The 57,671-nt window shown below is 55.8% G+C and carries 48 protein-coding genes, 1 tRNA gene and 1 pseudogene (1 of these 50 running past the window's edge); 17 read left to right on the forward strand and 33 right to left on the reverse strand.

Going from position 1 to position 57,671, the window contains the following annotated elements:
- The 8 genes from AC6T8Q_RS07405 to rpsB all read right to left on the reverse strand — a co-directional run.
- A partial coding sequence (locus AC6T8Q_RS07405) for a hypothetical protein (protein ID WP_500678467.1) occupies positions 1-436 on the reverse strand: 436 nt, incomplete at its 3' end.
- Between the two features lie 521 nt (positions 437-957).
- Positions 958-2,211, reverse strand: a complete 1,254-nt coding sequence (locus AC6T8Q_RS07410) for an aminotransferase class I/II-fold pyridoxal phosphate-dependent enzyme (RefSeq protein ID WP_500678468.1) — start codon at positions 2,209-2,211, stop codon at positions 958-960.
- Positions 2,212-2,298: 87 nt separating this feature from the next.
- A complete protein-coding gene (locus AC6T8Q_RS07415) occupies positions 2,299-4,263 on the reverse strand; it encodes a peptidylprolyl isomerase (RefSeq protein ID WP_500678469.1) in 1,965 nt (654 codons plus the stop codon).
- A gap of 201 nt (positions 4,264-4,464) precedes the next feature.
- Positions 4,465-5,025, reverse strand: coding sequence for a ribosome recycling factor (gene frr / locus AC6T8Q_RS07420; RefSeq protein ID WP_500678470.1), 561 nt, complete (start codon positions 5,023-5,025; stop codon positions 4,465-4,467).
- 56 nt (positions 5,026-5,081) lie between these two features.
- Positions 5,082-5,456, reverse strand: a complete 375-nt coding sequence (locus AC6T8Q_RS07425) for a GxxExxY protein (protein ID WP_500678471.1) — start codon at positions 5,454-5,456, stop codon at positions 5,082-5,084.
- Between the two features lie 39 nt (positions 5,457-5,495).
- Positions 5,496-6,257, reverse strand: coding sequence for a UMP kinase (gene pyrH / locus AC6T8Q_RS07430; RefSeq protein ID WP_500678472.1), 762 nt, complete (start codon positions 6,255-6,257; stop codon positions 5,496-5,498).
- 158 nt (positions 6,258-6,415) lie between these two features.
- Entirely contained in the window at positions 6,416-7,267 is an 852-nt protein-coding gene (tsf, locus tag AC6T8Q_RS07435) for a translation elongation factor Ts (protein ID WP_496919785.1), read from the reverse strand.
- Positions 7,268-7,383: 116 nt separating this feature from the next.
- Entirely contained in the window at positions 7,384-8,139 is a 756-nt protein-coding gene (gene rpsB / locus AC6T8Q_RS07440; RefSeq protein WP_500678473.1) for a 30S ribosomal protein S2, read from the reverse strand.
- Between the two features lie 340 nt (positions 8,140-8,479).
- Between rpsB and AC6T8Q_RS07445 the strand changes: the two genes are divergently transcribed.
- Positions 8,480-9,703, forward strand: a complete 1,224-nt coding sequence (locus AC6T8Q_RS07445) for a hypothetical protein (protein ID WP_500678474.1) — start codon at positions 8,480-8,482, stop codon at positions 9,701-9,703.
- A gap of 2 nt (positions 9,704-9,705) precedes the next feature.
- Here AC6T8Q_RS07445 and AC6T8Q_RS07450 read toward each other — a convergent pair whose 3' ends face one another.
- From AC6T8Q_RS07450 to AC6T8Q_RS07460, 3 genes are all read right to left on the reverse strand, one after another.
- On the reverse strand, positions 9,706-10,704 hold the full coding sequence (locus tag AC6T8Q_RS07450) for a 3'(2'),5'-bisphosphate nucleotidase (protein ID WP_500678475.1): 999 nt from the start codon (positions 10,702-10,704) through the stop codon (positions 9,706-9,708).
- A gap of 61 nt (positions 10,705-10,765) precedes the next feature.
- Positions 10,766-10,836 (reverse strand) — tRNA-Gln (locus AC6T8Q_RS07455).
- A 145-nt stretch (positions 10,837-10,981) separates the two neighbouring features.
- Complete coding sequence (locus AC6T8Q_RS07460; RefSeq protein ID WP_500678476.1) at positions 10,982-11,650, reverse strand: redox-sensing transcriptional repressor Rex; 669 nt, start codon at positions 11,648-11,650, stop codon at positions 10,982-10,984.
- Between the two features lie 468 nt (positions 11,651-12,118).
- Between AC6T8Q_RS07460 and AC6T8Q_RS07465 the strand changes: the two genes are divergently transcribed.
- Both AC6T8Q_RS07465 and nfi read left to right on the forward strand, forming a co-directional pair.
- Positions 12,119-13,597 (forward strand): hypothetical protein, encoded by a 1,479-nt coding sequence (locus tag AC6T8Q_RS07465; protein ID WP_500678477.1) that lies wholly within the window; start codon positions 12,119-12,121, stop codon positions 13,595-13,597.
- Positions 13,598-13,745: 148 nt separating this feature from the next.
- Positions 13,746-14,432, forward strand: a complete 687-nt coding sequence (gene nfi, locus AC6T8Q_RS07470; RefSeq protein WP_500678478.1) for a deoxyribonuclease V — start codon at positions 13,746-13,748, stop codon at positions 14,430-14,432.
- Here the strand turns inward: nfi and AC6T8Q_RS07475 are convergent.
- A complete protein-coding gene (locus AC6T8Q_RS07475) occupies positions 14,387-14,986 on the reverse strand; it encodes a CPBP family intramembrane glutamic endopeptidase (RefSeq protein ID WP_500678479.1) in 600 nt (199 codons plus the stop codon). The genes nfi and AC6T8Q_RS07475 overlap by 46 nt on opposite strands.
- A 303-nt stretch (positions 14,987-15,289) precedes the next feature.
- On the opposite strand from AC6T8Q_RS07475, the gene ppdK reads away from it, so the two are divergent.
- The gene (ppdK, locus tag AC6T8Q_RS07480) at positions 15,290-17,953 is read left to right on the forward strand and encodes a pyruvate, phosphate dikinase (protein WP_500678480.1); all 2,664 of its coding nucleotides are present in this window, start codon (positions 15,290-15,292) and stop codon (positions 17,951-17,953) included.
- Between the two features lie 91 nt (positions 17,954-18,044).
- Here ppdK and AC6T8Q_RS07485 read toward each other — a convergent pair whose 3' ends face one another.
- Positions 18,045-18,359, reverse strand: a complete 315-nt coding sequence (locus AC6T8Q_RS07485) for a hypothetical protein (RefSeq protein ID WP_500678481.1) — start codon at positions 18,357-18,359, stop codon at positions 18,045-18,047.
- Between the two features lie 308 nt (positions 18,360-18,667).
- Entirely contained in the window at positions 18,668-20,131 is a 1,464-nt protein-coding gene (locus AC6T8Q_RS07490) for a sigma 54-interacting transcriptional regulator (protein ID WP_500678482.1), read from the reverse strand.
- Positions 20,132-20,338: 207 nt separating this feature from the next.
- Here AC6T8Q_RS07490 and AC6T8Q_RS07495 point away from each other — a divergent pair, with 207 nt between their 5' ends.
- From AC6T8Q_RS07495 to AC6T8Q_RS07505, 3 genes are read left to right on the forward strand one after another with little or no spacing between them, the layout of a single operon-like run.
- Entirely contained in the window at positions 20,339-20,653 is a 315-nt protein-coding gene (locus AC6T8Q_RS07495; protein ID WP_500678483.1) for a BON domain-containing protein, read from the forward strand.
- An 11-nt stretch (positions 20,654-20,664) separates the two neighbouring features.
- Complete coding sequence (locus tag AC6T8Q_RS07500; RefSeq protein WP_500678484.1) at positions 20,665-21,144, forward strand: CBS domain-containing protein; 480 nt, start codon at positions 20,665-20,667, stop codon at positions 21,142-21,144.
- Positions 21,145-21,156: 12 nt separating this feature from the next.
- Complete coding sequence (locus tag AC6T8Q_RS07505; protein WP_500678485.1) at positions 21,157-21,591, forward strand: universal stress protein; 435 nt, start codon at positions 21,157-21,159, stop codon at positions 21,589-21,591.
- A gap of 53 nt (positions 21,592-21,644) precedes the next feature.
- Here AC6T8Q_RS07505 and AC6T8Q_RS07510 read toward each other — a convergent pair whose 3' ends face one another.
- Positions 21,645-23,597: a RecQ family ATP-dependent DNA helicase gene (locus AC6T8Q_RS07510; protein ID WP_500678486.1), complete on the reverse strand. Its 1,953-nt coding sequence runs from the start codon at positions 23,595-23,597 to the stop codon at positions 21,645-21,647.
- Positions 23,598-23,895: 298 nt separating this feature from the next.
- On the reverse strand, positions 23,896-24,759 hold the full coding sequence (lpxA, locus tag AC6T8Q_RS07515; protein ID WP_500678560.1) for an acyl-ACP--UDP-N-acetylglucosamine O-acyltransferase: 864 nt from the start codon (positions 24,757-24,759) through the stop codon (positions 23,896-23,898).
- A gap of 303 nt (positions 24,760-25,062) precedes the next feature.
- Between lpxA and AC6T8Q_RS07520 the strand changes: the two genes are divergently transcribed.
- Positions 25,063-25,401 (forward strand): tetratricopeptide repeat protein, encoded by a 339-nt coding sequence (locus AC6T8Q_RS07520; protein ID WP_496919801.1) that lies wholly within the window; start codon positions 25,063-25,065, stop codon positions 25,399-25,401.
- A 70-nt stretch (positions 25,402-25,471) separates the two neighbouring features.
- Here AC6T8Q_RS07520 and AC6T8Q_RS07525 read toward each other — a convergent pair whose 3' ends face one another.
- Both AC6T8Q_RS07525 and rsmG read right to left on the reverse strand, forming a co-directional pair.
- Positions 25,472-25,786: a DUF3467 domain-containing protein gene (locus tag AC6T8Q_RS07525; protein ID WP_500678487.1), complete on the reverse strand. Its 315-nt coding sequence runs from the start codon at positions 25,784-25,786 to the stop codon at positions 25,472-25,474.
- A gap of 156 nt (positions 25,787-25,942) precedes the next feature.
- Positions 25,943-26,602, reverse strand: coding sequence for a 16S rRNA (guanine(527)-N(7))-methyltransferase RsmG (gene rsmG, locus AC6T8Q_RS07530; protein ID WP_496919803.1), 660 nt, complete (start codon positions 26,600-26,602; stop codon positions 25,943-25,945).
- Between the two features lie 79 nt (positions 26,603-26,681).
- On the opposite strand from rsmG, the gene truB reads away from it, so the two are divergent.
- Both truB and AC6T8Q_RS07540 read left to right on the forward strand, forming a co-directional pair.
- Positions 26,682-27,545: a tRNA pseudouridine(55) synthase TruB gene (truB, locus tag AC6T8Q_RS07535; RefSeq protein ID WP_500678488.1), complete on the forward strand. Its 864-nt coding sequence runs from the start codon at positions 26,682-26,684 to the stop codon at positions 27,543-27,545.
- Between the two features lie 388 nt (positions 27,546-27,933).
- Positions 27,934-30,867, forward strand: a complete 2,934-nt coding sequence (locus AC6T8Q_RS07540; protein WP_500678489.1) for an FtsK/SpoIIIE family DNA translocase — start codon at positions 27,934-27,936, stop codon at positions 30,865-30,867.
- Between the two features lie 70 nt (positions 30,868-30,937).
- Here the strand turns inward: AC6T8Q_RS07540 and AC6T8Q_RS07545 are convergent, their stop codons facing one another.
- Positions 30,938-32,551 carry an SPFH domain-containing protein gene (locus AC6T8Q_RS07545; protein ID WP_500678490.1) on the reverse strand — a complete coding sequence of 538 codons (1,614 nt, stop codon included), beginning with the start codon at positions 32,549-32,551 and terminating at the stop codon, positions 30,938-30,940.
- 536 nt (positions 32,552-33,087) lie between these two features.
- Here AC6T8Q_RS07545 and AC6T8Q_RS07550 point away from each other — a divergent pair.
- Both AC6T8Q_RS07550 and cimA read left to right on the forward strand, forming a co-directional pair.
- Complete coding sequence (locus AC6T8Q_RS07550) at positions 33,088-33,474, forward strand: four helix bundle protein (RefSeq protein WP_500678491.1); 387 nt, start codon at positions 33,088-33,090, stop codon at positions 33,472-33,474.
- 43 nt (positions 33,475-33,517) lie between these two features.
- Positions 33,518-35,101: a citramalate synthase gene (gene cimA, locus AC6T8Q_RS07555; RefSeq protein ID WP_500678492.1), complete on the forward strand. Its 1,584-nt coding sequence runs from the start codon at positions 33,518-33,520 to the stop codon at positions 35,099-35,101.
- A 51-nt stretch (positions 35,102-35,152) separates the two neighbouring features.
- Here cimA and AC6T8Q_RS07560 read toward each other — a convergent pair whose 3' ends face one another.
- The 5 genes from AC6T8Q_RS07560 to AC6T8Q_RS07580 form a co-directional block, all read right to left on the reverse strand.
- Complete coding sequence (locus tag AC6T8Q_RS07560; RefSeq protein ID WP_500678493.1) at positions 35,153-36,892, reverse strand: HEAT repeat domain-containing protein; 1,740 nt, start codon at positions 36,890-36,892, stop codon at positions 35,153-35,155.
- A 158-nt stretch (positions 36,893-37,050) separates the two neighbouring features.
- Positions 37,051-37,290 carry a membrane protein insertion efficiency factor YidD gene (yidD, locus tag AC6T8Q_RS07565; protein WP_500678494.1) on the reverse strand — a complete coding sequence of 80 codons (240 nt, stop codon included), beginning with the start codon at positions 37,288-37,290 and terminating at the stop codon, positions 37,051-37,053.
- Positions 37,287-37,655, reverse strand: a complete 369-nt coding sequence (gene rnpA / locus AC6T8Q_RS07570; protein WP_500678495.1) for a ribonuclease P protein component — start codon at positions 37,653-37,655, stop codon at positions 37,287-37,289. The genes yidD and rnpA overlap by 4 nt, the downstream gene beginning before the upstream one ends.
- A gap of 16 nt (positions 37,656-37,671) precedes the next feature.
- The gene (locus AC6T8Q_RS07575) at positions 37,672-37,998 is read right to left on the reverse strand and encodes a hypothetical protein (RefSeq protein ID WP_496919812.1); all 327 of its coding nucleotides are present in this window, start codon (positions 37,996-37,998) and stop codon (positions 37,672-37,674) included.
- Entirely contained in the window at positions 37,992-38,966 is a 975-nt protein-coding gene (locus AC6T8Q_RS07580) for a DnaJ C-terminal domain-containing protein (protein WP_500678496.1), read from the reverse strand. Before AC6T8Q_RS07580 ends, AC6T8Q_RS07575 begins: the two co-directional genes overlap by 7 nt.
- A 161-nt stretch (positions 38,967-39,127) precedes the next feature.
- Between AC6T8Q_RS07580 and AC6T8Q_RS07585 the strand changes: the two genes are divergently transcribed.
- Complete coding sequence (locus tag AC6T8Q_RS07585) at positions 39,128-40,651, forward strand: CehA/McbA family metallohydrolase (RefSeq protein ID WP_500678497.1); 1,524 nt, start codon at positions 39,128-39,130, stop codon at positions 40,649-40,651.
- Between the two features lie 39 nt (positions 40,652-40,690).
- On the opposite strand, the gene AC6T8Q_RS07590 is transcribed toward AC6T8Q_RS07585, so the two are convergent.
- From AC6T8Q_RS07590 to leuS, 7 genes and pseudogenes are all read right to left on the reverse strand, one after another.
- On the reverse strand, positions 40,691-41,431 hold the full coding sequence (locus AC6T8Q_RS07590; protein ID WP_500678561.1) for an ankyrin repeat domain-containing protein: 741 nt from the start codon (positions 41,429-41,431) through the stop codon (positions 40,691-40,693).
- A gap of 69 nt (positions 41,432-41,500) precedes the next feature.
- Positions 41,501-41,737: pseudogene (locus AC6T8Q_RS07595) on the reverse strand (ankyrin repeat domain-containing protein); the annotation flags it as partial.
- A 148-nt stretch (positions 41,738-41,885) separates the two neighbouring features.
- Positions 41,886-44,072 (reverse strand): polyphosphate kinase 1, encoded by a 2,187-nt coding sequence (gene ppk1 / locus AC6T8Q_RS07600; RefSeq protein ID WP_496919815.1) that lies wholly within the window; start codon positions 44,070-44,072, stop codon positions 41,886-41,888.
- Between the two features lie 121 nt (positions 44,073-44,193).
- Positions 44,194-46,116 carry an ATP-dependent zinc metalloprotease FtsH gene (gene ftsH / locus AC6T8Q_RS07605; RefSeq protein WP_500678498.1) on the reverse strand — a complete coding sequence of 641 codons (1,923 nt, stop codon included), beginning with the start codon at positions 46,114-46,116 and terminating at the stop codon, positions 44,194-44,196.
- 85 nt (positions 46,117-46,201) lie between these two features.
- The gene (locus AC6T8Q_RS07610; protein ID WP_500678499.1) at positions 46,202-46,894 is read right to left on the reverse strand and encodes a toxin-antitoxin system YwqK family antitoxin; all 693 of its coding nucleotides are present in this window, start codon (positions 46,892-46,894) and stop codon (positions 46,202-46,204) included.
- 183 nt (positions 46,895-47,077) lie between these two features.
- Positions 47,078-48,367 (reverse strand): glucose-1-phosphate adenylyltransferase, encoded by a 1,290-nt coding sequence (locus AC6T8Q_RS07615; RefSeq protein WP_500678500.1) that lies wholly within the window; start codon positions 48,365-48,367, stop codon positions 47,078-47,080.
- Positions 48,368-48,432: 65 nt separating this feature from the next.
- Entirely contained in the window at positions 48,433-51,075 is a 2,643-nt protein-coding gene (leuS, locus tag AC6T8Q_RS07620) for a leucine--tRNA ligase (protein WP_500678501.1), read from the reverse strand.
- 238 nt (positions 51,076-51,313) lie between these two features.
- Here leuS and AC6T8Q_RS07625 point away from each other — a divergent pair, with 238 nt between their 5' ends.
- The 4 genes from AC6T8Q_RS07625 to AC6T8Q_RS07640 all read left to right on the forward strand — a co-directional run bounded on the left by AC6T8Q_RS07625 (position 51,314) and on the right by AC6T8Q_RS07640 (position 56,203).
- A complete protein-coding gene (locus AC6T8Q_RS07625; RefSeq protein ID WP_500678502.1) occupies positions 51,314-52,609 on the forward strand; it encodes a homoserine dehydrogenase in 1,296 nt (431 codons plus the stop codon).
- Positions 52,610-52,652: 43 nt separating this feature from the next.
- On the forward strand, positions 52,653-53,048 hold the full coding sequence (locus AC6T8Q_RS07630) for a GxxExxY protein (RefSeq protein WP_496919821.1): 396 nt from the start codon (positions 52,653-52,655) through the stop codon (positions 53,046-53,048).
- A 41-nt stretch (positions 53,049-53,089) separates the two neighbouring features.
- On the forward strand, positions 53,090-54,292 hold the full coding sequence (locus AC6T8Q_RS07635; RefSeq protein ID WP_500678503.1) for a cofactor-independent phosphoglycerate mutase: 1,203 nt from the start codon (positions 53,090-53,092) through the stop codon (positions 54,290-54,292).
- Between the two features lie 132 nt (positions 54,293-54,424).
- Positions 54,425-56,203 (forward strand): aspartate kinase, encoded by a 1,779-nt coding sequence (locus tag AC6T8Q_RS07640; RefSeq protein ID WP_500678504.1) that lies wholly within the window; start codon positions 54,425-54,427, stop codon positions 56,201-56,203.
- Between the two features lie 59 nt (positions 56,204-56,262).
- Here the strand turns inward: AC6T8Q_RS07640 and AC6T8Q_RS07645 are convergent, their stop codons facing one another.
- A complete protein-coding gene (locus AC6T8Q_RS07645) occupies positions 56,263-56,676 on the reverse strand; it encodes a bifunctional nuclease family protein (protein WP_500678505.1) in 414 nt (137 codons plus the stop codon).
- Between the two features lie 99 nt (positions 56,677-56,775).
- Positions 56,776-57,671, reverse strand: the end of a protein-coding gene (locus AC6T8Q_RS07650; protein ID WP_500678506.1) for a valine--tRNA ligase. Its footprint extends 2,353 nt past the window's final position; the window shows 896 of its 3,249 coding nt (coding positions 2,354-3,249); the start codon falls outside the window, past its right edge; its stop codon occupies positions 56,776-56,778.

The following is a 57,671-nucleotide window of genomic DNA, read 5'->3' on the forward strand; positions in this document are numbered from 1 at the left end:
GCACCAGAACCGCACCATGGTCATAATAAAATCCAACGCCTAAGTTGTCTTCGTTTCCAATGACTACCCAGTGGTGAAGTCCGTCGGATGGACCAATAATACGAGGATTCGTGCCTTCTTCCGCTTTTACTTTAAGCCAAAATGAAATGGTGTATTGGTCTAAAGAAATTGGAGAGTCGGTAATGACATAGTTGTCGATATCACCGAAATCCAAAGCTCCGCCGACTTTGCCAGTAACCCAGCGGTCCTCCGACATTCCCCAGTTTGCAAGAGTTCCACTATTGCCACTTACAACATCAGCGGCGATTACCCCACTAATTTCGTCAAGCGGCCAATGGTATAGGAGGCCAGATGTAATGTCAGCTCTAGCTTGATAGGCGAGACAGCAAATTGCTGAGAGAACGTACGCTGCTTGCCAAATAGACTTTCGCGACATTAGCTATTCCTCCAATCAATGGGGACTCGTTCTATGCCGTCGGGCGGGACACAGTATCGCAAATTGTACTTAGAGGACCTAGGAATGCAAATTCTGCATGCTCTCAGCACCCTTCCTCTATCAGCGGGACGAAAAACTTCGCGAAGATACAGAACTTCCAAAACGGCGTGAGCTCGTTCTGTGACGTTTAGCGTGGCCACTCGAGTTCATCGGTTTTATCGACCGCCGCTACATCGGCAAGCTCCCGCCGAGGTTTGGCACGCCGCCGCGAGATATGGCATGTTCTGCAACTAGCATCGTAGAGTAACGCCGAAGCAGGAGTCCGGAAGTTGCCAAGTGCGTAAGGTAAGCGTGTCCTGTGCCGGTTTGCTCCAAAAGACTTCTGGGAACTCAGCAAAGCAAAAACACGTCCAAATATGCGGAGCTGCCAATAAGCATGGGCAACAAAGTTCCAAATCCTGTTACCAGTCGCCTATCTAGGCAATAAAGAAAAGTAGGAGTCGGATAGCTAGGATTTGAACCTAGACTGTCACCGGCGATGGCGGAGAACTCGTGAACGCGGTGTCCGCATCCTTGAGACAGGCTTTAATCTGCCGCACGGCTTGACGCAGTCGCTCTTCGTTCTCGACGAGCGACATCCGCAAATAGCCTTCACCCGCGGGACCAAAACCGCTGCCGGGGCTGACTGCGACGTTCCCCTTTTCCAACAGCATCATGGCGAAATCCATGGTGTTCATCCGCGACCGCCAGGGCTCGGGAATCTTTTGCCAGACGAACATGCCCGCCTTGGGTGGCTTTACTTCCCACCCCAACCGAGCCAGCGATTCACACAGCGCATTGCGACGGCTTTGGTAAATCAGCGATTGCTCTTCGACGGCCGCATCGGTGTGACGGAGCGCCAAAATCGCGGCGATCTGCACCGCTTGGAACATGCCGTAATCGTAGTAGCCTTTGATCGTGGCCAGCGCGGCGATCATCTCGGCATTGCCCGCGCAGAAGCCGACCCGCCAGCCGGCCATGTTATAGCCCTTGCTCATCGTGGTGAACTCAACGCCGACTTCCGCGGCGCCGGGCGAAGCCAAAAAGCTAGGGGGCTTATAACCGTCGAACGCAACGTCGGCATACGCGAAATCGCTGATCACCGCGAAGTTGTACTTTTTGGCAAGCTTCACCACTTCGTCGAAGAACGATTGCTCAATGACCACACTCGAAGGATTGTGCGGATAGTTGAGGATCAGCAACTTCGGTCGGGGGTAAAGCGTCTCGCAGGTGTAAGCAATGTCGGCAAGAAACTTTTCACTGTCGGCCACTTCGAGCGCGATCACGTTCCCCGAAGCCAACGCCACGGAATAAACGTGAATGGGGAAAAACGGTGCCGGCACGATGGCCGTGTCGCCGGGCCCCATCATCGCCAGACACATGTGGCTGAAGCCTTCTTTCGATCCCAAGCAAACGATGATTTCCTTGTCGGGATCGAGCCGCACGCCATACTTCTTGTTGTACTTGGCGGCCACCTCGCGGCGGAGATTGACGATGCCGTTCGATTTGCTGTAACCGTGGTTATCCGGATCGCGGGCGGCCTCGGCGAGCTTTTCGATCACCAAATCCTGCGGTGGATCCGAAGGATTGCCCATGCCCAAATCAATCACGTCGTCGCCGTTGCGACGCTTGTTGTAGAGCATGGTGTTGATCCGCCCAAACAAATAGGGCGGCAACCGCTTCACGCGGTCGGCAACTTGCACGCGGAAAGGCTCGGAACCGGCATCTGTCGACATAGTTTGATCCTGGCAAAAACAGCGAAGTTTCCTACCAGACCAAATATATCGCATTCCGGTTCGCCACGGAACTCTTTTGGCATCCGACTATCGAGTCATACTGCCAGCCGTGGGACGCACTGCCGGGTCCTGCAACATTGCGTCCTGCTTGTTCTTGGCGGTGCGCTCGGAAGGAGCCTGCGACGTGCCAGCCAAGTAATTGTCGATCCGCGAATTTTCGCGCATCTCTTCATACTTTTCGCTCATGGCCAAGCGCAGTTTCTTCTCATAGATATCGCGGCTCAGAATATCGCGAACTTCGTCTTCCTTGATATTCATAGGCTGGGTGCGACCTTCACAACGCAAAATCAGGAACTTGTCGCCGACTTGGACAATCCCTGAAAGTTGTCCTTCTTGCAGCTTGAAAGCGGTCTCTTCCAATTGAGTCTGGCCGCCAAAGCGTTGGATGGGTGGCACTTCGCCGCGCAAGGCCTTGCTGGTCGGTTCGATGGAATATTCCTCGGCAAGATCGCCAAAGTATTCAATCGAAGGATTACGGCGAGCCTTATCCCAAACTTCCTGAGCCCGGCGCATCGTGGGCAACACAATCGCCCGGCAACGAACACGTTCGCCGTAGTTAGCTTCAAAGCCTTTGCGAACGTCTTTCTCGGTGACTTGGACCGTCGAAGCGGTCAACTTTTTCAGTGCCGCCGAAGGCCACACGGCATCTTGCAAGTACTGATCTTTCTCGAGGCCCTGCTCTTCGGCAACAGTCTTAAACCACTTCGCCAGATCTGCTTTGCCGTTGGCATCCACGACACCTGAAAGCTCGGCCGCATGGCAAACTTCCTCGTTCAGATCAGCGTCGGTCACTGTCACGTTGTTTTTCTTGAGTTCTTGCTCAAGCAGCAGGCGTGAAATTTCCGCTTCCAACACGTCTTCACCGTGGCGCAAAAGGCATTCGTCGCCCAACTCCTTCATCGTAACGCGATCGCCATTCACCGTGGCGACAACTCCCGGCATCGTCTGGCGAAGCTCGGGATTGTTGTAGACGTTCACCAACGTCGACGACGCTTGCAATTGAGCAAACAGCGAGTGAGAAGCTTCACGTAATTTCTCGTCTGCAATCTTTTCAACCAATGCGTTTTCAACGGTTGCTCGATCGACGGTTCGCGGTGGGTTGTGTGATTCACACTTGAGGATCACAAACTGCCCGGCCACGGGGATGACGTTGGAAATCTGTCCCGGTTGCAAAGCAAACGCGGCCTGCTCGATGCCGGGGTCGCCCAAATACCGACGAATCGGTTGGATCAAACCGCCGACGCTCGCCGAGTTGATATCAATCGAATGTTCAATCGCTAAGCGCGGGAACAGCTCGGGATTGGTTGCCAGTTGCTGTTGCAGCTTGTTGGCCAGCTCAGCATCACTGACCGCGATCAAACGGGCGTTCACGCTCGCGCCGTAATCTCGCTCCATGGCTTGGTCGATTTCTTCTTGCGTTGGCTTCACTTCCTGAGCGGCGAGCTTCCGCAGGGCCAAGGTTGGCCACACGATGTCGCGAGCGTACTCCTGTGGACTAATACCACGTTCCTTCTCGAGCATCTCGAACCATTGCTCGCGAGAAAGTTGAAAACGCTTGGCCATGCGGTCAATTTCGGCGGAGATGTCTTCGTTGGTGATCGCGATGCCGCGCTTTTCGCAGTGATTGAGAATCAACCGCTTGTTCACCAAGCTTTCGAGCACGTCCTCGCCATGACGCTGCACGCAGGCATTCGTCAGATCGACGCGGCTAATGTCCTTGCCGTTGACGATAGCCATCACGTCGTGCTGTGGCGACTCGGGGCGTGGAACGTTGCCGTCGGCTTGCGCCGACTGCGCGGTCTTTGTCGCCGCACTTGGCTCCGCGGCTTTGGCAGATTGCGTTCCGTCGGTCGTGCGAAACTTCAAACAAGCGACCAAGATCACTGCCGCGGCAATGATCCAAGCGATTTGATTACGCCACAGCCAAACTTTCAAACGGGTCGTAAAGGGACGAACATCGGCATCCGTGCGGATCGTCTCCGAAGTAGACATCGCGGTTTCTCCATAAACCGAAGGCAATAAAATTGGGTCAACGCGCGTCGGGTGTGCGCGTAGATAACGGGTGTTGCCGAGGAGTATGGCCTAACACACCATATACGACAAGAGAAATCGCGTGCTAGCTGCTAGCACGCGATGAGTTGATAACTCAATGTTAGTCGATTCCGCAAACTGAAGTCGGCATTTCGGATTTGCCTACCCACCCATGACTTCCGTCTCTTTGGCTTTCGCCAGCGCGTTGGCCTGATCTTCGTAGTTCTTCGTGAGATCCTGAACTTCCTTCTTCAAAGATTCACAATCATCCTCGGTCATCGTCTTATCTTTTTGACCTTGATCGGCGTGCTTGTTGCCGTCGCGGCGGACGTTGCGAATCGCAATCTTGGCTTCCTCCGCCAGTTCCTTCGTGCGATTCACCATCGTCTTGCGAACTTCGCCCGACAGGGCGGGGATGTTCAAGCGGATCACCTTGCCATCGTTCTGCGGCGTCAGGCCCAAGTCGCTGGCAATGATCCCCTTTTCGATATCTTTGATCGTCGAAGGATCGAACGGGCGAATGACGATTTGCTGCGGCTCGGGGGCGCTCACCGAGGCAATTTGTTTGATCGGCGTCTGCGAACCGTAGACGTCCACGCGCAAAGTATCGACCAAACCTGGATTCGCGCGGCCGGTGCGAATGCCGTTCAAATCTTCCTTGAGCTTGGTAATGGCCTTTTCCATCCGCTCTTCGGTATCGAGAAGTATTTCGTCGTTCGTCATTTCTATTCGCCTAAAAGTTACCACGGAGACACGGAGATCACAGAGAAATATTCGAGCTAGTGAACTAGTCGCAGAATTCCGTTTTTGAGTACAGCTACATTAAAATTCAACAAAAGGCCAACTTTCAATCCGCTCAACTTTAAATATGTAAGCAATTGAGCCTTATGAATGGGAAGAATACTTTCAATGCTCTTTAGCTCAATCAGAACTCGATTCTCTACAACAATGTCAAGTCGATAGCCACAATCAAGCTTAATTCCTTTATACAAGACTGGTAAAGCGACTTGGCGAGCTAAAAGCATTCCGCGATTATTAAGCTCAACACATAAACATTCCTCATATGCAGATTCGAGCAGTCCTGGACCCAGTTCACGATGTACTTCAATTGCCGCGCCGATAATGGTCTCTGTTAAATTTTCATCTTGCAGCATTGACTCATTCTCCGAGTCCTCCGTGTCTCCGTGGTGAATCTAAGTATTTAAAACTTCTTTGCGGCTGGAAACGGATGTTCCAATCTTTTCGCCGCGGACTGCGCGTTCGATGTTGCCGTCGTGGCGGTAGTTGAACACCAGAATCGGCAGATCGTGCTCCATGCACTGGGCGATCGCCGTGGGGTCCATCACGCGCAAGTTTTGATCGCGAACTTGCTGGAACGTCAAATGCCGGAACAACACCGCGTGAGGATTCTTTTCGGGGTCTTCGCTGTAAACACCTTCCACGCGCGTGGCCTTCATCAAGATGTCGGCTTCGACTTCAAGAGCCTTCTGTGCCGCCGCGGTGTCGGTCGTTACGAAGGGAGCGCCCGTGCCACCCGCCACAATCACGATGCGGCCCTTTTCCAAATGCCGTTTCGCGCGACGACGGATATAAGGTTCCGCCACGCCATCCATTTTGACGGCGCTCATCAAGCGAGTTTGACAGCCGAGTGACTCAAGAGCATCTTGCAAAGCAAGACCGTTGATCACAGTTGCCAACATGCCCATGTAGTGGGCGGTCGCTTCTTGAATGCTGGAGTTACCCGCGGTGAATTGGGCACCTCGCAAGATATTACCACCGCCAATGACGATCGCAATTTGCACTCCCTGCTGCATCGCGCGGTAGGTTTGCGCGGCAATGTGCACCACCTCTTCCATGCTGATGCCACGCTCGCCCTGGGGAGCAAAGCTCTCGCCCGAAAGCTTCAGGACGATGCGACGATAGGGGCCACCCGAGGAATTTGTTGATTCCGACATCAGTTCACCAATCGGCTGAAAAATAAGTGTTCGTTTGGGAGATTTTCTAGCAAACAGGCCCCTGTGACTAGGAGTGTTTCGCCACAAAAAATTGAGCCTGAAAATCAAACCATAAAAAAAGCCCAGGGCGGCAAAGCCCTGGGCTTGTAAAAATCCAACTACGCCGGACTGTCGGCGGGCGCGTTCGTCTCGCCCAATTGCCACCGGATGAAGCGCTTGAGCTTCATGCCGCCCGACTTGGCGACGTTGCCCACGGTTTGGCTTTCGTCCTTCACGTAAGGCTGCTCTTCGAGGACGTGCTCCGCATAGAAGTTTCGCATCCGGCCTTCGATCATCTTTTCGATGATGTTCTCGGGCTTGCCTTCTTGGCGTGCACGGTCCTTTTGCAATTCCTTTTCCTTGTCGACGACGGCCGGATCGAGATCCTCCTTGGTCGTTGCCTTGGGGCTCATGGCCGCAATGTGCAGGCTCACGTCCTTGGCCAACTCGTCGCTGCCACCTTCGACTTCCAACAGCACGCCGATCTTGGCCATGTGCACAAAACCTCCGCTGGGGGCATCGAATCGCTCGAGCCGAGCAATGCGAAACACTTCGCGAATCTTGTTCTGAAGCTCATCGCGTTGATCTTCGAGCGTCATGCCTTTGCGGCTCGGCGAGGGTTGCTTCCACAACTCTTCGTCGGTCTTCGCGCCAGGGCCAGTCGCCAATTGCTTGGCCAAATCTTCGGCCAGCTGAATGAACTCTTCGTTCGAGGCCACGGGGGCCGACTCGCATTGGAGTTCAACCATCGCACCTACGCCGTCTTTGATGCTCGCAAACACGCCGATGCGACCTTCTTCGGTCGTACGGTCTTGGCGTTTGCCCATGAACTGTTTGCCTTGCTCGCGCAACTTACGCTTCGCGGCTTCCATGTCGCCATTGGATTCGGCCAGCGCGGCCTTGCATTCCATCATCGGTAGCTGCGTTTCATCGCGCAGCTTCTTCACCATGGCTGCGGTGATTTCTGGCATGGAAATACTCCTCGTAAATAATTTTGCTAGTGAATTGTGTTGCCGGTTAAGGCCGAAGATTGAGCGCCTGGCAAATCATGCCCTCACAAGAAATCGCCCATCATCGACCGTCGCAATTAAGCCGTGGCCGTAGCCTTGGCTTTGGCATCCGCGCCTTCCGCCTGCTGTTGCTGCTGGACGGCGGTCTTAGCCTTGCCTTCAGCGATCGCGTCAGCCAGTTGGTTAACGATCAAATCGATCGAACGCATGCTGTCGTCATTGCCTGGAATCGGTAGGTCAATCATGTCGGGATCGCAATCGGTGTCGATCAAAGCGACCGTGGTGATGCCCATCTTGCGAGCTTCCTTGACCGCGTTCTTTTCCTTTTTCGGATCGACCACGACCATGCACTCGGGCAAGCGATTCATGGTCCGCATGCCGTTGAGGTTTTGGTACATCTTTTCGTATTCGCGATTGAGTGCCGATTGCATCTTCTTGGAATACGCGTTGATTTCTTCGGACTCGCGAATGCGCTCGAGTTCTTCCAACCGGGTAAGCCGGCTGCGAATCGTACGGAAGTTGGTGAGCGTGCCGCCCAGCCAACGGTCGTTGATGTAAGGCATGCCACAACGATCGGCCGCTTTTTGAATCGTGTCGCCGGCTTGGCGCTTCGTGCCCACGAACAAAATCAAGCTGCCGTGGGTCGCGACGTCGGACAGATATTTCTTGGCTCGTAACAAACCGCGAATGGTTTCGCGAACGTCGATGATGTGGATCAGATTGCGGCGGGCGTAGATGTACGGCCGCATCTTGGGATTCCAGCGGCTCGAACGGTGTCCGAAATGCACGCCGGACTCAACCAATTCCTTCACGAGAGTCGTAGACAAATTCATTCTCCAAGGCACATCGGCTATGTCCCCAAAGCGAGTCCGGCTTTTATAGCCAGGACCCCCACAGGGCGTCCGACGTTAAGGTCATTACTCGGCCAATTGTTGGTACTTCGCTTGGCTTGGGCCGTTCAAGCCATTTGAGCCTCGTAGTTTATCGCTTTTGGCAGCCACCGTCAACGGCCGACCACCGAGCGTAATCCTCGCAGCAATAAGCAGTTAGCAGCATTTGCCAGCACGTTTATACCCAATTGGTTGGCCTTACCCTGGTTGCGCCGTCCTGCTAATTTTCCGCCGCCTTTCTTTCAATCCGACTACCAAGCTCCGTTTCATCGTGAGTTCAATCATGGATCTCGAGCCAACCACCAAGCATATCCTCCAAGGCCGTGAGCTGATCGATTATCTGGTCGAGAAAGCCGCAACGACCACCAACGCCGAGTTGGTTGAGCGCGAAGATCGCCGCAACCGGCGTTCAACGATCGTCTTCTCGGTGATCACCTTTATCGGTATCAGCGGCTTGATGGGAGCGGCCCAACTGTTTATCGATAACGCCGTGCAAGATCGCACCAAGGAATTCCGCGCCGAGATGACGCGCAACTCCGAACAACTGGAGCGCCGCATCGCCGCCATGCAACTGGAAGGCCAAGCACTGCAAAAGCTACTCGCTCAGCAAATGGACACGCTCTCCTTGAACATCGACCAAAAGGTCAAGTATCAGGTGAGCGAAGAAGCGACCCGCGGACTGGTGCTGCTCAAACATCGAGAGCAGTATCACGCGATGAAGCAATTCGTTAGCGAGATCAAAGAACAAATCGCCATCAACGAATATCCCGAGAACCTTCTCACCGCCGCCGTGGATACGGCCAATTCGCTGGCCGATGCCCCCGAAATTCTTGCCGAACCCCAGTTTAAGGCGATGATCGAAACATTGATCGATCTCTTGGCGCGTGCCGATCGTGTGAAAGATATCACCCGCGTGGAAAAAGCGACTCGCGAAACATGCACTCGTTCCAAGAACATCGCGTTTTCACTCACCGACCACTTCGGCCAGTTGATCATCTCCTCGCCGTACACCGTCGAGCAAATGCCCGAAGAATTTGAAACGCTCACGCGCTATGCGCGTGCATCTCGTGAACTCAGGTTCCCCGAAAAGTCGCTGATGTGGGAACTCTTTGTCGAATACAAACGGGCCAAGTACGCCCGCTCGGCGACGACCGACGAGATCGTCGGCATGATTCACAATCTCGCCGAAGCTGACCTACGCAATTTTTGCTACTACGTATTCCTCAACTCCCATCCGCTGCATTGGTCGTACACACCGGATCACGAAAGCCTGATGCTCGCCAAGTTGGTCGAGGGCTTGCTCGATGATTATCCGGAACTGCGCAAGACTGTTGAAACACAATTGGCATCTCCGGAATTACGCCCCACAGTCGATCAAGTGCTCGCCACGCGCGAAGAACGCCAGCAAAAGATCGACGATCTCAAGGTCGCGAAAGAACCGACGCCGCAACCGGCAGCAGAACCACAAACAGCGGCGGAGCCAACGGAAGAAAACGTGCGGCGTTAAGCTCACGCACCGATCTGCTTAAGCCCGGCCAGTAGCGCATCGTGCAACTTACCGTTCGTTGCCAACACGCCGCGATTGGTGGCCAATGTTCGTCCGTGCGAAAAATCCAAGGGCTTACCGTCGAGATCGCTCACTCGGCCACCGGCTTCTTCCACACAGATCGAGCCAGCGGCTTGATCCCAAATTCGTTCGCGATAATCGGGTGCTGAAGGCGAAATCAGCCGGAGATTGACTTCGCCCCCGCCTGCGGCGAGCACCGCGTACTTGGCTTGGCTATCCATCGGTACGGGGTCGGCCGTGATGCCTAGCACGCGCACTAATTCGCCAATACCGCCCGTGTCGGTGTGTGCCTTTTCCACGCTGCGCAACATCCGGGTGGCAGTCACGTCGCTTTCCTGCGATACGGTGAGCTTTATCCAAGCCGCTTGATCATCGGCGAGCGAGCTGGCAAAACTTCCACTCTCCCGGCGTGCCACGACGACGGTCCCGGGCCCGCCTTTGTCCGGCTTCACACCGGAACCAAGTTCCGGGCAACCCAACGCGCCCACTCGAACTTGACCGTCGCGAATAAACGCCAGCGCCACCGCATACTGATCGCCGCGCAAAAAGCCTTTCGTTCCATCCACGGGATCAAGGGTCCAAAACTCGCTACTTGGCTCTGCTTCGCTACGACCAATCCAATTACATACATCATGCGATGTCGCCGCGGGCTCAAAGATTCGCACGAAATGCGTGATCTGCTCGAGCGTGTCGGCTCCGGCTTCAGTACAAAGCCAGTCGGCATTTTCTTCGCCGACAAATCCCATGTCCGGAAAGGTTTCCAGCAATCGCTTAGAAACCAACGCTTGAGCAGCAAAATCGGCCACGGTCACCGGCGATTTGTCTTCCTTGCTGATGGCCGAAGTGACCATCTCCTTTTGCACCCGGCGAACCAACAGTGCGGCCTCGCGAACCGCGGCGATGGCAAAACGAACTTTGGAGCACTCGATGGGAGAATTCATGGCAAGCTTTCCGACAAAAACAAAAACCCAGGGAGGACATCCCTGGGTTTTCAAAACAAAGCTACCCCGTCAGGGCTCGAACCTGAAATGAGGGAATCAAAATCCCTAGTGTTACCATTACACTACGGGGCAACGGGCCAACGCACTTTGTCGTTGGCATGCTTGGTAATCTACGAGAAACCGTGCGTTTCGGAAAGTGCTAAGCATTTTTCAATTTCTGTGGGGCCGCCATCTTGGCTGTCAGGCCTTCACTTTTACGGGCCAGAAGCCTGCACTACTACTGCGGATGCAGAATCCGATTGGCCACCGCAAATGTCACCTGCTCCAATTCGCGAGCCAAGTCGACACCCACGATACTGACACCCGCAGGGACCCGGAGGGTCACAGGCGCGAAATTCACAATTCCGCCCACCCCAGCCGCCACCAACTGGTCGGCAACCTCCTGAGCATGCGTGGCCGGAACCGCTACCATCCCAAGCTCAATTTGCTTGTCCGCAATGATCTCGCTCAACTGGATGAGCGGCCAAACTTCCACACCGTCGATCACCGTGCCAGCTTTGCTGGAATCCGTATCGAAAGCGGCGACGATGCGGAATCCTTGCTGGACAAACCCGCGATAGCCGAGCAACGCGCGGCCCAAGTTACCGACACCAATTAGCGCCACGCGCCATTCGCGATCCGTTCCGAGAATAATCTTGATCGCCCCGATCAATTCCTGGCAGCGATAACCGATGCCCGGATGGCCGAAGTGCCCGAAATGTGCCAAATCTTTGCGAACCTGGGCATCGGTAAAGCCCAACTGGCGGCCGAGTTGGCTGCTGCTGATCGTTTCCTTGCCATCGGCGATCAGGTGCTGCAATTCCCTCAAATAAAGGCTCAGCCGACTAACTACCGCTTCGGGAATCGCGCTCGGATCGGGTCGGGATAAGTTGTTCTCGTTCGGCAAGGTGCGAGCTCGGGTTGGGACAGCCTGAGAGTGAAATCTTACGAAGGCGAGCCGCGAGAAGCCCCCCGCAGTTATCACTTTAACCATAACCGCGCAAGCGGGGCAAGCGAAATCCGCTGGATCATCAATCCTGCCAACAACTTACGCCTTCCAAGTCGCAGCCACTCTGGCTCGTTGGCTTCAGAATCCCGGTGAATTGTCATCTCGAGTCGTGACACCGCCAGGCGAAGGCCATGTTCCGCAAAAACTGCCAATCCGTTGCAGTTTTACGCAACTGTAGCGATCCGGCAATTTGGTTGGTTTCGGTCGTAGCGAATAGGCATGGCTGGCTGAGTTCAGCATGTAGGAAAAACACAACAACTAGCTAAGGCGGGTGGTCTGTTCATTCCGAAAACAGCAATGGGTGGGAATTGTCCCATTTTGACCAAACCTTCTATTTCCACATTTAGTTCCGGAGGAGAAAACACTATGAGAGCCAAGTCTGTAGTGCGGGCTCTCGCTGCCATCGCCTTGGCAATGCTGCCTTCAGTGGCATGGGCGGGGTATTGCGGGGTCGCACGTTACAACGGCTGCACTCCTTGTTGCTATCAACAACGCTGCCATACCGTCATGAAGACGGTGCGGTGTGTTGAATGGCACAAAGAACAAGTTCAGTGCTGCAAAACAGTTTACGACCGTGTGTGCGAAGATCGGGTGATTAACTGCACCCGCTACGTACGCGAACAACGACAGAAACAAGTCTGCTACACCGTTTGCTGCCCGGTCTGGGAAACCAAGACCCGCTGCTACACCGTCTGCAAGCCTGTTTGGGAAACCAAGACGCGCAACGTCTGCTACACCACGTATCACCCGGTGTGGGAAACCAAAACTCGCTGCTATACCGTGTGCAAGCCTGTCTGGGAAACCAAGACCCGCAACGTCTGCTACACGACGTACCACCCCGTGTGGGAAACCAAAACTCGCTGCTACACCGTGTGCAAGCCTGTCTGGGAAACCAAGACCCGCTGCTACACCGTCTGCAAGCCTGTTTGGGAAACTCGCACTCGTGAAGTTCCTTACACAACCTGCAAGGCTGTGTGGGAAACCCGTCAACGCAACTACACGGTCTGCAAGCCTGTGTGGGAAACGCGTGAACGTCAAGAAACCTATTACGTCCGCAAGGCCGTTCCCTATACCAAAACGATTACCGTCCGCAGTGGCCATTGGGAAACTGAGATGTATCAGATTCCTGGCAAGACCTATACCAAGACCGTTCGCGAGCCCGGCTGCTTCACATGGGATCCCTGCCGTTGCCGTTGCGTGTATTGCCCAGGTCCTTGCAAGACGCTCTGCTGCCAAGCCCCTCCGCGCAATTGCTGCAAGAAGGTTTGGGTGCCTGAGTGCTGCACGAAGGAAATCTGCTGCACCAAGTTCGTGTGCGAACCTCGCGTCCGGACCTGCTGCTACAAGGTTTGCCAAATGGTCCCCGAGACTCGCACTTGCTGCTACAAGGTCTGCCGTATGGTGCCCGTGCAATGCACTCGCACATGCTGCTACCAAGTGTGCCACATGGTCCCCGAGACCAAGACCTGCAACTACCAAGTTTGCCGCATGGTTCCCGAAACCAAAACCTGCTGCTACAAGGTTTGCCGGATGGTCCCCAAGCAATGCGTGAAGACTTGCTGCTATCAGGTCTGCCACATGGTTCCCGAAACCAAGACCTGCTGCTACAAAGTCTGCCGCATGGTGCCTGAGACTCGGACCAAAACTGTGTGCTACAGCGTATGCGTGCCTGTCTGCGAGCAGAAGACCATCCAAGTGATGCGTTGCGTGCCTCGCCAGGTGCCTTACACGGTGACTCGGTGCGTGCCTCGCGTGGTTTGCAAGCAAGTGCCGGTCTGTGTGCACTGCCCAGAACCTTCGTGCGGCTGTGCGGAACCTTCCTGTGGAGTACCCTGCTGCGACTAGTTCGCCGCGGAAATCGGGTTTGGTCAACCTAATGGGTGACCCGGCAGTCCTTTGCCGGGTCACCTTTTTTTATGCCTCCAGCCGCTTGCGGCTTAGCGATTTGGCAGCTTCAATTTGAACATGAAATCCAGCGCGCTATCATTGCCGCATGCAAGCCAAACCCCACCATCCCTGGAACGTCACGCCCGCCGAGGCCCGTGTAATTCAAGAGCAACTTCGCACCAAAGTCCGCGCCAAGAACGCCCCCAGCTTGCGCCGCATCAAACACGTCGCGGGGATCGACATTAGCATTCGCAACAACCGTGCGATCGCCGCTATCGTCGCCCTCGATTTCGCATCGCTTGAGCCTGTCGACTTTGTCGTTCACGAAGCTGACATACCGTTCCCGTATGTCCCTGGGCTGCTTTCCTTTCGCGAGTGCCCGTCGATTCTCGCTGTAGCAGAGAAGCTTCACATCGAACCCGATCTCATCATGGTGGATGGCCAAGGGATCGCTCATCCCCGCCGGTTGGGAATCGCCGCCCATTTGGGACTACTCTTCGACAAACCCACAATTGGTTGCGCGAAATCTCGCCTTACCGGAAAGCATGAAGACCCAGAGCTCACGGCGGGCTCGCATGCCGAACTGATGGACCGTGACGAACTGATTGGCACAGTGCTACGCACGAAGAACAAATGCCGACCGCTGTACATTTCGATTGGTCACAAGATCGAACTCCCCACGGCAGTGGAGTTGGTGCTTTCGTGTTGTCGTGGCTATCGACTTCCGGAACCCACGCGCTTCGCGCATCAAGTGGCGGGGGGCAAGAAATTATCTCTCCCCGCGCGAAACTGAATGAACACGAGCGCGACGAAATCGTAAACCGCGTGGGCCACGATCGGCGCGACCAAATCATCGTACGCCAGCGCCAACCAGCCAAAGTAAATGCCGATCACCGTGGCCGCGATGAAATACGTCGGCGTCAGCGCATGAGCCAGCCCAAACAGTAGGGCCACCACAAGCACCCCAATCCACGGACCCGTCCAATGAGTGGCCAGCGGTTGCAGGGCCCCGCGGAACAGAATCTCTTCACCGAATCCCGCGGCAATGCTCACCAACGCAAACTCAAACCAACGGCAACCAACAAAGAGCTCCTCGACGACCTTTTCCACTTCATTGCGCAATTTCACGAGTGGTTGCCACGTGCTTTCGTAAAAAGCGATCAAAAGCACGATCATCGGCATGGCGGCTAGGATTCCCCTCAGAACCGCATCCATGGAAACCGTCAATTGATTGGCCAAATTGATGCCCGCGGCCCAGGCGATCAGCACCCCCACGAAGCCCAAACCCGTCTCAAACAGCATCGCCATGGCCACCGTTTGAGCTTTGCGGTTTTCCATAGGTTCCATGCCAAGGGCCCCCGCAAGCGGCAAAGTCTTGACGCTTTCGCAAGGCCCAATTAGATTGAGCGGTTCGATTTTTCTCGCCGGATCAAACCTATCTGATCGGGCCGGGGGGCAGCTGCCGAATGCACGTGCGCTGGGGCTATTCAAGCCACTGGCAACGGGCATCTCTTGTGCGATTCCCCACGACTCTAGCGAGAGCCAACTACCAATTCAATCGACGAACGACAAATCTCTAGCGATTTAAAAATTAAACGAATCAGTCGCACTCGTTATCGCGACGCTCCCGGTTAAGAGGATCCATTCTCAATGTCAAAAAACTCGACCAAGATGATCTACTACTTCGGCAAGACCAAGACCGAAGGCAAAGGCAATCAAAAGACCCTCCTCGGCGGTAAGGGTGCTAACCTCGCCGACATGACCAGCATCGGCCTCCCGGTGCCCCCAGGGTTCACCATCACCACCGAAGTTTGTGACCTGTACTACAAAAGCGGTCGCAAGTTGCCTGATGGCTTGATGGACGAAGTCAAGAAGAACGTCGCCATGTTGGAAAAAGAACTCGGCAAGAAGTTCGGCGACACCAAGGCGCCACTTTTGCTCTCCGTTCGCTCAGGCGCTGCCTCGTCGATGCCTGGCATGATGAACACGATTCTCAATCTTGGTCTCAATGACGAATCGGTCGCCGGCCTCGCCAACGCCACCGGCCATAAGCGATTCGCATACGACTCCTATCGCCGTTTGATCAACATGTACGGCGATGTCGTTTGCGGCGTCGATCATGAACACTTTGAAGTCGCTTTCGACAAAATTAAGAAGCGCTACAAGGCGACCGTCGACAACGATGTGCCGTTGGAAGGCATGGTCGAGTTGTGCGATGAGTACAAAAACGTCTTCAAGAAACATTTTGGCAAACCCTTCCCGCAAGAACCACTCAAGCAGTTGGAACTTGCCGTGGAGGCCGTGTTTAAGAGCTGGATGCAGCCACGAGCCGTTAAGTATCGCCAAGTGGAAAACATCACCGGCCTGCTGGGCACCGCGGTGAACTGCCAGTCGATGGTCTTCGGCAACATGGGCGACGAATCGGGCACCGGCGTGGCCTTTACCCGCAATCCTTCCACGGGCGAAAACAAGTTCTACGGCGAGTTCCTGATCAACGCTCAGGGCGAAGACGTCGTGGCTGGCATTCGCACGCCTGAGCCCGTCGAAAAGATGGCCAAGTGGAACAAAAAAGTCTTCGATCAACTGATGACGATCAAGGACAAGCTCGAAAAGCACTACCGCGATGTGCAGGACATCGAGTTCACCATCGAAAACAACACTTTGTACATGTTGCAAACTCGCAACGGCAAACGGACCGGTGCCGCCGCGGTGAAAATTGCTTGCGACATGGTTAAGGAAAAGCTAATCACCGAGCAAGAAGCCATTTTGCGCATCCCCGCCGGTGACCTCACGCAGTTGCTACTCCCCAGCTTCAGCCCTGCCGCCAAGCAAGCCGCCAAGAAAGAAGGTCGTTTGCTCACCGTCGGTCTCCCCGCCTCGCCGGGTGCCGCCGTCGGTAAGCCTGCCTTCACCGCCGCTGAAGCCGTGGATCGCACGCTCGAAGGCGAACAAGTCTTGCTCGTCCGCAAGGAAACCAATCCCGAAGACATCGATGGCATGCACTCCGCCGCGGGTATTCTGACCAGCACGGGCGGTATGACCAGCCATGCGGCGGTCGTCGCACGGGGATGGGGTCGTTGCTGTGTCGCGGGTGCCGGTGAAATTCAAATCGACGAGAAGGCTCGTAAGATCAAGATCGGCAACAAGGTCTACACTCACAAGGACGTCATCTCGATCGATGGATCAACCGGCGAAGTCATGGTTGGCGAAGTGGCTACGCAAACTCCCAAGATGTCTGGCGACTTCGCCACCGTCATGGGCTGGGCCGATAAGTACCGCACCATGAAGGTTCGTACCAATGCGGATACGCCGGAAGACGCCAAGCGTGCTCGTGATTTTGGCGCCCAAGGCATTGGCCTCTGCCGCACCGAGCACATGTTCTTCGAAGGGGACCGCATCATGGCGATGCGGGAAATGATTCTCGCGGGCAACGAAGAGGATCGCAAGAAAGCTCTTAAGAAGTTACTGCCCGTCCAACGCAAGGACTTCATCGGCATCTTCACCGCCATGAAGGGCCTGCCCGTGACGATTCGTTTGCTCGACCCACCGCTGCACGAATTCTTGCCGCACGACGACAAGAGCCAAGCCGAAATGGCTTCGCGTTTGGGCGTGAAGCGTGCCGACGTGAAGAACCGCGTGCAGGCCTTGCACGAACAGAACCCGATGCTGGGTCACCGTGGTTGCCGTTTGGCCGTGACCTATCCCGAGATTCTCGATATGCAAGTCACCGCCATCGCGGAAGCCGTGATCGCCTGCAAGCAGAAGAATATCGATGCTCAGGCAGAGATCATGATTCCACTCGTGGGTACCGCCGCGGAGCTGAAGTTGCTTGGCGATCGCACACGGCAAGTTATCGAAGAAGTCAAAGCCGAAAAGAAGTACACTGGCAAGCTGGATATTTTGATCGGCACGATGATCGAAATTCCACGTGCCGCGTTAACCGCTGATCAAATCGGTGAGCTCGCCGACTTCTTCAGCTTCGGCACGAACGACCTCACGCAGATGACGTTTGGCTACAGCCGCGACGACATCAACACGTTCCTCCCCGATTACCTCGAGCAGGAAATCTTGCCGCGTGACCCGTTCCAGTCGCTCGACACCACGGGTGTCGGTCAGCTGGTCGAAATGGGTGTCACCAAGGGCCGTTCCGCCAAGAAGGGCCTCAAGTGTGGCATCTGCGGCGAGCATGGTGGCGATCCCGATTCGATCTTGTTCTGCCACAAGGTAGGGCTCGATTACGTGTCGTGCAGCCCGTTCCGCGTGCCGATCGCCCGCTTGGCCGCCGCACAGGCCGCCCTCGGCAAAGGCAAGTAATCGCCAAGATTGCATGTAAAAACGACAACGCCCAGGGGTTGCAACCCCTGGGCGTTTTTTCATGCGCCGCCTCGGCACAATTTATCGAACGTCATCCATCCAACGCGGGGTTCGCGGCGAACACGTCTTGAACCAGCTTTTTCTCCGCCGCCTCGTGTTCGGCGAATCGGCGTTGGAACAAACCATACCGCTCCGCCAGGACGCCCACGTCGCGCTTCTCGACAAAAGCCAATTTGGCCAAGCCGATCATGAGGTCGACTTCAGCCAACAGGGCTTTGCGCTCGGCCTCAAGACGTTTCACTTCCGCCACAAATTGAGGCGACCGACGGGCCGCTTCCGCAAAATTCTCTTCGGGAACTTCCAGCTCAAAATACATTTCCAAGTGGGAAGCCAACGAGTTAAACAAAGAAACTAAGCTCCGGTTAGCCGGTTCGCGAGAATTTAGGCGAGACTCCAGGGCATCGATTAAGGAATTGAGCAATGTGTTCCCCTGTCTCGGCTTGAAATTCATCACGTTCCATGTTTGACCGGCATACATAGTGACCTCGTCTCTGCGGATGCATTGCCGAAGTGGAATGGCACATTCATGATTTCGCAAATGGGATGCCAACAGTGCCATCGACATGAAAACCCCGGGAAATGCCGAAGTTCAAGTTCTAGCTGTGCCAGGACGCACAGCCGAAGATTCGAGGGCGCGCCACATCGGGCCTGCCTCTAGGAATCGATGTCGTGCTTTTCAAGCAGCCGATAGAGTGTGCGGCGGCTGATGCCCAAGGCCCGCGCTGTTCGCGCCTTGTTCCCCTGATAACGCTTGAAGGTATCGGCGATGTGATGGCGATTGAGCGTTTCCAGATCCGACTCCGGCCCTGGTCGTTGGCTTGCTGCCTCTAAACCGGTCCGCATAATTTCCGGCGGTAAATTGACAGCTAGTAACCGATTCTCATCGGCGAGAATCTTGGCCCGTTCGACGGCATTGCGAAGTTGGCGAATGTTGCCCGGCCAACCATAGTTCTCGATGACGTGCTGAAATTCCTTATCTAATTCCCAATCACGTCCGGCAAAATGCCTGACCAACGGGAGGATATCTATTTGTCGATCCCGCAGCGGCGGCAACACGATCGTCAACACGTTAATGCGGTAATACAAATCCTCGCGGAACCGGCCCTTTTGAATTTCTTCGCCCAGATCGCGATTGGTCGCTGCCAGCAATCGCACGCTTACCCGGCGTTCTTTCACCGAGCCAACCCGCCGCAATGAGCCATCCTCAAGCACACGCAAAAGTTTCGCCTGCAAGCCACCGGCCAACTCACCGATTTCATCGATAAACAACGTCCCCCCGTCGGCTACTTCAAACAAACCGGGCTTGCTGGCAACGGCCCCGGTAAAGGCCCCTTTCTCATGGCCGAAAAGTTCGCTTTCCAGCAAATTTTCGGGAAGCGCCGCACAGTTGATCACCACCAGCGGCTTATCGGCAAATCGACTCGCCCGATGGATTGCTTTGGCGACGAGTTCCTTACCCGTCCCGCTTTCCCCCTGAATCAGCACCGGCTTGTCAGTCGAAGCCATGCGATCGATCAAGCGCAGCACTTCCTGCATCGGCTCGCTATTGCCAACCATCGGTATGGTCTTTTGTTCCCGTTCCAACACGGTTCGCAGTTGCAAATTCTCTTTGCTTAATCGCTGTTGCTGAGCCGCGAACTCGGTTTGATAGGCATCTTCGATGATCGCCAAATCCAGATCGAGCAGCTTATTCAGCGATCCCAACGTCAACGAAAGCTCTGCAGGCGTTCCCTGCCAGTTTTCCGATGTGATCCGGCCAAGTGCCTGACGCATTCGCGAGAGAGCCGCATTTGTATAGACCTGATCGAGCCCGATGGCCACGTGCCGTTGACCCACTTTGGTTCGCAGCACCACGTAATCGTTGTCGTAAGGCCCTGTTAGTAGTTGCCGCAGCCACAAACGCAGTGTCGATTTGAGCTGCAAGATTTGCGCTTCGCCCCCGCGGATGACTTCCGCCGCGCGAGGATGCAAGCCAATCTGATGGTAGAAATCTTCGACGATTTCGTCGGAACGCGCCAGCAGGACGTCACGAATGGCCGTGATCCGCTGATAATCAACGGCATCCCAACCCACGTAGCGTTGCAGTTCGCAATATTTATCAAATGAAGTGCTCAGCATAAAAACTCCCATGTTTCCCTGTTTGTAACATGTCTTGCTCGGCACTCCAACTGTGTCAACGAAGCTTGGAACGTGCGAAATAGCACGCCCTACAATCCGATCTCGCAGTATTTCCAGGGAAAAATGCCCCGCGAGCCTGTGGCCTGCGACTTGCTCTTTTATTGATCAAAGCTCGGTAAACCGAGCACGCGGAGGGAGGGCCTGGTTATGTCGATCTCTTGCGACGACGCCTGGTGCAAACAGAGACCTTGCACAAAGGGAATTGGTGACACGCGCAAGATACAGATCGAAACCGAGGCCTGCGACCGGCTCAAGAGGCACAACTCGTTCAGGGGTCATTGGGATTCGCTGACGGTGGAAGTTGTTAATGACACCCTGATACTCTCCGGTCGCCTCCCTTCGTTTTACCTTAAACAAGTTTTGCAAACGATCATGAAAAATGTTCCCGGCGTAACTCACATCGTCAACCAAGTCGACGTTGTTTCGCCGCGAGGGCTCAGTAGCGTGACCACTTATCGTTAGGAGACAGACCCATGATTGCCTCCGCAGATCGCCTGAAAAGCCTGCAAGTTTCCGACGCCATGGCGCACAGTCTTATCACCATCAGCGCCAACAGCACTCTCAGTGAAGCCGCCGACGTGCTTTGCGAGCATCGCATCACGGGTGCCCCCGTTGTTGACGAGCGCGGCAAGTGCATCGGAGTGATCAGTGGCTCGGATTTCATTCACTCCAAAGCCGAAGAACTCGAAGGCACACAAACCCGGCACGTTCTCGTGAGTGGGTCGTCCTACGACGCCTTCTGCATCGAAGAAATGCGCCACGATCTCGTGCGGAGTCACATGACGCCCGGAGTGCAAACTATTGGCGAATCCACGTCGCTGCTCCTAGCCGCGCGGACCATGTGCGACAAACATATTCACCGGCTCATCGTCGTCGACGAACTCGACCGGCCGGTTGGCATTCTTACAAGTCTCGATCTAGTCGCCACGCTGATTGCGGTGGTGGAAGAATGAAAGGAGCACACCATGGTCGCTCTCCATCCTAAACACGTCCTCGTGCCCACGGACTTTTCCGAGGAATCGGCCCAAGTTGTCGAAAACTGGCGGAATCTCGTTGACAATCCAGGGCAACTCACCGTTCTTCACGTCGCCCCGCAAGCAACACCGGCGGAAAGCGATTTGGTCGTCGGCTGGAATCTCGAAAGCGATGAAAAACGCCGTGAGCGGCTCGTGGAAATGCTGCACAAGAAATTTCCTGACAAGAGCTTCTCCGACGTCCATTTTGAAGTGCTCTTCGGCTCGCCCGCTACGGAGATTGCCAAATATGCCGAAGAACACGATACCGATTTGATCGTGCTGCCATCACACGGCAGGACCGGATTAGCGCGATTGATGATCGGTTCGGTCGCCGAACGCGTGGTACGTTTGGCTCACTGCCCCGTATTGGTCATTCGCGAGTGAATGCGACTCAAAGTTATGCCGTCCCGCGGCCGGGAGAGACGCAAGGAGTAGCGCTAACCGGCCGCGCTCTCGGCAAGGGCCAACACTTGCGCAAAGGGCACGCTTTCCAATCTGCCAAACGCCGCATGTTTGCGTAACTTGTCTTTGGTCGTTGCGGGCGAAGTGATGCCGCATAAAAATCGCGCAATCTGCCGCGGGCTCCGCAGAGAATGATGCCTTTCGGCGATCAGTTGTTTGACAATCGCGCGGTCTGCTCCATCAATTGCCGCCCCGGCCGTTGGGGGCATAATCTGTTTCTTAGCCCCTGCGCAGCGGCTGCAATGCCCGCAGTTCTCGCGCTGCTCGCCGAAGTATTCCAACAGATAACGCGTGTAACACCCACCGCATTCCGCGAGCGCCACCACTTTCCGCAAGCGCGTGATATCTTGCTCCTCGCGACGGGCAAAGCGTTCGTTCAAATGCTGCAAAACTGGCTGCAAATCATGGGGACGCCGTACCATTTTGTAGCCGTAACGTAATCCTGCGGTTTGAAGTACGATGTCTCCGGTCTGATCCAAATAATCGAGGGCCGACACTATCCGTTCGCGGCTTTCGGCGAGTTTCTTGGCAGCCTCCACAACGTCGATGCTGAGCCAAATCTTTCCCGTCCGGGCACATTGAAAGATGTTCTTCAAAAATTCCGCGCGTTTGGGATCGAACTTCTGGAGAATCTCCGCCGAGGGTTTCCGCGGCTGGAATTTGAATTCCGTGTAAACCGGCCCCGTCGGCTGCAAAATCTTTTCGAGCTCGAGATAAGTGAGTAGCGTTTTGACGACCAGCTCGCGGACGTCATGCCGTGCCGACAGATCGAAGGTGGAAACTTCCAGCGTATCGCCCCCTTCCAACAACTCGCGTGTTAAAGATTCGATAGCTTGAGGGGTGGGTGTGTCGCCGTAGCTGAAATTTTCGAGCGTCACCAAATCATCGCGGTAGGCCAATAGCTCGCAGACGGCCGGTTGACCATCACGCCCCGCGCGGCCGATCTCCTGCATGTAACTTTCCAAGCTCTTGGGAAGATTGTAATGATACACCGCGCGGATATTGGACTTGTCGATCCCCATGCCAAAGGCAATCGTGGCCACAACGATCATGTCGTCCGCCGCCATAAAGTCATCCTGCACTTCATTGCGTTCTTCGGTTTTCATACCGGCATGATAGGCCCGCGCCGCATGGCCTTGACTCGCGAGCAAGCCCGCGATCTGCTCGGCGGTGCGTTGCAATGTGACGTACACGATGGCTGGTCCCGGCGCCCGCTCCGCCAATTTCTTGAGCAACACATTCTTACGTTCGCGTTCCACGCACGCCGTCACGCGGAGTTCCAGATTCGAGCGATAAAATCCCGTTTGCACGACATTATGCACGGGAACCGCAAACACCTTGGCAATATCGTTCACCACGTCGGGGGTCGCCGTAGCGGTCAGTGCCAAGACCCGTTTCACCTTGAGCCGTTCGGCCAGCGCGGCGATTCGCAAGTAATCGGGCCGGAAATTATGCCCCCATTCGCTGATGCAATGCGCTTCATCAACGGCCAGCAAGGCAATCTTTTGATGCTCGAGTAACTGCAAAAATCGTTCATTGCCCAACCTTTCTGGCGAAACGTACAGCAACCTCATACGACCCTGCCGTAAATCTTCATAAACCTGAATCGCTTCCTCGCGTTCCATCGTTGAATCAAGCCGCGCAGCAGGAACATTGCGCTCCCGCAAAAAGTCGATCTGATCTTTCATCAGCGCGATCAATGGCGAGATTACCACCGTCAAACCGTCAAAGAGCAATGCCGGCAATTGATAACAGAGGCTCTTGCCGCTCCCCGTGGGAAAGATCGCGACCGAGGATTCCCCTTCGAGCAAATGCGTGATCACTTGATGCTGGCCGGCTCGGAATCGTTCAAAGCCAAAGACCTCGCGAAGTTTTTCGTAAGCCTCTTCCATAGATGTGCGCGGACGACGGGGTGGCGAAGCAAGCATGGTAACAATTCTCCGCTGAGCTAGTGACTGCGTAAAACGTCGTGCCGCGCGACGCACTCAACTAATGACAATATGAACATTTGTTCACATAGCGGATTATCATAGCGGCTGAGAAAGGAAGTACAAGCAATTCACTCAAAAACCTCCAGATCGCTACGGGCTGATAAAAAACGCGGAATTTGCCGGGAAAACCACACAATTCCACTGGAAAGTGACAAGCTGCTGTCACTGGAAACGAAAAACGCCCAGGGTTTGCAATCCCTTGGGCGTTTGATTTTCTTGTTGTTACTGGCCCAACTCACGCGGCTTTGCGGAACGGGGTCGTCGCGGGTGCTTCGGTTTCCACTTCGTCCACGGCCGGATGGATCCGCAGAGCCACCCGGGGCGGGCTGCGGCGTTCTTGAATGAAACCACGCGTGCCGGTGCGGAAGAATTCGGCAAACTCGGTGGCGATTCCCTGCGTGAAACGTTGTTCGAGCGTCTCGACCATTTCGTTGAATGTCAGCCCTTCGCGGTAAATCACGCGGTAGGCGGCTTTGAGCTCCAAAATTTCAGGTCGGGTGACGCCGGCCCGATTCAAGCCAACGCGATTCAAACCGACGATGAGTGCGGTCCCCCCATCCGTCAACACGAACGGTGGCAGGTCTTGTACGACCTTCGTGCAACCGCCGACCATCGCCAACCGGCCGATGCGGCAGAATTGATGCACCGCCGCGTTGCCACCCAGCACCGCCCGATCGCCCACTTGCACGTGCCCACCCAGCATGACGCCGTTGGTCAAAATCACGCGGTTGCCGATGTTGCCGTCGTGAGCGATATGAGCACCCACCATGACCAAACAATCGTCGCCAATCGTGGTGTGATACCCCTCGTGCATAGCACGGTGAATTGTCACGTGTTCGCGAATCGTGTTGCGATTGCCGATTCGTACGCCACCGATTTTTTCGGGGGCACGCGTGTGTTGAGGCAATCCGCCGATGACGGCCCCTTCGCAAACGATATTTTCACAACCAACGCTTACACCCGATTTAATCGTAACGTGGCCCACGAGCCGCGTGCGGTCGCCGATTTCGGCCCCGGGCTCAACAATCGAAAACGGGCCAATCTCAACGTTGGCACCGATGCGTGCCTCACTGCTCACAATCGCGCTAGGGTGGATCATCACGATGGGTCCTCGTGTGGAAAGCTTGGCGGTAGGCGATCATTCCGGCGGGATGGCGTGATCGCGGCGAATCATTCACTGCTGGTAATATCGGATGCATGGGTTATAGGGGGTTAAGATTTGGTCTTTGATTCAACGGCGGGTGTGACAACCCGCGAGGAGTGCTAGCAACAGCGTGAAATCGCATTCTGGTAAAGACTTAGTGCAACGGACCCCTGGGCGAAGAGTGCTATCGCGCGTTAAACTCAACGCTTGCAGACAACCTGTGAATCAAGCTAAAGGCGGCACTGTGCGGGAGGAATCATGAGCGACGAACACAAACTCTACGACGAAGCGGATCAACACAAAGCGGCGGGCGAACTCGAACTGGCCGCCAGCAAGCTCGAACAAGCGATCGCCAAGAACGAAGAATTCGCGCTGGGCCACTCGGCACTCGCCGTTGTGCTGCAAAAAATGGGCAAGCACGAAGAAGCCCTCGCACACGCCAAACGCGTCGCGGAGCTCGAACCGATGGACCCGTTTAGTTACACCGCGCTGAGCGTCACCTATCAACGCGCCTACGCGGGCACCGGCAACATGGATTACATTCGCATGGCGGAAGACGCCATGGAACGCAGCCGGCAATTAAGCTCGGGAATGTAAGAAGTTTTCAGGCGCTAGCTGCTAGGCGCGAGAAAATTCTAGCGCCTAGCTTCTAACGACTAACATCTCTCTACGCTTGCGGCTTCGCCACGACGCGCTTCTGCACGTCGACTTCCAACACGCCGAAGGCCTGCTCATGCCGCTGCACCGACAAATGCAAAGCATGCAGCAAACGCTTGGCGGTGTAGTAGTTCGTGACCAAACGCTGCGTAATGATCACTGGCTCAGACGGCACGCCAAAGGGCTGCGCATTCAGGCCGAAATCGATAATCAATTCCTCGGGCGTGCCGGTCACGCGGCAAAAATTGGCATAAGACGTCGAAGCGTGGGTGTCGTCCACTTGTACGCGTTGTTGTTCGGGAGCGGGTTGTTTTTCGTCGGCCACGGGTATTTCTCCATTCGCTGTCTATTGAACGTTTGCCACTCTTAAATGGCACTTGAAAAGTGAATCAGCAAGTTTAAGCAATTGGATGGCTTAATTCCATCCCTGAGAATCGCTGCTGAAATCGGGTGACGTTTGCCCTCCGACACGGCCTTAGGGTCATTTCCCTTTCGCCGCGGGAGTGACGCTCAGAATCACACTTTCCGCATCCGTGCGAGGCGTCAGATAAGTCGCTGCTTTGCGAAGTTCATGCTTTTTTAACAGTCCTAAGTGTCGCGCTTCACCCCGTTCATCGACCCACTTACGCCCCTTGATCAAAAGCAACCGATCAAACGCCTTCCAATGCGGCTCAACCCACCGCAAGATTTTCGCCAGAGCCGCTACGGCCCGCGCGACGAGTGTATCAAAGGTTTGCAGTTCGAGCACTTCTTCGGCCCGACAGGCGTAAACTGACACGGGAATGTTGAGTTCCACAACCATCGCCTCAACGACTTTGGCCTTTTTCTGCATCGACTCGCAAACGCTCACTCGCAAATCAGGGCGGCAGATCGCGATGATCAAGCCCGGCACGCCACCCCCGGTGCCAATGTCGAGAACTCTTTCGCGCTTTCCGATCAATTTCGCGAGTTCCCAACTATCGACAACGTCACGCGTGACGAATTTTTCGAGTGTCGTATGCCGCGTGAGGTTGAGTTGTTCGTTCCATTGCCATAACAACTCGCGGTAACGATCCAGCGTTTTAATTTGCTCGTCGGTGAGTTCAATCCCCACATCACGCAATGCGGTAGCCAAGTCGGTGGTGTACGTTTCGTCGGTCATAAAACCAGTATATGATTTACCCGCGGCGCTTGCACCGTGCCCATGAAATTTCATTTCGGCCACTTGTGGCTTAGCGCTTATGTTCGGCATTCTCAACATCAACAAACCGCCCGGCTGGACGTCGCGCGATGCCGTCAATCGCATCCAGAAACTCGTCCGCCCGGCTAAGGTCGGCCACGCCGGCACACTTGACCCACTCGCCACGGGCGTACTCGTCGTTTGTATTGGACCAGCCACGCGGCTTATCGAATACGTCCAGCAGATGCCCAAAGAATATCGCGGCACGTTCTTGCTGGGCCGCAGTAGCGCCAGCGACGACACCGAAACCGAAATCACCGAGCTTGCTGGTGCTACCGTCCCCACACGGTCAGATATCGAAGCCGCCTTGCCACAATTTCTCGGCCGCATCGACCAGATTCCTCCCGCTTATTCCGCGGTAAAGATCGCTGGCCAACGCGCCTATGCCCTGGCTCGCAAGGGTGCGGACTTTACAATCACTCCCCGCCCCGTCGAAATTCACGCAATCGAAATCACGAACTACGAATACCCCCAACTTGAACTGATGATCCGTTGCGGCAGTGGCACGTACATCCGCAGCTTGGGCCGCGATCTGGCAGCCCGTTTGGGCACCGCCGCTGTTATGAGTGAACTCACGCGCACGCGAATTGGCACGTTCTGCGTTGACGATGCACTCTCTGTCAACTATTTAACGCTGGATCAGATTCAAGAGCACCTTCAATCTCCCGCCCAAGCTGTGAGCCATCTGCCCCGTTTCGAATTGACCGCCAACCAACTCCAAGAATTGCGCTACGGCCGACCGTTTTCTAGCGACTCACTAACCGAATGTGCCGCCTTTGATGAACAGGGCAACTTGATCGCGTTGCTCACACCCAAGTCGCCCGGCCTGCTCAAACCGCACATCAATTTTGCCCCGTCGGCATGATCGTTATTTCCGCGCCGGTATCTCTTCACACTTGAGGGCTAGGCACATGAATTCGGGAACAAACTTGCCTATTTCGCGTGAATAATTGATCGCCGTACCAATCTCCTGCACTTGGAGCTGAAATTGGAAAGCAACACGCGAGCCGCATCTGCCGGTTGTGCCTGCCACTTCCGTTCTAGGAGTCCTCCCTCCCAGGGAATCCGTAGCGCGAACGTGACACAAGTTGGACTGCCGACTCGCGGCGTGTCGAAATGAATAGAACCAACGCGTCTGCGCGAGCGATGCGTTGACAACATGACACCAGGATGGACAACCAGGGAAACACTTCGGGCACGGATGGGCCCCGCGATCGGTCCGCGACTGTCATGATGGCAGAGCGGACGAGACCATGGATCGTAGACCACTGATGTTCGAAAACCGTAGTTTGCGAATCGACCTGATGACGCTGGCACTCTTGGCAGTGACGGCGTTGCTGGGCATTTCGCTATTCACATACGACCCGCTCGATCCTCCCAGCACGCTGGTGCTGCCCGCTCGCGCTGAGTTCGCGAACGCCGTCGGCCCCATCGGTGCGTACGTCTCACACTATCTGTTTGAAAGCGTCGGCGTCGGGGCTTACTACGTCGTTGGTTCGCTCTCCGTATTGTCGGTTGTGCTGCTTATGCGGCGTGGTATCGATCAACCGATCGTGCGAGCCGTCGGCTGGGCCCTTTCGTTGTTGGCTCTGAGCACGCTCTCGAACATGGTGATGCCCGCGGGCAGTCCCGGCCCTGAAATCGGCCCCGGCGGATTCTTAGGCGCGATGGGCAGCGCCCTACTGGAATCGCACTTCGCCACCATTGGCGCTTACATTCTTTCGCTCAGCGTGTTGCTCGCTGGCTGGCTGTTGTGTACCGATTACTTCCTGTTCCGCGTGGCGGCGGTGACAACCGTTGCCTCAGGCCGAGGAATCGCCACATTGGGTCAGGTCGGCCAATCCCTGAAAGCAGCCAACAAAAAACGCCCCGCCACCGATGTCGAAAACGGCATCGAAGAAGACTCCGAAGAGTACGAATACGATTACGAAGAGGAATCTTCTGACGAGGGCGAATGGGAATACGAATACGAAGATGAGGAATCCGAAGACGCCGAAGCCCCCGAAGAGGAAGAGGTCGAGCTAACAGTCCGCACCCCCGCAACCAAACAAGAAGAAGCCGCCGGCGAGCCCGCTTCAGCGGGCGGCGTGGGTAGCGCTGATGAACAGGAAGAGACCGAACAACCCCAAGCCCCCCCCACCCTCAAAGAAAAACTGGGCCTGGGCAAAGGCAAGAGTCTCCTCAAAAAGAGCGAGCGCGAAGAAGTCATCAGCCAGCTCGATGCCGCCGATCTTCGTCAGCCCGACACGAATTTCGATTACGAACTCCCGCCGCTTGATCTGCTGCTGGAACCTGAAAACGTCAGCTACGACGAGCACGAGAAGGAAGTCCGCCGCAAGGCTCGCATCCTGGAAAAGACGTTCAAGAACTTCGGGTTCAACGTAAAGGTCGTGGAGATCGAAACGGGCCCGGTGATTGCCCAGTACGAAGTGCAGCTCGAAGCCGGCCTCCGTTTAGCCAAGATCACAAACCTGTCCGATGATCTGGCGATCGCGCTGCGCGTGCCGAGCGTACGTATCGTCGCGCCGATTCCCGGCAAGAATACCGTCGGTATCGAAGTCCCCAACGAAAACCGCCAACTCGTGCGTTTGCGCGAAGTGATCGAAGAATCCAACGGCCACGCCCGGCGGATGAAGATCCCCATTTACTTGGGCAAAGACGTGTCGGGCAATCCGCTCGTGGTCGATCTCACTTCGCTACCGCACTTGCTGATCGCAGGCCGCACCGGTACCGGTAAAAGCGTGTGCCTCAACTCGATCATCCTGTCGATGTTGATGAGCCGCGGTCCCGATGAAGTGCGCATGTTGATGATCGACCCCAAAATGGTGGAGCTCAGCGGCTATCGCAAGTTGCCGCATTTGATGCATCCGGTCGTGACCGACATGAAGAAGGCTGAGGCGATACTTTCCTGGGCCGTCGACAAGATGGAAGAGCGCTACGCGCTGTTGGCTCGCGCGGGCGTTCGGCACATCACCGTGTTCAACCAACTGAGCGACGAGGAACTCCGCGAGCGAATCGATCCCGTGAGCGAAGCCGAATGGGAAGTGATTCCCAAGCAGTTGCCGTTCATCGTGATTGTGGCCGACGAAATCGCCGACTTGATGATGACCGCCGGCAAAGACGTGGAACAGCACATTATCCGGCTGGCCCAAAAGAGCCGTGCGGTGGGCATCCACTTGATTCTCGCCACGCAGAAACCGACCGTCGACGTGATCACCGGCTTGATCAAATCGAACTTGCCGGCGCGCATTGCCTTCCAAGTCGCAAGCCGCACTGACAGCCGCGTGGTGCTCGATGAAATGGGCGCGGATAAACTTTTGGGCAACGGCGATATGCTGTTCCTTTCACCGGGAACAAGCCAGTTGCTCCGTGGCCAGGGGACGTACCTTTCCGACGACGAAATCACCCGCGTGGTCGACTTTGTCGGCACCGATGCGCCGCAATTCGCCAAGGAACTCATCGAGCTTAAGACCAAAGACGAAGAAGAAGCCGCCAGCACGCCGGGACAACTCAAGAATCGCGATGAGCTGTATGAAGCCGCCGTCGATATCGTGGTCCGTGAGCGTCGTGGCAGCGTGTCGCTGTTGCAGCGTTGCTTAGGAATCGGTTACGGCCGTGCCGCCCGTTTGATTGACTTCATGGCCGAGGACGGCATTGTGGGTGAATACAACGGTTCGCAAGCGCGTGAAGTGGCGATCTCGATCGAAGATTGGGAAGCCATGCAATCCGGCGGTGCTGAACAAGCCAAGGCTGGTCCAACAACTGCGGTAACAACTCCGCCCAAGCCCAAGCGTGTGAACAAAGTCGTCCCCGGCACAGACGAGCCCAGCGACATCGAAGACGGCGAGCCCCCCTACTCAAGCAACTCAGCAGCAGGCGGCGAAGAAGAAAATGAAGTTGCCGAAGACCCCTCGGAACTCGATTACGAAGTCGAAGACGAATCCGAAGTCGACGAGATCCAAGACGCCGAATACGACTACGAAGAAGAGCTTGAGGAAGAGCCCGGCGAGCCCGCTTCAGCGGGCGGCGACGATGAAGTCAACAACGAAACCGAAGACGAAGAAGACTACGAATACGAGGAAGAAGACGAACTCGATTCCGACACCGAGGAATCCGACGACGAGGACGACCTCTGGAGCGAAGACGAAGATGACGACGAGCAAAACAAGCTCGCCGACACGGCCTAAGTATTAAAAACACCAAGCCGCGATTCAACGAATCGCGGCTTGGTAAGTTTTTACGAACGAAATTCTGCGACTACCGCTGCGCTGCGGCCCGTGGCGCGGCCCGCTGCTGCTCGGGTGCATCTTCCACCATCGAATGGAGCATCGTGCCAATGAGAGCCGTCGTTTGGCCCTCAGCGCCGTTACCGCCCCCCGTGACCATCACCCGCGGTGTGATCATGATGTTTTTCTCGCCCACGATGTTTAAGAACTCCACGAGCGCCGCATTGTTGCTGCCAATCTGCTCGGCAATCAACTTGTAAGCCGCAGCTTGGGCTTCGGCTTTGATTTCCACGGCCTCGGCTTCCGCCTGGGCGGCGATCACCTGCTTCTGCTTATCGTTCTCGGCGATCTTCACCGCATAAGCCGCTGTTGCGAGGCGCTTTTCTTCTTCGGCTTCTTGTTCTGTCTTCGTGAGTTGCTTCTTTTGCTCGGCGGCACGCTGCTGCTCGTTGAAAGTTTCCTGCTCTTGCAATGCGATTTCACGGTCAGTTTGTGTTTTCAACAACGCACCAAGTGTCTCCTCATTGCCCACGTCGCCAATCCGCACGGCTGTGATCGTCACGCCGATGTTTTTCAATTCCTCTTTGAGCATGGTTTCCGATTGGCTTTCCTGGTGCGAACGCTGCTTCACATAGTCGAGCGCCTTCACCCCTTCGGCGTTGTTGCGAAAGATCGCCCGCACGGCGGAGTCCATCACGGTCCGCAAACCTTCTTGATCGTCACCCACCGTGGCCACCAACAGCGGCGCATCCTCGGGATGAATTTCAAACTCCACGCGGACGTCGACGGGGAACGTAAAACCGTCGGAAGTACGCACCATAATTTCCCGCTCTTCAGCCGTATCAGACCGTGGACCTTGCCGCGACGTGTACAGAACGATGTGCTTCTTGGTGGAGATCTTGGTGACTTCATACGCCTTGGGATTAATGTATTCCTGACCTTCAGGCAGTGGTTCGCGCCAAATACCCCGCTGACCACGAGCCGCCAAATGTCGGGCCATCGCTTCTTGACCTTCGACTTCAACGGCTGCCGAGCTATCACCGACATTCGACTTCACGACGCCCACGGTCGCTTTTTCAATCGTCGTGGCAGGTTCGATCTTCATTTCAAACAGCTTCGGGTTGATACGATACGACCCCGGCTTGAGAACTGAAGTCTGCGGTCCCTTATAGCCGCCCCCTTCACCCAAAAAGTACTCGGCGTCCTGCGCCATCAATCCTTCTTTGGATTCTTCCCACTCGGGTGCATAAGCGGTGCCGCGCGGCAACGGCTTGCCGTCCGACGCATTGAGAATTCCGACGCTGCCCGCGGGAACGGTTTGCACTTCGGTGATATCAATATCGTAAATGAACGGCCAATACCAAGGATGCCAGCCCGGCGGCAGAATGCGCGCCTGCGGGCCCTTTTCGCCATTCGTGGCAATAATCTTTCCTGGCGGCAACGAAGTGAAACCAATGTTCTTGGTCACGACGCCGATTTGGTTTTCGCTCACAAAGCGGAACGATGCCAACGTGAAGAACGACATCATCACCAGCAGTGCGACGACCAACCCCGCCAAGCGCAGTTCAACGGACTGCAACTTAGCGACACTCGCCACGATCATGGCAGACAACACAACACCCACAATGACAAACAACAAAGACATATTCAGTTCCCCCCTTAAAATCGGCTTGCACAAACTTAGCTCAGCCAGGCCCAGGACTCACGGCTTCCTGCCGCAATTCGGTCCCTTGAGAGCGTATTCGCCGCAGTGCAGGCAGTCTTGCGAAGATTCGCCTTGGCCACGGGAAAGGAATATAACGATTTTGGCGACTTCGCGTTGAACCTTTCCTTCACAATGCGAGTCTGGAATGGCAGCCCGTGCCCCTTCCAAGGCCGCCAAAGGGCCCCTGAGTTGCTTCCGCCCCCACAGGCAGGTAAACTTAGGTGATCAGCCGAAACACACTTTATCCTCCGAAACTTGCCATGCTGTCCGTCGCTTCCAACTCGATTTCGCGAATGAGCATCGAGATTATTGCGATCAGCATTATTATTGGCGGCAAGCCTCGGGGTTGAAGTCGGCAGACAACCGAAACACACGACAACCCTGAGCCCCCAAGGCCTCAGGGTTTTTTTTTTGTAGGAAGAGGTCGGAGGCGAGAGGCCAGAGGTCAGTATCCGAACGCAATAGGATTCAATCTTATGAGTGAAAATAAGCAAATCCGGTCACATCGCGATCTTAAAGTCTGGCAACTGGGCATAGAGATTGCCGAGTTGATCTATCAACTGACCATGACCTTTCCAGACGACGAAAAGTTTGGCCTAGTGAATCAACTACGTCGTGCGGCCGTGTCAGTACCAGCCAATATCGCTGAAGGCAACGCACGAGAATCAACAAAAGAGTATTTAAGATTTCTTTCCATTTCTATTGGATCACTCGCGGAAATTGAAACATTTCTTGAACTCGCCACAAGATTCCATTTTGGTGATCCACAAACAATCATTCAGCTCGATTCCCTGATTGGTGAAGAACGTCGCATGCTCCGAGGACTGCAACGCTCTCTCAAATCAAAACTCAATAATCCCTGATCTCCTACTACTGACCTCCGGCCTCTCACCTCTGACCTCTCATATGACACACATCCAAATCTACGACACCACTCTCCGCGACGGCGCCCAAGGCGAAGGCGTTAACTTTTCTCTCGAGGACAAAGTTCTCATCGCGCATCGGCTCGATGAGTTTGGCTTCGATTTCGTCGAGGGGGGCTATCCCTTGTCGAATCCCAAGGACGCCGAGTTCTTCCAGCGGATCGCCGAGAATCCGCTTAAACACAGCCGGGTCTGTGCCTTCGGTATGACCCGGCGAAAGGGGATGAAACCGGGCGACGACGTCGGCATGAAGGCGCTTCTCGATGCCCAAACACCCGTCGTCACGATCGTCGGCAAGACTTCCGATTTTCAGGTCAAGGAAGTGCTCGGCGTATCCTTGGAAGAAAATTTGGCGATGATCCGCGAGACAATCGCCTACTTGCGCGAACAAGGCCGTGATGTGATTTACGATGCAGAACACTTTTTCGACGGCTGGAAACGAAATCCCGAATACGCGGCGCTGACGATCCGAACCGCTGCGGAAGCAGGCGCTTCGACTATTGTCATGTGCGACACCAACGGCGGCACGATGCCCGAGGAAATCGCCGCCATCACCTGTGAGGCCGGCGCAAAAATCGACAAGCCTCTCGGCATCCATACCCATAACGACTGTGAACTCGCGGTGGCAAATTCGCTGGCCGCCGTCGATGCGGGTGCCGTCCAAGTGCAAGGCACGATCAACGGCCTCGGCGAACGCTGCGGCAACGCCGATTTGATTTCCGTGGTCGCGAATCTCGCACTCAAGAAAAAAGGCTACGAAGTCCTCACCGGCGAGCCGTCAGCGCCCGGAGTTTCCCCCGTCGCCCATCTCACCGAGCTATCCCGCTACGTGTACGAAATCGCCAACATGCACTTCCGCGTGAATCAGCCCTATGTCGGCCCCAGCGCGTTTGCCCACAAAGGGGGCATGCACGTCCACGCGGTCGCCAAGATCGCCTCCAGCTACGAGCATATCGACCCCACGAAAGTCGGCAACGAACGCCGCATCCTCGTGAGCGAGCTTTCCGGCCGGTCGAACATCATCGCGCTCGCCACAAAGATGAATCTGCAGAACGACAAAGCCCTGATGGATCGCGTGCTGCAGCAGGTGGTCGACCTGGAGAATCGCGGTTATCAATTCGAAGCCGCCGAAGCGTCGTTTGATTTGCTCGTTCGCAAAGCCGCGGGCATTCACAAGCCTCACTTCGAGCTGATGCACTATCGCACGAGCGTGGTCAACCGAAATGGCACGCCCATCACCGAAGCTACGGTCAAGCTCGCAGTCAACGGCCAACACCTTCACGAAGTCGCTGAAGGAGATGGCCCCGTCAACGCGCTCGATGCAGCGCTGCGTAAAGCGCTCAACGGCCAGTTCCCAAGCCTGAACCAGATGCACCTCGTCGATTACAAAGTGCGCGTGATCAACTCCGACGCCGCTACTGCCGCGAGCGTCCGCGTCGTCATCGAAAGCCAAGACGACACCGGCACCTGGGGCACCGTCGGCGTGCACGAGAATGTCATCGAAGCCAGTTGGCAAGCGCTCGTCGACAGTATCGAGTACAAACTCTGCAAGGACAACAAAAGTTAGCCGGCAGCGTCCCGCTGCCGATCCCCAGTTCCGCGTGCAAAATCCCCTCCGCTACTTCATCTCGAACAATCCCGGCTCGGGAGTTTCGATCTCGTAGCTGGCACGCTCAACGGTGGAGCTCTCCTCATCTTCGGAGGAATCGTCGCGGTCGCGCATCACCAGTTCGCGTCCGACTTCCGGCAATGCGTTCACGCGGAAGCGACTTTCCATCGCGCCGGTCTGCTTAGCTTGCTGCAGCATCTGCACGACGTCGGGATAGTTGCCGCCGAGTTCGACCACCGCACGGATGACTTCCTCGACGTTGGTCGAAACGATCCGTTGTTGCGTCGTCTCGCCGAAGTTGCTCACCTTGATCTGCCCACCGGACAGGCCGTTCACGAGAATCTTCGGACCGGCATCAAGCACGAGCGGTAATTTCAGTTCATGATCGCGTCCGAAGAACACGATCTCTGGCCGGTGGCTACTAGTCACATGGATCAGGGGATCACCTTCCAGATCGAGTACGTGCAGCTTGAATTTTCCCTTGAAATCCTTGCCTTGCAAGAATCCATCCGCAGGAGCCATCGCCGTCATGGCACGGAAGGCCCCGTAGCGTGTTTCGGCGCTCTTCACGTTGAGCAGCGACCGCAACCCGTCGTATGCGGCACCATCGTCCATAGCGCTCAAAGCGGCCAACGCATGGACACGAAACGCCGGTTCCTCACGGGCGACATACACCAAAGGCTCCACGGCCTCGGTCACGTCGAGATAGGCCAAGGCTTCGGCGGTATAGAAGCGAACTTCGGGATCTTCGGATTTCAGACCTTCGAGCAAAATCTCTTTAGCCTGATCGCTACCGACCGCTTCCAACCGAATCGCCGCGTCGGCCGCGGTCACAGGATCAAGCAATTGCTTCTTCAACAGCTCCAACCGCGATTGCAATTCACTGGGCGTTTCGTTGATCGCGATACTGCGAACGACCCGCATATAGCGGCCGACGTTGTCTTTGTAGCGCGGATGCAATTCGAGTTCGAGAAATTCGTCGGTCTTGGGCGTGGCCACGCCGCGCTGTTGGCCGTCGACGTAACTGTAAAACCGATTGTTGACCGCTTTGCCAACGGCTTGGCTCAAACGGATCGACTGATGTTCGCTATTGATGATCAGGCCCAGATTGCGGTCCTTCGACGCCACGCCGCCACCCAAGATACGCCCCTGCCGCGCAAGCACGGGATCTTTCTTAATCTCCGCGTTGGGATCAACCAGCACGGACCCCATCGCAGCTCCCAAGGTATGGCCCTTGCGAAGTTGATCACCGAGCACGGCTGTTTCCGTGAGAGGTGTTTCCAGCAAATGCCCGCCACGCAAACTGGTCGTGTTGCTTTTCGAAGGGCTGCGCACTTCGATGTCGAAAGGATCGCCGGCACGAATGCCAGGACGTTGGAAACCGCGCACCAAGACCAACGCCGTATTCGGCGAGGCGAGAATTTTATTGGGATTCTCGATGCCGCGGCGATTCATTTCGGCGAGCAAGGCAGCTCGCTGCGGCGAAGGGGGAGGATCTTCTCCCGTGCCAGCCAACCCCGTGACCAACGACACGGCCTCGACTTTGACATAGTTCAAACCGTAAGGCTGCGTAACGCTCCCCACGAGCGACATATCAGCCCTCGAAGCCTCGGCTTCCTTATCCAGCGTGGGACTTTGCTGCCTTAGAATCGGGCCCATGCAACCCGACCACAAACCCACGGCGATCAAGGTGATCACAATGTCCGTTCGATTGCCCAGCTTCGTTCGGCGGGTCAGTGCAGGCCTCATGCAAAGCGTCTCCTACGCATCGTAAAACAAACATGGCTCCCGCGCACCACTTCCTGTGGGGAGAGCGTCAAGCGGTGGGAGATTACGAAGAGCGGCAAGCTGGGTCAAGACAACCCCTGCCAGCACCAGCACAGCATGATGCTAGCGACAAGCGGATCTCACGGCGGGTCGTAGCCGCCATGATTCCAGGGATGACAGCGGGTAATTCGCCGCACACCCATCAACGAGCCACGAACCGCACCATACTTCTTGACCGCTTCAATGAAATAGACGCTGCATGTCGGCTCGAAACGGCAACATCGCCCCAGCAGCGGGCTGATCGTCCACTGATAGCACCGCACGCAGAAAATCAGCAGCATTGCCGGGACTTGCCGACAGGCCGACCACACGGCGTTCATGTCGTCTCCTTGTTCTCGCGCTGCAATCGCTTGGCGAGCCGCAAAGAAATCGCCTGAAAAGATTGTTGCAAGTCGGCAACGCTCGGTACCGTCTTACCCCGTGGCACGACGCAAAAGTCACACGCGGGAAGATCAGACCTGACTAGCCGAAACGCCTCACGCAAGGCACGTTTCCAACGGTTCCGCGCGACCGCGTTGCCGCACTTCCGGGAAACGACCAATCCCAACCGCGGTTCATGCGTCGCACCGAGGGCCGCGTGCAGCACGATGTGGTCGTCGCTCGCCACGCACCGCCGCTTAAAGACCCGATCGAATTCGGCGGGCTTCAGGAGTCGAGCCGATTTGGGAAATCCGAATTCTTTCATCAGCCTTGCCGTGAGGTTACGACACAACCGTGTCATCTGTGCCGACGGTGTCGTCACCCGAAAACGTTTCCGAAGAATTCGCCGATTGCATCCGGTCCGACACGGGCCGTTGTGGCGGTTGGGTCCGTGGCAAGATCACATCGGGTGGCACCACCGGCCCACGACGTTCGTGTCCCTGACGGCGTACCCAATGCCCAAGCAGCATCGTGCCCACGATCAGCAGCATGCCGAGCAGCAGAATCCCAAGCAAGGCCATCAAGATGATCGTGCGTGTCGGCTCGGGAACTTTGCGTTCCGCCTGCTGTGCGAAGAGCAATCCATCGACGATCGCAGGGATTACCATCGCAACTCTGACCGCGGATTCTGGGGATACTTCTTCAAGATCTCAACAAGTTGTTCACGATCGTCCGGCGAAATATCCTTCGGCACAACGACCATCACTTCGGCAAACAAGTCGCCGACTTCACCGTTGGAATGTTTCACACCCTGCCCTTTCACGCGCAATTTGCCGCCACTCGAAGTACCGGGTGGGACCGTGAGCGTGATCGTACCGTTCGGGGTCGGCAGGTCGATCTTCGCACCACCGATGGCTTCGGCAAGCGTGATCGGCACGCGCACATCGAGCCGATTGCCTTGGCGGCGATAATGGGGATGCGGCGCGACATCCACCTTGATCAACAGATCACCGGCCGCGCCACCCGATTCACTTTCCTCGCCCTTCCCACGCAGGCGAATCTTTTTACCCGGCTCGATCCCCGCGGGAATCTTCACCCGCAACGATTCGGTCGTGCCATCCACGCGCTGTAACGAAATCTGGGCTTCGCCACCCAGCACGGCCGTGGCAAACGGCACGGTGAGTGTGTGTTCGATGTTGTGTCCCTTGGTGGGAGCAGCCCGCTTGTTCTTTTGCTTGAAGGTTTTGAAGAGATCGGCAAACCCGCCACCACCGACGCCGCCGCCCATTCCCGCGCCGCCGCCGAACAGATCGTCCAAATTCACTTCAAAGCCACCGGCTCCCGGGCCGCCCGCACCAGCCCAAGGATTCGGCCCACCTGGGCGCGGGCCACCTCCTCCACCGCCGCCGCCAAATGTTTCGTAGGCGTTTCCGTAACGGTCGTAGAGCTCGCGCTTCTGCGGATCGTTCAAGACATCGAACGCGGCCTGCACCTGTTGGAATTTTTCCTTGGCCTTAGTGTCGTTCGGATTGAGGTCGGGGTGATGCTTGCGAGCCATCTGGCGGTACGCCTTCTGGATTTCATCCGGCGTCGCCTGCCGACTCACCCCTAATGTTTCGTAATGATCTGCTGCCATGCGATTGAAATGCGAGGAATGGAAATCGGCCTGAATGACCTCATTTTACCGGTTGCCCCTGCGAAGGATAGCGGCCAAAAGTTCATCGTGCGTGCTAGACTTGCCATAGGTTCCTGGAATCGTCGTCTATGCCGATTACAAGTGTTTTGCGGGAGTTTCCGTTGTTAGTTCGAAGCATTGCCTGCCTACTCTGTGCCCTGCTGATCTCCATGAACGCCTCGCCCGCCTACTCCGCGGGCTACGACGGCGTGCTCACGATCAGCGTCGCCGAGGAAGGTTCCGGCCAGCCCTTGCCTGTCCGCATGCAACTTCGCAAGTCGGGACGACCTGTCCGAGTGCGCGCCGCAGGAGCGATTGCCGTTGATGGTTATCTGGTGTTCGAAGGTTCCGTCACCCTGGAACTGAAGCAGGGCAACTATGAATTCTCCTTGGATGCCGGCCCCGAATTCCAAACCCGCGACGGCCATTTTTCCCTTGAGCGCCATGCCGACGACGAAACCGAAGTGCTTCTCGCGCGGCGAGTCAGCATGCGCGGCGAAGGCTGGTGGGGAGGAGACTTAGATGTGGCTCAACGGTTCGAGAACATGCCCCTCTTGATGCGTGCCGCGGGGATTGAATTCGTTCCAGTGATCACCGCTGAGAATGACAACGGCAAATGCCGGCAAGTTCGACAATCGCCTTCGGAGCAATTTTCCGAAATCTCGCCTCCCTTGTTTGGCCCCTGGGCTGCGGTCGACAACCGCCGTGGCAGTGGATTGCTGTTCGTGGGCATGCAACAACTGCCCCAAGTTTGCGAAGCATCAGCAACGGAATCGCCGCTAGCCATATTAAAAGCGGGCAGCGAAATGGGAGACGCGACCATCGCGCTCAGCCCGTTTGCTTGGGAACTCCCCGTGTGGATTGCCTCGGGCAAGCTCGAAGCCGTCAACATCATCAATCGCAACGCTCTGATCGATAAAACAATCGCCAACGAAAAAGGTGGTTACCCACGCGACAAAAAATTCTTTCCCGGTGCGATGGGCAATGGCCGTTGGAGCGAAGCGATTTATCACCATCTTTTGAATTGCGGCCTGCGCATCCCTCCCACCGCGGGAAGCGGCTCAGGCAGCAATGGCAATCCTCTCGGCGCGAACCGCGTGTACGCCTATTGTGGCGAACAATGCACCCCCGCCATTTGGCTTGAAGCGATGAAAGCGGGCCAAGTGATGGTCACCAACGGCCCGCTGCTCCGCACGAAAGTTGAAGGTCAACTCCCAGGGCATGTGTTTCCTACCGCCGTCGGCGAGGAGCGTGAGTTTCACATTTCGCTCAGCCTCACGTTCTACGAGAAAGCCGCCGTGGAGTATCTGGAAATCCTGCAAAATGGCGAAGTAGCGCATCAGATTCGGCTGAAAGATCTCGCGGAACGGCAAGGCCGTCTGCCGCCGATCAAGTTTGCCAACAGCGGGTGGTTCGCCGTGCGAGCGATGACGGGCAACACGAAAAATTATCAGTACGCCACGACCGGCCCGTACTACGTCGAACGCAACGGCCAACCGCGCATCAGCCGCCGCAGCGTGCAGTTCTTTATCGATTGGCTCGACGCGGCCAAAGAAGAATTTGCCGACGACGAAGCAATCCTGAAAGACTTCGCAGGCGCTCGACCTTTTTGGGAAGAGTTGCTCGCCAAGGCCAATGATGACTAGCAACCTGAAAAGCTTTTACGCACACGCTACGCCTGTTTCTCACTCAGCTCTTTTCGATTTTTTGGCTGAGGGTTTCTTTGAAGTCGTTTCAACAACCCGTTTTCCTGGCTCCGCGTTCTTAAGAAGACCGATGATCTCATGGAATGCGCCCGTCATTTCGACCATTTGCTCGGCCATTTGCATGGGCGTTGCGCCGTGTTGATCTTGAGCCTGCGGATCCGCACCAGCATCAATGAGCAGCTTTGCGGTCTCATAAATTCTCTGTGAATCGATCTTGAATCGAAAGACGAATTCCTCGTTCACATAGTCTTTTATAAGAAACGCTGTTCCTAACGGCGTGTGCAATGCCGTGCGGCCGATTTTCGATTTGGCCTGCACATCGGCTCCGGCTTTAATCAAAGCAGCAACGGACGCGGGTTGCGCCTTGCTTGCAGCTAACATCAGCGCGGTGTAACCGTCAGCGTCCTTCAACTCAAGCTTTGCGCCGCCTTGGGCCAATGCATCGATGACTTCGGCATGGCCTTTTTCCGCGGCAAACATGAGCGCGGTTTGTTTGCCTCGGCACCGCAAGTTGACATCTGCACCCGCCGCCAATAACAACTGCACTGTTCCGAGCGAATTCGAAGCGGCAGCAATCAACAGGGGCGAAAGTTTTGCTCGGTCGAGGGCATCGACTTCGGCACCATTCTTGAGCAGCAACTGCACGACGTCGGCATGCCCCGATTCTGCCGCCCACCCAAGGGCAGTGCGATGCATTTGAAACCCGCCCTCGCGGACCATAGCAACGCCACCTTCCCTGAAGACAAAGCTAAAGCCGCTATCACTATCTTGGACGTTATCATCCTTCACAGAAACGTCGGCTCCATTTTGCAAAAGTTGTGCAACAACCTCAGCGTTTCCATGCGCGGCAGCCAACATCAGGGGCGTAAAACCTGGGGACTCGGGTCGCGTGTCACGAATGTTGACGTCCACTCCCGCCTGCAGCACTTCACTCACTTTGGCCGCATCGCCCGATTGAGCCGCCAAAAACAAGCCTTCAGCGGACGAATTCTTGTGGTGTTCACTTGCCATTGCGATCTCAAGTAATTTAACAAGATTACATGCACTAGCCGGTTAGCCATTCAACGGCGTCATACAGTTGGCATTCATGATACCGGGATGGCTTGGCGAACCACAAGCAAATGCATCGAGATTTCCAGCACCACCGCATGGAAAACGACATGCTCAGGTGAAATTACTCAACCTTGCTACCGTGGAACCGATAAGTCACTTCACCAGCGTGGCCATTGGCAGCGTCCTTTTTAGGATCCATTGGCAGGTAGGTGCCTTGCGTGGAATTCAACAATTCGCGTTGAGAACGGAACTCCTCGCCACCTTGCCAAGCTGCGGCGCGGACGTATGTGCCATCCGACATGAGTATCCGCGCCCGCGTGTTATCGCGTAGGTAAATGGGAACGATTTCATCGCAGACGCGTTTGCGCAATTCTTCCGCTTCGATGGGAAACATCACTTCCACGCGGCGGTCAAAGTTACGCGGCATCCAGTCGGCACTGGAAAAGAAGACTTGAGCTTTCGCTCCCTCGCCAAAGATCAAAATGCGGCTGTGTTCCAGGAATCGATCCACGATGCTGCGAACGTGAATGGTTTCGGAAATTCCTTCCAGCCCAGGCCGCAGGCAGCAAATGCCGCGAATGATCAGCTCAATCGGCACACCTGCCTGGCTTGCTCGGTAAAGAGCCTCGATCGTTTCGCGATCCACAAGCGAGTTGAGCTTCGCGAAAATAAACGATTTCTTTCCCTCGCGGGCACGCTGCGCCTGCTCGTCGATGAGTTCCACCGTACGTCGATGCAAATCTTGCGGAGCGATGATCAACTTTTGCCACTCGTGGCCTTGCGAATAACCGGTAAGAAAATTGAACAATGCCGAGGCATCTTCGGCGAAAGCTCGATCAGCTGTGAACAGCCCCAAGTCCGTGTAAAGCCGAGCGGTGGTTGGGTTGTAGTTGCCCGTACTGAAATGGACATACCGGCGAACTTTCTTCCCTTCCTGCCGCACGACCATCGCCAGCTTGCAGTGTGTTTTCAAATCCATGAAGCCATACACCACGTGCACGCCGGCTCGTTCCATCTGGCGCGCCCAGATGATGTTGTTCGCCTCATCGAAGCGGGCCTTCAGTTCGACCAGCGCCGTGACCTGTTTGCCATTTTCAGCCGCTTGAATCAACGCCCGCACAATGGGACTGTCGCCACCGCTCGTGCGATATAGCGTCTGCTTAATGGCCAGCACGTTAGGATCTTCAGCCGCTTCTTGAATGAACTGCACCACCGGATCAAACGAGTCGAACGGATGATGCAGCAGAATATCACGTTGTGCGATCACATTGAAGATATTGTCGGCCCGGCGTAATTCGGTCGGCATCCGCGGAACAAAGGGAGCATCACGCAGAGTTTCTTTGTCTACCAGCCGAATCAATTCGCCCATGCAGGTGAGGTCCAGCATGCCGTTGATATGGTAAACGTCCGAGTAAAAGCGGCCGTCGACCTCATCGCGGACGTGCAGTTGCTCTTCATTGACCAGCATGGCCAACAGATCGGAACTCATCCCCGCTTGCACTTCCAGCCGCACCGCTTCGGAATGTTGCCGCACGCGCAGCTTGGATTCAATGGCCCGTAGCATGTCGTCGGATTCGTGCTCGAGTACGTCGATGTCCATGTCCCGAGTCATACGAAAACAGGCGTGATGCGAAATTTCATAACCGCCAAAGAGTTCGGGCAACTTCGCAGCCAACAACTCTTCGAGCATCACGTACTTGTTTTCGCCCGGTTGACCAACGTCGATGAATCGCGGTAATACGGTCGGCAATTGCACCACGGCAAAAATATCAGTCGGGCCGAAGCCACTCGCCCGATGCAACAAAGCGACCAGATAAAAACCGCGATTGTGAAACCGCGGACTAGGATGGCTCGGGTCAATCGCCATCGGCGTGAGCACCGGGAACGCCCGCTGCCGAAAGAATTCATTGACGGTCTTCCGTTGGGCTTTGTCTAAATCCTTCTCGGCGAGAATGTGGATGTTGTTCTGGGCCAACTCGGGCAGAATCGCATCGTTGAAGCAGCGATATTGCTCATCGACCATGCGTCGCGCGCGTTCCGAAATGCGCACCAATTGCGCGACCGGCGTCAGACCATCTGCGGTGATATCTTGTGGTGCCACGCCGCCAAAAGCTTGCTCGCGCAAACCTGCCACCCGCACCATAAAGAACTCGTCGAGGTTCGAGCTGAAGATCGACAAAAACTTCGCTCGCTCCAAGAGCGGATTGGACGATTCTTGCGCTTCTTCCAAGACGCGCGAGTTGAATTCCAACCAGCTCAACTCGCGGTTGATGAAATGCTCGGGAAGAAACAGCGAAGAATCAGTCATGGTGCGAAAACTTAGAGCAGCAATTTCAGACAGCACAAACGCTAGAGCGTGCCTCTGCAGTATAGCTTATTGAATCCGGCGAAACTGGGGGATTCAGGAGTATGCCGGCAAAAGATGGGGCCTAAATCGGCACTTGAACCGCATTGCGATTGTGGCGAACCGCGGGGCCGATGAGTTGGGCCATATCTTCGGCATCCAGAGCTTCCCGCTCAAGCAAGGCATTGGCGAGCACAGCGAGCTTTTCTTTATTTTCCGTCAACAACTCCGCCGCCCGGTCAGCGGCCGAGTGCAGAATCTTAGCAATTTCTTCATCAATGACCTGGGCAGTCCGCTCGCTAAACGTCCGCTGCTCGTGTGCCATTTCCCGACCCAAGAAGGGATGCTCCTCGCCATTGCTGTAGGCCACGGGCCCAATGCGTTCGCTCATGCCCCAACGTGTGACCATTTTGCGTGCGAGTTCAGTGGCTCGCTTGAGATCGTTCTCCGCACCGGCACTAAATTGCGAGAACTCCATCTTCTCGGCCGTGCGTCCTGCAAGGACCATGGTCAACATGGCCTGCATTTGACTTTGATTGGCATTGAATCGATCTTCTTCAGGAACCAACTGAGTCACACCAAGTGCCCGCCCTCGCGGAATGATCGTGACTTTGTGTACCGGTTCACAATCGGGCAACAGCCAAGCCACAAGCGCATGCCCCGATTCGTGGAAGGCTGTCACCTTCTTGTCTTCGGGAGTAAGAATGTCCTCGCGCATCGATCCCATTAAAACTTTATCACGCGCGTATTCAAAATCTTTGGGACCGACCTTGTCATTGTTTTGCCTTGTGGCCCACAACGCTGCCTCATTCACAAGATTACGAATGTCAGCGCCCGTAAGCCCCACCGTAGCCCGTGCAAGTTTGTCGAAGTCCACTTCCTCGGTCATGGGGACGTTCTTGCTGTGAAGTTCAAACAGCTCTTTGCGCCCCTTCACTGTGGGTCGATCCACGGTCACATGTCGATCAAACCGTCCCGGCCGCAACAGTGCCGGATCAAGCACGTCGGGACGATTCGTCGCAGCAAGCACGATCACCGTCGACGTGGGACTGAAGCCGTCCATTTCGCTCAAAATTTGGTTGAGTGTCTGCTCCCGTTCATCATGGCCACCACCCATACCTGCGCCACGCTGCCGCCCCACGGCATCAATTTCGTCGATGAAAAGGATCGCCGGCGAGTTTTCTTGAGCGGTCTTAAACATATCGCGCACCCGGCCCGCGCCGACGCCGACAAACAGTTGGATAAACTCAGAACCGTTGATCGAGAAAAACGGTACACCCGCTTCGCCCGCAACCGCCCGAGCGAGCAGCGTCTTGCCGGTTCCGGGAGGGCCCATCAACAACACCCCCTTGGGCACCTGGGCACCTAGTCGCTGGAACTTAGGAGCGTCTTTCAAATATTGAACAATCTCTTCGAGGTCTTTTTTCACGCCATCCAAGCCAGCCACGTCGTCGAAGGTGATTTTGCGATCACTCGCATCGTAACGCCGTGCTGGACTCTTGATGACGCCGCCCAACATCCCCCCGCCCATCATCTGGTCGCGCGTGCGGCGCATCATGTTCCAGGCGAACAGCACCAACAGACCAAGCCCCAGCAGCGACAAGAAAAAGAAAAGGTCGTCGTAATTCGCCGGGTTTTCCGCGCGGATCTCAATGCCTTTTGCTCGTAATTGAGCGAGCCATTCCTCACCGACTTGCGGCGGCAACGTGCTTTGGAATTTTTTGATGGGGGCCGGTTGCTTATCGGCGGCTACCGCGGGATTCGGAACTTCCACGGGCTCCTTAAATTCGCCGATCACATGCCGCGAAAGAATATTGATCTTCGCGACGTTACCCGCCTCGATTTGGTCGAGCAGTTGGCTGTAAGAGATCGAGGGCTCTGCTCCCCAACTGGAGAACAGTAGAAATACCGTGGCCATGCCCAACAACAGAAACACCAGCCATTGCGTGGGATTGCGCTGGGAACCAGAAGGTTTTGCGGTGTCGCCGTTTTTTTCTTTTTCAGCCATGAATTCACATGTGAGAGAATGAAGATCAATCGAGCCTCCTCATTCTAGGCGGGGCACGCGAGAATTTCGAGCGGGATCAACCGCGCTAGTTGAATCGCTTGATTTCGCCCTGCACTTTGCCTTCCTTGAAGGTCGCTTCCGCGATCTTTTTGCCCGTGTCATTGAACTCGGCCATGGGGCCATCAAGTTGGCCTGCCTTGAATTGAGCCTGTTGCCGCATTTGGCCGTTCTCGAAATATGTTGTCCGCTCACCTTCCACTTTGCCGTCGACGATGTTGGCTTTCACCTTGGGAGTCTTGCCGTCTTCATAATAAGTGACCCATTCCCCGTGCCGGATGCCGTTCTTAAAACTTTGCTTGCTCTCCAGCGTGCCATCCGCGCGGCGCACTTCAAAAGCCCCCTCAGGCTTACCCTTCTTAAAGGTAATGGTCTTACAAACCTCGCCCTTGGGATGCCAGTAGTTCCACTCCCCTTCCATCACTCCGCCAACGTAGTTCCCTTCGGCGAACTTCTGACCGTCCGGATAATATTCGACGTAAGGACCATCGTTCACGTAAGTATCGTCCGAAAGGATCGAGACATTACGCTCCGAGCGGAGCTTCCCATCCTCGTATTTATCCTCGACCTTCTGTTTACGAACTTCGCGTCCGGGGGGATCGGATTCCGGCTCATCAAGATACACGTCGTCCGATTTGGCTTCTTGCGCGGAAGCAGGAACGACCCAGGCAATTCCCAAACAGAGAATGCATACAAACGAAAAGAACTTCAACGCGGTCATGTATTTCATTCCAAGAATGTGATGAATTAAATTTGGCTATCAAGAGTTTAGCCCAAAGATGCTTGAGCAGACCCATTCAGTATGACATCTCCTTCGCGGCAGACCAATCGGTTGGTTGGCCGGGACGACGGGAAATTGCCTGCGAGGTCGAACCACCTATTCGGGCTGACGCGATTATGCGGGTCACAGCTGAATCTGCCAATTTGCGGGAAAACAGGCATCTTTCTCGACGACCAGAATTCCGTCCCGCAGCGAACAGAAATCGTTGATCTCGCAATCACCCTGATTACCGGGATTCACGATCTGTGCCCGCGCGCCAATCCGACAGTTTTTGTCGATGATCGCTTTCTCAACGAGCGCCCCTTCGCCGATCCCAATTGGGGTCCGCTCGCTATGCCGGGCGATGTCGTCGTCCGTTTCGTAAAAGTCGGCCCCCATGATGATCGAGTCGCGAATCGTCACGTTCCGGCCAATCTTGCAACGCAGGCCAATCACGCTATTCACAATATGCGCCCCCGGCTCGATGATCGAACCATCCGCCACGAGACTGCTTTCCACGGTTGCGCCATCAAACCGCGTCGGCGGTAAGAACCGTGGCCGCGAGTAAATTGGCGCCGACGGCGTGGTCAGCTCGTAAGGAGCATTCGGTCGCGTGAGTTGCAAGTTCGCTTCAAAGAACGAACGAATTGTGCCGATGTCCTCCCAGTAACCGTCAAACAGGTGCAGTTGGACTTTGTGTGACTCGATCGATTCAGGGAACACTTCTTTGCCAAAGTCGCGATGATGAGTTTCGTGCAACAATTCTGCCAAAACAGCGGCATTGAACACATAGATGCCCATGCTCGCCAAACAATCGCGGCCTTGGCTCTCGATGCCTTGCGCGTCGATCCACGCCGGATCGGTGCGCACGGAGTTGAGCAACTCCTCGGTCGTCGGCTTTTCGGCAAAACCAATGACTTTGCCCGTGTCGTCCGCCCGCATGATTCCCAGCGACGAGGCTTCGCTACTGTGAACCGGCTTGGTGGCGATCGTGATATCTGCCCCCGCATCGCGATGCGTTTTCAGCATTTCGCCGAAATTCATGCGATACAGCTGATCCCCCGACAGGATCACCACATATTTGATTCCTGGCTGTGTGAGGTAACGCAAGTTCTTCCGCACGGCGTCGGCGGTCCCTTGATACCAATCCGTTCCTTCAGTCATCGTTTGTTGAGCAGCGAGAATTTCGACGAACCCGCCACTGAAATTATCAAACCGGTACGTGCCCCGGATATGACGGTGTAAGCTCACCGACATGAACTGCGTGAGCACATAAATGCGGTTGAGTTGACTGTTGAGACAATTGGAAAGTGGAATATCGATCAAACGATATTTGCCAGCCAGCGGCACGGCGGGTTTGGAGCGATATTTCGTGAGTGGCATGAGGCGCGTTCCTTGCCCTCCACCCAACACAACAGCAATTGCATCACGCATGAAAAGGTAATCCTTTGTTTATCCACTAGCCGGTTGCGGCTTAGCGATCCTAGTTCTTCTAATCCTTAACCCTTGACCACAAAATTCACCATCCGCCCAGGGACGGCAATCACTTTCACAATTTGTTTCCCCGCGAGCAACTCGGCAACCTTCGCGTCAACACGAGCCGCTGCCTCCATCGCCGCGGCATCGGTCTCAGCCGGAATCGTGATCTTGCCACGCAGCTTACCATTAATCTGCACGGGGATTTCCAGTTCCGATTCGACGAGGAGTGATTCATCGTATGCTGGCCACGGCTCATACGCCAGGGTTTTCTCGTGCCCGAGTGCCTGCCACAATTCCTCCGCAATATGAGGGGCAAAAGGGGCCAACAGCAGCACCAGCGGCTCCATCGCAGCCCGCGGACGATGATCCAACTTTGTGAAGAAATTGCAAAACTCCATCATTCGGGCAATTGCCGTGTTGAACGACAGTTTAGCGATGTCCTCGGTCACGGCCTTAATCGTTTTGTGAAGCACTCGCTGCTGCTCGGTGGTCAAGGCATCGTCGCAAACCGCCGCGTTGAGCGTGTTTTGCTCGGCATGATCATCGAGAATCAACCGCCAGACACGGCTTAAAAACCCATGCACGCCGCTGACCCCTTCCATACTCCATGGCTTCGTCGCTTCTAAGGGCCCCATGAACATTTCATAGAGTCGCAATGAATCCGCACCATACTCCTTCACCACGAGATCAGGATTGATCACATTGCCGCGGCTCTTAGACATCTTCTCGTTGTTCTCGCCAAGAATCATTCCTTGATTCACGAGCTTCTTAAACGGCTCCGGCTCGGAAACCACGCCCCGGTCATAGAGCACCTTGTGCCAAAACCGCGAGTACAGCAGATGCAGTACCGCATGTTCGGCCCCGCCGATGTAGAGATCGACCGGCATCCACGCCTTCTCCACGGCTGGATCAATCGGAGCTTTGTCGTTCTTCGGATCGAGAAACCGCAAGTAATACCAGCAGCTTCCGGCCCACTGCGGCATCGTGTTCGTTTCGCGCTTGTACTTCACCCCATCGATCACGGGATAGAGCCATTCCTCAGGCGCTTTATCCAGCGGTGGCTCGGGTCGGCCATGCGGCTTAAAATCTTCCAGATGCGGCAGATCGACCGGCAATTCTGACTCAGCCACCGCACGAATGCGGCCCGTCGGTTTTCCGTCGGCGTCGAGCTCATGCAAAATTGGGAACGGTTCACCCCAGAATCGTTGACGACTAAACAGCCAATCACGTAATTTGTAATTGACCGCCTGCTTGCCAACGCCATGTGCTGATAACCAATCCGTAATCTTTTCTTTGAACTGCGTAGTCGTGAGCCCGTCAAACTTACCTGAATTGATGGCAACACCATTACCGGGAAAGACCTTATTACCCGCCAGTACGTCATCCCGATCGCTGGCGGTTTCGCCGGGATCAACAACGGCCTTAATCGTAATGTCATACTGCTTCGCAAACTCAAAGTCGCGCTCATCATGCGCCGGCACCGCCATAATTGCCCCCGTGCCATAGCTGATCAGCACATAGTCGGCAATCCAGATTGGCACCTTCTCGCCGTTCACGGGATTTATCGCATAACTCCCCGTGAACACGCCGGTTTTTTCTTTGGCGAGTTCCGTGCGGTCGAGGTCACTCTTCGCGGCCGCCTTTTCGCAATAAGCCTTCACCGCCGCCGCGTTCTCTGCCGTGGTCAGCTTCTCCACGAAGGGATGCTCCGGCGCGATCACCATATAAGTCGCGCCAAACAGCGTGTCAGGCCGCGTGGTGTAGATCCGCAGAAAATCATCTGCCGGCTTCCGTGAAAATGCTTGTCCACGGCGCTGCAACGTCACACTCGGCCAATTGGCAGACGGGCCAATATAAAAATCGACTTCCGCACCCGTGCTGCGTCCAATCCAATTCCGTTGCAGAGCTTTCACGCTCTCAGGCCAATCGACTAGTTCCAAGTCTTTTTCCAAGCGACTCGCGTAAGAAGTAATTCGCAACATCCATTGCCGCAGCGGCATTCGCACCACGGGATGGCTGCCGCGCTCGCTTTTACCGTCGATCACTTCTTCATTGGCCAGCACCGTGCCCAGCGCAGGGCACCAATTCACCGGCGCAAAACTCTGAAACGCTAGGCGATGCTCGTCTTGATAGGCCAGCACCGCGGCAGCACCCTCGTCGGCTACGTCCGAAGGGATCGGCAGTTCCGCAATTGGTCGTCCCTTTTGTTGTTCCTCATCAAACCACGTGTCGAACAGCTGCAAGAAAATCCATTGCGTCCAGCGGACATATTCCACGTCGGTGGTCGCCAGTTCGCGTGACCAGTCGTAGCTGAAACCGAGCATCTTCAATTGCCGACGGAACGTGGCGATGTTCTTCTCGGTTTGGATGCGGGGATGCTCCCCCGTTTTGATGGCATGCTCTTCCGCGGGCAATCCGAACGAATCGAAGCCCATCGGGTGAACGACGCTCTTGCCCTGCATCCGAGCCGCCCGGCAAACAATGTCGGTCGCCGTGTATCCTTCTGGATGCCCCACGTGCAAGCCGTCGCCACTCGGATAGGGGAACATGTCCAGCGCGTAGAGCTTTTCACCCTTTGGCATTCGCGGGGCGACAAACGTTTGGTGTTCCTCCCAATAGGCTTGCCACTTGGGTTCGACGACGGCGGGATTATAACGCGGCATGAGAAATGTCAGGCTGTAAAAAGGACGCAAGCGAGCCGGGTCACGGGCACAAACACGAAGTGTTGGTCGGACCCCAGTTCCAAGCAGCAAGAAAACCGCTAATTCTACAGCAATTAACGACTTGCGCGAACCGCACAGCCGTTGACGTTTGTCCGTTCCGCTAAGTACGATAACCAGTTTGCAGCCGCCTGTGCGGTGCCGACTGGGAATAGCGTCTGCCGACGGGATTTTAAGAAACATGGAAAAGAGCAAAGTTGCCATTGTCGGCCTGGGAACCGTTGGCTCGGGCGTTGCCAAGATTCTGCTCGAATTCGGCGACCGCACCGCCCGCCACGCCGGCCGCACCCTGTGGTTGGAGAAAGCCGTCGTTCGCGATCTCAAAAAAGCTCGCAACTGCGACCTCCCCGACGGCATTCTCACCGACGATTTAAACGAAGTGCTCGACGACCCCGAGATCGAAGTCGTCGCCCATTTGGTGGGGGGCATCGAACCGGCCCGCACGATCATGCTTCAACTGCTGGAACGCGGCAAAGACGTCGTCACGGCCAACAAAGCGTTGCTAGCGGAACATGGCCCCGAACTCTTCGATCGCGCCCGCGAGCTGGGCCGCTCGATAGCCTTTGAAGCCTCCGTGGCGGGTGGCATCCCCATCATCGCCAACATTGGCCAATGCCTGTCTGCAAATCAGATTGAATCCATGCAAGGGATTCTCAACGGCACGAGCAACTTCATTCTCACGAAGATGCACGAAGATGGAGCCGCTTACGCCGAGGTACTGGCCGAGGCCCAAAAGCTTGGCTATGCCGAAGCCGATCCCACGATGGACGTCGATGGCGCCGACGCGACCCAAAAGTTAGCCATCCTCGCACACCTTGCCTTTGGTGCCCGCGTCGATTGGCAAGACATCCCACGCTCGGGCATCGATACGCTCGACGTGGCCGACGTGCGTTACGCTCAAGAGATGGGCTACAAGATCAAGCTTCTCGCCGTAGCCAAACTCGTGGACGACGGTTTGGAACTACACGTTTCGCCCACGTTGGTGAAAGCTGGCACACCACTCGCCGAGGTGGGTGGCCCGTTCAATGCCATTCGCGTGGTGGGCGATGCCGTCGGGCCACTGCTCTTTTACGGTGCCGGCGCCGGCCAAATGCCAACAGCTTCTGCGGTCGTGGCCGACATGATCGACACCGCCGTGGGCCGCACCAAAATCACCTTCAAAACGCTGGAACTGTGGTCACGGCGCGAAGCCCGTGTGACACCCAACGATTACGCCCAAGCCAAAGGCCGCTTCTATTTGCGTGTGAACGTCGACGACCATCCCGGCGTGCTCGCCCAAATTACGACTGCCCTCGGCAAGCAAAAAGTTTCTATTTCGTCCGTGCTGCAACACGAAGCCGAACCCGGCAGCCAAGTCCTGCCACTCGTGATCATGACCCACGAAACCACCGCCGGTGCCGCCGCCAAAGCCTGCGAAGAAATCGCGGGACTAAGTTGTGTCAAAGGCGATTTGGTCCGCATGTGGGTCAGAGATTAGTTAACCACGAAGATACAAAGGACACAAAGACAGTTGAGTTGAAGTGAGTTCCTACGACCCCATAGCTGATGAGATAGAAAAAATTGCACATGAAGTGATTCAGGGTGCATTTCGAGTTCACAAAGCCCTGGGGCCTGGGTTACTTGAATCGGTTTATGAATCATGCCTATGTCATGAGTTGGCTAAGTCTAACTTAAAGTATGTAAGGCAAGCTGTACTACCAATTATCTACGACGATTTGGTGCTAGAATCTGGCTTACGTATCGATCTTTTGGTTGAGGATTGTGTGGTCATTGAACTGAAATCTTGTGAACAATTAATGCCACTGCACGAAGCGCAGTTATTGACCTATTTAAAACTATCGAAAAACCGTTTGGGACTTTTAATCAATTTTAATGTTCGTCTACTCAAAGACGGTCTCAAAAGAATAGTAATTTAATCTTCCTTTGTGACCTTCGTGCCTTAGTGGTTAATTAAATTATGAAATACGCGATCATCATCCCCGACGGTGCTGCCGACGAGCCGCAAGCTTCGCTTGATGGCCAGACGCCGCTCGAAGCCGCCAAGACACCCGCCATGGATGCCGTCGTGGCGTCGGGCGTGATCGCGCGGGCTTGTCACACTCCCAAAGTCCTCCCCGCGGGCTCCGAAGTCGGCAACATGAGTCTCTTGGGCTACGACCCGCTCACCAACTTCACGGGCCGTGCACCTATCGAAGCCGCTGCCCAAGGAATTGAGCTCTCGCCGGACGATTGGGCCATTCGCTGTAATCTTGTCACGGTCCAAGACCAGATCATGAAAAGCTTTACGGCCGGCCATATCACGACCGAAGAAGCGACCGAACTCTTGGCCACGGCTCAAGAAAAACTGGGCGGCAACGGTTTGGAGTTTGTTCCCGGCGTGAGCTATCGCAACCTGCTGATTTGGCGGGGCAAACAGCGTCCTGCCCCGTTCACGATGGAAATGCGAGCCACTCCGCCCCACGATCTCACCGACAAATCGGTCCTCGACAATTTCCCCCGCGGCCCTGGCAGCACAGTCCTCAACGAATTGATGACCGAAACAATCGCGCTGTTCGCCGATCATCCGGTGAACAAACGCCGCCTTGCTGCGGGTAAGCCTCCTGCAACGAATGTCTGGCTCTGGGGCATCGGCAAGGCGCCCAAGTTGGCTCCGTTCACCGAAGCCTATGGCCCACGTGGCGCAATGATCACCGCCGTCGACCTACTGCGTGGTTTGGCCGCTTTGGTCGGGTGGCAACGCATCGAAGTCCCCGGCGCCACCGGCTACACCGACACCGATTACGCCGCCAAAGGCCGCTATGCGATCGACTCCCTCAAGGAAATCGATCTGATTTGCGTCCACGTCGAAGCCCCCGACGAATCGTCGCACGAAGGGGACTGCGGCAAGAAAGTCAAATCGCTCGAAGAGATCGACACCCACGTCGTGGGCCCACTCGTCGACGCCTTGAAGTCCTACGGCGACTACCGCCTGATGATCTCCCCCGATCATCCCACGTACCTCAGCACCAAAACACACACCCACGGCAACGTCCCCGTCGCCATGGCCGGCACTGGCATCGAGGCCGACGAGTTCACCACCTACGGCGACACCAACGCCGCCCAATCCTCGCTCGCCTTCGACGAAGGCTGGCGCACAATGGGCTGGTTCATCAAAAAATAACCACAAAGACACAATGATCACAAAGTAGAGATTTCAGATTTTGATAATTTGCAGTTAATTCTTCTTCGTGCGCTTTGTGCCTTCGTGGTAACAAACATTCTCCACTCCGTATTACACAATCCGAAATCAAACATGGGCATCATCGTTCAAAAATTTGGCGGCACCAGCGTTGGCACACCTGAAAAAATCATGGCTGCCGCGCGCAAGGCCATCCGCTCCCAGCAGCAAGGTCATCAAGTCGTGATGGTCGTGAGTGCCATGGGCAAGAACACCGACGTGCTTGTCGATCTTGCCGGGCAAATCTCCACGAATCCCTCGGCGCGTGAAATGGACATGCTCCTTTCCACCGGCGAGCAAGTGAGCGTGGCACTCATGGCGATGGCAATTCATGAACTCGGCAGCAAGGCCGTGAGCCTTACCGGTGGGCAAATCGGCATCAAGACCGACAGCTCGCACACCAAGGCTCGCATTCAGTCGATCTCCACCGACCGCATGCGTAAGCATCTCGATGACGGCAACATCGTTATCGCCGCGGGATTCCAGGGCATCGACGATGATTACAACATCACCACTCTCGGCCGCGGTGGGAGCGACACAACCGCCGTGGCCCTTGCCGCCGTGCTGAAGGCCGACGCTTGCCAGATTTACACCGACGTCGACGGCGTGTTCACGACCGATCCGCGCATCGTCGCCGAAGCCCGCAAGATGGATCAAGTCAGCCACGATGAAATACTGGAACTCGCCAGCCTTGGTGCCGGCGTCATGCACAGCCGTTCCATCGAATTCGGCAAGAAATTCGGCGTGCCGATTCACGTCTGCAACAGCGCGAGCTTCAGCGACGAGCCCGGCACAATCATCGGCCTGCATCCCGAAAGTTTGGATCGTCCGGTGAGCGGTGCGGCTCTCACCAAGAATGAGGCTTGGATCACCATCAGCAACGTTCCCGATCAGCCGGGCACGATGGATATGGTCTTCTCGCTGATCGGCAAAGTGAACGTTGCGGTCGACATGATCGTGCAGAACGTCGGCGAAGGGGGCAAAGCCGAGATTTCCTTCACCGTGCTCGAAACCGATTTGCCCGCCACATTGAAAGCCGTAGAACAGGCCGCCAAAGAATTGGGAGCGGAAGTCACCCATCAAGCCGATGTGTCAAAGGTTTCCATCGTTGGCCTCGGCATGGCCACACAAACGGGCGTGGCCGACCGCATGTTCCGCGCCTTGGCCGACGAGAAGGTCAACATCCTGGCGATCACCACCAGCCAAATCAAAATCTCGGCCCTCGTGAAACGCGAACAAGCGATGCAAGCCTTGCGGGCCGTGCATAGCGAATTCGAACTTGAAAAGACCCCCAAGGATCGCGCGGCCTTCGGCGACAAACCGTCGACCACGGGCCAGCAAAACGCCATCGACATCGTGGCTCGCCTGCAACGGATGGAAGACCTCACCATCGAAAGCGTTCAACTCGACGAATCGCAAGGTCGCATCACGATATCACAAGTCCCCGACAAGCCCGGCATCGCCGCGGAAGTTTTTGAAGCGGTCGCCGCCGAAGACATCATGGTCGACATGATCGTGCAAGGCACGGGCCGCGATGGTCAAGCGAATTTGAGCTTCACCGTGCCCAGCCAGTCGGTGGCAGCAGCATCGGAGGTCGTCACCAAAATCGCCGACCAACTCGAATGCGGGCCGGTCACCACCGCTTCACAAATCGCGATTCTGTCGGTCTTCGGCATCGGCATCCGCACGCACACGGGAGTGGGAGTTCGCACCTTCCAGGCACTCTCCAAGGCGGGGATCAACGTCGAAATGGTCGGCACCAGCGAAATGCGCGTCAACATAGTCGTCGCCGCCGACAAGGGTGAAGATGGCCTCAAAGCCCTCCAAACCGCCTTCGCCGACGTACTGGGTTAGCAATACGATTCCGTGTTAGCCGCGACGAGTTGCGAAGCAACGCAGAGCGCGCCTACACATTACTGACCACCACTATTCGAGATATCCGTCAGAACATCCTCGGCCACGTAGATTGGCAGCGGCGGATCGCAACTCACCGCCACGGCAATCGCGTCACTCGGTCGGGAATCGATCTCGATGAGTTCCCCATCCTGCCTCACGCGGAGCTGCGCGTAGTAGGTGTGATCCTTGAGCTCGTTGATGATCACATCCTGAAATTCCCCGCCCATACTCTCGACGGTGTTCACCACCAAATCATGGGTCAGCGGCCGCGGGGCTTCGATGCCATTCACGCGACGGTTGATGCTCATCGCCTCGAACATGCCGATCAAAATCGGGAAGGTGCGAGTCCCTTCAATCTCACGCAGCCAGATCACCTGCTCAGCGGTGACCTCGCTGATAATGATTCGCGACAATTCCATGGCGACTGGCATCGGTCAACTCCAACGAAAAACTTCGTGGTTAATAGTCCTGCTTAAATTATAAGGCTCACGGCACTCCATGCCAGAGTTGCGTGCAAATCGTGTGACTTCTCACGCCAACTTCGCCAGCGCGGCTTCCACCGACTCAAGTTGCTCGCGTACTTCCGTCAATTTGCTCCGCTGCTCGTCGACGACGTTCGCCGGGGCACGGCTCACAAAATTCTCGTTCGAGAGCTTCGCGTTGAGCGAATCCACGAACTTCGCCAGATTGTCGCGTTCCTTTTCCAACCGGGTCCGTTCCGCCGTCACGTCGAAAAACGCGCTAATATCGACGTGGACTTCCATGCCTTCGAGCGGCTTACTGGCCACGCGTTCCGGCGGAGTCACGTCGGCACCCCAGGCGGTCGCCGCGGCGTGCGCCATCGAAAGAAAGTAGGGCTCCATCGGTTTCAAGAGTTTTACCGTCTCGGCATCGCACTTTACCGAAAACTGAATCGGCTCGCGCGGCGGGATATTTTTCTCCTGGCGGATGTTCCGCACGGCCCCCATCACGGTCTGGAATTTCGCAAACTGCGCCTCGATCGTTTTGTCGATCCACTGCGCATCCGCTTCAGGCCACTCCGCAACGCAAATACTCTCCGCGGGGCGGTCCTGCTTCAGCAGGCCGCGATTCGGCGCCGCCTGATTCAACAGATGCCAAACTTCCTCAGTCAAAAACGGCGTCATCGGATGCAACAACCGCAACAACGTATCCAGCGCGTGAGCCAGCACCCGCTGCGCGACGGCACGTTGCTCAAGAACGGCAAACCGCGCCTTCGTCATTTCCACATAGAAGCTGCAGAACTCATCCCAAGCAAAGCCATACAGCGAACGCGCCGCATCGGCAAAACGATATTCCCCGAGCGCCTTCGTCACTTCGTCGGTCACCGTCGCGAGCCGCGATAACAGCCAGCGATCTTCGAGTAATAAATCTCCGGGCGCTGACGCTGACGGCTCGCCGCCTTCTA

This window comes from Bythopirellula sp. (genome assembly GCF_041737835.1).
In the GTDB taxonomy this organism is placed as follows: domain Bacteria; phylum Planctomycetota; class Planctomycetia; order Pirellulales; family Lacipirellulaceae; genus Bythopirellula.

What these genes read in the sequence shown, in the direction of transcription:
- AC6T8Q_RS07410 (WP_500678468.1), bottom strand. Translation starts at nt 2,211, where the DNA reads ATGTCGACAGATGCCGGTTCCGAGCCTTTCCGCGTGCAAGTTGCCGAC.
- AC6T8Q_RS07415 (WP_500678469.1), bottom strand. Translation starts at nt 4,263, where the DNA reads ATGTCTACTTCGGAGACGATCCGCACGGATGCCGATGTTCGTCCCTTT.
- frr (WP_500678470.1), bottom strand. Translation starts at nt 5,025, where the DNA reads ATGACGAACGACGAAATACTTCTCGATACCGAAGAGCGGATGGAAAAG.
- AC6T8Q_RS07425 (WP_500678471.1), bottom strand. Translation starts at nt 5,456, where the DNA reads ATGCTGCAAGATGAAAATTTAACAGAGACCATTATCGGCGCGGCAATT.
- pyrH (WP_500678472.1), bottom strand. Translation starts at nt 6,257, where the DNA reads ATGTCGGAATCAACAAATTCCTCGGGTGGCCCCTATCGTCGCATCGTC.
- tsf (WP_496919785.1), bottom strand. Translation starts at nt 7,267, where the DNA reads ATGCCAGAAATCACCGCAGCCATGGTGAAGAAGCTGCGCGATGAAACG.
- rpsB (WP_500678473.1), bottom strand. Translation starts at nt 8,139, where the DNA reads ATGAATTTGTCTACGACTCTCGTGAAGGAATTGGTTGAGTCCGGCGTG.
- AC6T8Q_RS07445 (WP_500678474.1), top strand. Translation starts at nt 8,480, where the DNA reads ATGGATCTCGAGCCAACCACCAAGCATATCCTCCAAGGCCGTGAGCTG.
- AC6T8Q_RS07450 (WP_500678475.1), bottom strand. Translation starts at nt 10,704, where the DNA reads ATGAATTCTCCCATCGAGTGCTCCAAAGTTCGTTTTGCCATCGCCGCG.
- AC6T8Q_RS07465 (WP_500678477.1), top strand. Translation starts at nt 12,119, where the DNA reads ATGAGAGCCAAGTCTGTAGTGCGGGCTCTCGCTGCCATCGCCTTGGCA.
- nfi (WP_500678478.1), top strand. Translation starts at nt 13,746, where the DNA reads ATGCAAGCCAAACCCCACCATCCCTGGAACGTCACGCCCGCCGAGGCC.
- AC6T8Q_RS07475 (WP_500678479.1), bottom strand. Translation starts at nt 14,986, where the DNA reads ATGGAACCTATGGAAAACCGCAAAGCTCAAACGGTGGCCATGGCGATG.
- ppdK (WP_500678480.1), top strand. Translation starts at nt 15,290, where the DNA reads ATGTCAAAAAACTCGACCAAGATGATCTACTACTTCGGCAAGACCAAG.
- AC6T8Q_RS07490 (WP_500678482.1), bottom strand. Translation starts at nt 20,131, where the DNA reads ATGCTGAGCACTTCATTTGATAAATATTGCGAACTGCAACGCTACGTG.
- AC6T8Q_RS07495 (WP_500678483.1), top strand. Translation starts at nt 20,339, where the DNA reads ATGTCGATCTCTTGCGACGACGCCTGGTGCAAACAGAGACCTTGCACA.
- AC6T8Q_RS07500 (WP_500678484.1), top strand. Translation starts at nt 20,665, where the DNA reads ATGATTGCCTCCGCAGATCGCCTGAAAAGCCTGCAAGTTTCCGACGCC.
- AC6T8Q_RS07505 (WP_500678485.1), top strand. Translation starts at nt 21,157, where the DNA reads ATGGTCGCTCTCCATCCTAAACACGTCCTCGTGCCCACGGACTTTTCC.
- AC6T8Q_RS07510 (WP_500678486.1), bottom strand. Translation starts at nt 23,597, where the DNA reads ATGCTTGCTTCGCCACCCCGTCGTCCGCGCACATCTATGGAAGAGGCT.
- lpxA (WP_500678560.1), bottom strand. Translation starts at nt 24,759, where the DNA reads ATGATCCACCCTAGCGCGATTGTGAGCAGTGAGGCACGCATCGGTGCC.
- AC6T8Q_RS07520 (WP_496919801.1), top strand. Translation starts at nt 25,063, where the DNA reads ATGAGCGACGAACACAAACTCTACGACGAAGCGGATCAACACAAAGCG.
- rsmG (WP_496919803.1), bottom strand. Translation starts at nt 26,602, where the DNA reads ATGACCGACGAAACGTACACCACCGACTTGGCTACCGCATTGCGTGAT.
- truB (WP_500678488.1), top strand. Translation starts at nt 26,682, where the DNA reads ATGTTCGGCATTCTCAACATCAACAAACCGCCCGGCTGGACGTCGCGC.
- AC6T8Q_RS07540 (WP_500678489.1), top strand. Translation starts at nt 27,934, where the DNA reads ATGGATCGTAGACCACTGATGTTCGAAAACCGTAGTTTGCGAATCGAC.
- AC6T8Q_RS07545 (WP_500678490.1), bottom strand. Translation starts at nt 32,551, where the DNA reads ATGTCTTTGTTGTTTGTCATTGTGGGTGTTGTGTTGTCTGCCATGATC.
- AC6T8Q_RS07550 (WP_500678491.1), top strand. Translation starts at nt 33,088, where the DNA reads ATGAGTGAAAATAAGCAAATCCGGTCACATCGCGATCTTAAAGTCTGG.
- cimA (WP_500678492.1), top strand. Translation starts at nt 33,518, where the DNA reads ATGACACACATCCAAATCTACGACACCACTCTCCGCGACGGCGCCCAA.
- AC6T8Q_RS07560 (WP_500678493.1), bottom strand. Translation starts at nt 36,892, where the DNA reads ATGAGGCCTGCACTGACCCGCCGAACGAAGCTGGGCAATCGAACGGAC.
- yidD (WP_500678494.1), bottom strand. Translation starts at nt 37,290, where the DNA reads ATGAACGCCGTGTGGTCGGCCTGTCGGCAAGTCCCGGCAATGCTGCTG.
- rnpA (WP_500678495.1), bottom strand. Translation starts at nt 37,655, where the DNA reads ATGAAAGAATTCGGATTTCCCAAATCGGCTCGACTCCTGAAGCCCGCC.
- AC6T8Q_RS07575 (WP_496919812.1), bottom strand. Translation starts at nt 37,998, where the DNA reads ATGGTAATCCCTGCGATCGTCGATGGATTGCTCTTCGCACAGCAGGCG.
- AC6T8Q_RS07580 (WP_500678496.1), bottom strand. Translation starts at nt 38,966, where the DNA reads ATGGCAGCAGATCATTACGAAACATTAGGGGTGAGTCGGCAGGCGACG.
- AC6T8Q_RS07590 (WP_500678561.1), bottom strand. Translation starts at nt 41,431, where the DNA reads ATGGTCCGCGAGGGCGGGTTTCAAATGCATCGCACTGCCCTTGGGTGG.
- ppk1 (WP_496919815.1), bottom strand. Translation starts at nt 44,072, where the DNA reads ATGACTGATTCTTCGCTGTTTCTTCCCGAGCATTTCATCAACCGCGAG.
- ftsH (WP_500678498.1), bottom strand. Translation starts at nt 46,116, where the DNA reads ATGGCTGAAAAAGAAAAAAACGGCGACACCGCAAAACCTTCTGGTTCC.
- AC6T8Q_RS07610 (WP_500678499.1), bottom strand. Translation starts at nt 46,894, where the DNA reads ATGACCGCGTTGAAGTTCTTTTCGTTTGTATGCATTCTCTGTTTGGGA.
- AC6T8Q_RS07615 (WP_500678500.1), bottom strand. Translation starts at nt 48,367, where the DNA reads ATGCGTGATGCAATTGCTGTTGTGTTGGGTGGAGGGCAAGGAACGCGC.
- leuS (WP_500678501.1), bottom strand. Translation starts at nt 51,075, where the DNA reads ATGCCGCGTTATAATCCCGCCGTCGTCGAACCCAAGTGGCAAGCCTAT.
- AC6T8Q_RS07625 (WP_500678502.1), top strand. Translation starts at nt 51,314, where the DNA reads ATGGAAAAGAGCAAAGTTGCCATTGTCGGCCTGGGAACCGTTGGCTCG.
- AC6T8Q_RS07635 (WP_500678503.1), top strand. Translation starts at nt 53,090, where the DNA reads ATGAAATACGCGATCATCATCCCCGACGGTGCTGCCGACGAGCCGCAA.
- AC6T8Q_RS07640 (WP_500678504.1), top strand. Translation starts at nt 54,425, where the DNA reads ATGGGCATCATCGTTCAAAAATTTGGCGGCACCAGCGTTGGCACACCT.
- AC6T8Q_RS07645 (WP_500678505.1), bottom strand. Translation starts at nt 56,676, where the DNA reads ATGCCAGTCGCCATGGAATTGTCGCGAATCATTATCAGCGAGGTCACC.